Here is a 57,671-nt window from a genome sequence, read left to right as displayed (position 1 = left end):
AATCCAAGCTACCGAGCAATTGCGGGTGTCCTGGACGCTGCCAACACCGGCAAGCTGCCACGATTTGCACAATGGCTTGGTCTGGCCGAGGAAGAATACTGGAGCATGCTGGATCATTGCTTTCCGAGTGCCTGGGGGCCAAACCACAACCCTTTAATAGTGGCCAACGATACGGTACTGCCTTGCGAGTTTCAGGAGTTAGTCAATATGCTGTTGGCTGATTGCAGCAGTAATGCACCAGAAACAATATGGCTCGCGTATGCATTGGCCTGTGGCTGCTTTGGTGGCAACCACCTTTGGCATGACATGGGCTTGTCCGGTCGCGACGATGTAAGCTTTCTTTTGAAAAATTACTTTCGCCCCGTCTTTGAGGCCAATGTCGACCAAATGAAATGGAAAAAGTTTTTTTATCATCGAGTGTGTGAGCGGATGGAGCTTCACCCGTGCCCGGAACCTGTTTGTACTAACTGCGACAACTACTCGGTTTGTTACGGGTCGGAAGAAGCTGTTAAAGTGCTTACCGACATTGTTTATCATTAATCGCCTTGCTCCACAGACAAGCTTAAAGGCGGGTGGGAACCAACTTTTTGAAGGGATGCACAATTGAAGCTGATTGCCAACCGCATCAACGGAGTCCACCTCAGGGATATTCTGCTAACAATTCCGCACCCTGGAGAGGTGGAATGCGCTTTCGCTGCCATAGCATACGGCTCAAGCGCATCAAACATTGCACACGACCTGCTGGGTCATACCGTTGCTAACAAAATTCAACTCAATTTGTGGATGCGATACGATCACACAGTCCCGGTCTCGATTGACCTACTGAGACGACTACTTAAATACCAAAAAGAAAACGTCACCACACGCTTCATACCCGATTGTTTCCATCCGAAGGTCATTTGATGGAAAGGTAATGGCGCTTATATTGGCTCGGCAAATCATACCGACAACGGTTGGATGACTAACATCGAGGTAGGCATATTTCTTACCGACGATGAACTGATTGCCAATGGTATGGATACCGAACTGGATGATTTTTTCGAGTATTTAAGCGAATTGAAGGTCAGCATTCCTATTTCAAGCGATTACATCGCCGAAATGGTACGAATGAATGAGTTGAACAAAAACGTTTACGACGACGCCAAAAAAATACGAGAGCATGACGAGTGGCACGGCTCCAGCTTTTCCGAGAAAAAAAGTGGCTTCGAACGAAAGAAAGAGATTTTTAGAGCAGAGTGGCTTAGTACTATGGCCATCCTGCGAAGTATTGAGGAACAGCTATCGGAGTTTCGTCCCAGCTGGGTGGATGAGAGTGTTCCCACGGGATGGCAGGTGGATCAGTTCCTTCACGCCTATTATTATAACAAAGTCGGGGATAGTCTCAGCAAGCCCTACGAGGAATACTTCCAGCGAAACAAAAACTCAAAAAGTATAGCCTTGAAAGCGGCTATGCAATGGTGGAAGTCGCTCAAGTATGCTCCCTCGCATGAAGATGATGCGTTTTACCAACACGCGCCTAAGGTTCGAGAGTTACTGGCTGAAGACAAAATTCTGCACCTGACAGAGCAGGAGTTCGAAATTTTATGCAGCAAAACGCACGCCACAATAGATCATATCATCAAAGTACCGTTGTCAGTTTAGGTCATCCCGAGCAGGTATCAATGGATAAGGAGGGCCGTCTAAAGCTCTTTGCGCCGCTCATTATGCGCGAACGCAATAGCAGGGATGGGATGTCCGTAAACTATTGCACTATGTCCTGTATGGCGGCACCTCGTCGGATATTTGGCAACGGATTTACCACGCAGGGCGCGACAGTAACTATACCATCCCCCGCTATGGATTGAACTCAATTGCTGAAGTGGCAGGTTGGGCCAGGCCAGAGATTGCACCGCCGCGAAATGGTCGCACCAGCAAAGCGCTCCGTGCTTTGGGATTCGTAGTAAAAATCTACTAAGGCAAAACAGCGGCTGCTTGATTTTTGATGTCAATAAAAAAGAGCCCCTCAGGGCTCTTTTTAGTCACTCAAGACTGAATCATTTACTCAACCATGACTCAACGGTTTCAGCGCCAAATTCTGCTTTCCACTCTTTCAATCCGCGATGGTTGCCGCCTTTTGTTTCAATTATTTCGCCGGTGTTCGGGTGCTTATAAACTTTTACTTGGCGTGGCCGACGACTCCCTGCTTTAGGTGACGAGGCATGAGTATGCCGACCGGCTTGTGGATCAAGAATGTTAATGACGTCCTTCAAGCTATACCCATGCTTGGCCAGCAGATCACGAAGCTTCGACTCAAACTCGATTTCTTTCTTGAGACGAGCATCACCTTTCAAAGCCTCAAGCGCCTGTAACTGTTCTGCAAGGTGACGTTCAAGCTGACGAAATTCCGCGAGTTTAGACATGAAAACCTCATGAAGTGACATTAGGAGTAGGTTGAAGAGTGCGTGAAATTTAACAGATAAATGATTGAAATCAAAATCTGACGAGCAGAGTGCGCTAATCGACCGCATGCTGATGCTCTGCTAAAGAGCCTGAGTCCCCTCCCCCGAACTGTGTATCTCAGCGACTCTCCTCCCCTCCCCCCCCTTGTCTCTAAAGGTGCGCTTGAACATTTGTTTAACCGATAGCACTCCATTTGCGCTATAGCGTAGATCCAAACTAGTTTATGTTTATGCCCCCCCCTTTTGCACCGCTCCACGCATAGGCAGTAAGTGAGTATGGTCATACCCCAACGATTACGCTGGGGTTTTAAATCAGTTTCCAACACATGTACGTTGCTAGAATTTCCGGAAAAATCTCGCACTTAATGGAATCGGTGAAGGAAATTCAATCGTCGTGAATCAGCTGCGCCGCAAAAATTCTCCTCGGCCAAACAACCGATCCATATCGTCCTCACCGGCTTGACTGCGGTTAGCCGTTGCTTCGTCCCGTATCTGGCGCGCAAGCTGCTCCATACGCTCAGTAGCAGGCCTTGCCGCAATATCCTTACACCAGCGAACGATATTCTTGCGCCCCTCATGTGGAAGCTTGAAGACCTCGAGCCGCCCGAGCCAGGCAAACGCTGCCATGTCTGCAATCGAGTATTGTTCATCACAGAGATACTTACGTTCCTGGAGACGCTGTTCAACAACATCCATGAGGCGAATGGCTTGGCTGGTGTAGCGCTCTCTGGCGTAATCCGAAACATTCGGTTCAAAACGTGTGAAGTGCAAATGCTGACCGAAGGTCGGCCCTATTCCGCTGACCTCAAGCATGAGCCACTGGAGTACTTCATACCGCTCCTCCCCCTTATCTGGCAAAAATTCTCCGAACTCCTCCGCCAAGTAAATCAGAATGGCACCGGACTCAAATACCGTACGGTTCGTTCCATGATCGACCAATACCGGCACCCGACCATTGGGATTCAGCGCCTGAAACGCAGGACTAAATTGTTCGCCGCGAAAGATTTTCACGTGTTCGAAACGGTAAGACAGATGCAATTCTTCAAGCATCAACACGACTTTCATCACAGCAGAACTGCCGGCGCCGTATAAGGTGAATTGTGGCTGTGGTGACATATGCTACTCCTTACTGATTTCCATAATGGGTGGCAGAGGTTGGGCGGTGCCGAGTACCACGCACATGACGGCTTCCTCCTGGCCGACATTTATTTCTTGGCGGTAGAGACCTGGTGGCACTGACAGCAGATCTCCTGGCCCTAGCACTTGCTCGTAATGCTCATCGCCACTTCTGACGACGATTTTTACGTTGCCTCGGAGAACAAAAAACACCTCCTCCGCGTCGTCATGTCTGTGGGATGGACTTCCATGACCTGGTGGCATCAGGATGTTGACGAGCATGAAGCTTCCAGGCGCGACGCTGCCTGGATGATTGCCTGGGGTGATATAGCGAATCTGCGCGCGGGCATGCTTGGGTTGCTTCTCTGCCTGTCCTGCGAAAGTTTCCCAATCCTGGTGCCGAGTAGCGCGCAACGCCAGTCGGTTGTTCATCCACTGTGCTAACGACAAACCATTTGGGCGTTGCCAATTGGGTTCTGAAACTTCGGTCATTGTGAGACCCATACATGACTCCCTTTTAAGACTTAGAAACGGTATGAGAAGCCCGCCGAAAAACTGCGGCCATTGCCTGCGGTGAACGAGGGTTGTGCAGCGGTTGCTTGGTATCGCGTGACGTAGGAACTCTCGTAACGCCGGTCAGTCAGGTTGTCGCCTTGCACGTTGAAGCTCCAGTTCGCGCAGACCTCATAAATCGCTTTGAGACCAAATAGGGCGTAGTTTTTTTGCTCCAGGCCTGGTGTATTGACGTGATCGATCGGCGACCCGTCAGGAAGCCAATAGACATTCCCACCGACTTGCCATCGACCTAAACGACGCATCAGTTCAGCGTTGATAAGATTTCGCGGTACGCCCGCGATTCGATTGCCTTCAAGAGCGCCATCGACAAAACGAAAGTTGCTATACGTCCAGGCCAGTCGATAGCTGTAATGGTCGTCGCTGCCATGCAACCCCAGCTCCACCCCTTGATGCCGAGTACGATCGGCATAGTTATAGGTGCCGGTTCGAATGCCGGAAGCATCGGTCGTTGCGATGAGCTCATCACGAATTTCAGATCGATAAACAGTGATGTCCCAGTTCAACATCGGGTGAATAGCCCCCTGAACGCCTATCTCAAAAGTCTGTGCCTTTTGTGCCCGAAGCTTGAGCACATCGGTACTGGTGATATTCGGGTTCGCAGCATTCACATCGCTGGTGACGATTTCCCAAAAGGTCGGCACTTCACGTTGAGTACTCACTGTTGCGTACCAACGTATTTTTTCATTCGGCCGCCAGTTCACACCGACTTTCGGGGCGAACCAATCCCATTGTTGATTCAAGGATTTACCTGGGGTCTTTTCGTTCGCGTCACGCTGACTGTCTGTATATCTCAGCCCAGCGAGCAGTGACCATTCAGCATCGAGGTTCCAGGTTAGATCGAGATTGGAAAATAGATTGCGAGCCTGCAGGTCATAGTCGCCGAACCTCTTCAGTCGTGATCCATTTGTGGGAGAGACTGCGTAGAAAGAACGATCTATATCGCTATGATCGAAACCTGCCCCGAGACCGTAGTCGAGGTCGCCCAGGCTGCCCTCAACGCGCCACTGTGCGCCGACAGTGTCGGTTTGGCTGGGTGTATCAATAAGAAGGTTTTTGAAGGCGTCGTTAGTGTTCTGGTAATAGACACCCACAGTGTGGCGAGCCTCCCCCTGCAACCAACTGCTACGGTTAGCCAGACGTGTGCGTTCGATGTGTCGGTTAGGATCGCGAGCATACACATTCAGCTGATTATCCTGAGGGGTATTGCCATCGCCCATTACGCCGTCTGGGTCTCTATCAATACGACTCCCCGGCACCACAAAAGGTATGTCGAAAGACAGATCAGCCCAAGATAGGTAAGTACGGTTTTCAAACCCGTTATCCAGTCTCAGACCGACGTTACTGCTCAAAGTCCGCCGCTGCGATTGCGAATGGTGACGAAAGCCATCGTAGTCGTCAGCCGTCATGCTGATACGCCCGTCAAGACTTTCGCCCGCGCCACCCAACGCGGTCTGCCACCCTAGCCTGCCGAAGCTACCGCTTTCAAAACGCAAAGAGCCGTTTTCATCTCGTCCTGTCAGTGTGCGAAAATTGACTTCACCCCCTAGCGCCGAAGCCGCAGGGTTCAACGCGTTACCTCCACGTAGGGCACTGACCCAGGCGCTATTGCGCGGCTCAAGCAGACCGATAATGAAAGAACCATCCGCGTCGTTGACAGGCAGATCATCTTCCAGCAGTAGCACGCCTCGACTAATGGGATTGCTTTGGATACCCGAACCACGGATGTTGAATCTCGGCTGATCAATCCCTGCGGAGAAGTCTTGAATGACGATGCCCGGTTGATAACCAAGCGCGTCACGAAGGCTTCCGAGACGGGTTTCGCGCGTGGGTTGAGCGAGGTTTGTGCCACCTGGAACAGACGCCAATCGCGAGGCTTCCTGTTCTGCGCTTGGAGCCAATGAATCAAAACTTTCTGAACGACCACTGATGTCAATGACTGGCAAATTAAGCACATTGTCGCCAGCGGTTGTGTAACCAAACGGCAAAGCAAAGCCAAACGCAGCGACCAGGGTGGTCGCACGGGAAATGTTGATGGTCATGCTGCTCTCTCAGAACGATGAGATAGGGAGGTGTTACCCGTGTCCTGGATCAGGGCGGGAACTGCGTCAGTGGATCGCCAAAGGCGTCCTGCCATTGAGCCTGTCCATCGGCCAACATGAAGCGCCGCTCAACCAGCGGAGCCAGTTCCTGAGGGTGATGAGTAACGACCAATAAAGCAGCACCGCTGTGCTCCACCCATTGGCGACATAAGTCTGCGAGCGACTTGCGCAGTTGCGGATCTAAGGCGCTGAAAGGCTCATCAAGTAGCAGCAAGTCCGGTTCAACGGCGAGCGCTCGAGCAAACCCCAAACGCTGAGCCATGCCGCCGGACAACTGCGAGGGCCAGCAAGCGGCGCTGTCTTTAAGCCCCACACGCTCCAGCCATTGATATGCTTGCTGCCGTGCCCGCATAGGCTCTAGGCCGCAAGCGAGTAGCGGTATCACCAAGTTATCCAACGCATTGCGCCAAGGCAGCAGCGTTGGTTGCTGAAAAGCGAGCGAAGTGCGTTTAAAACTGTTTGTCCAAGTGCCACTATCGGGTTGCTGTAATCCAGCAGCCATACGCAGGAGTGTGCTTTTGCCTGCTCCACTGCCCCCCACAATGCCTACCCGATCTCTGGCCTGCAGTTTCAGCGACAGACCTGTCAGCACCAGGGATTGGCCATAACGGACGCAAACTTCATTCGCTTCAATCATGCGTCACCTGATTCCAAGCCGTGAGGCACCGTTGTAAAGGCTGCAACAGAGCAAATTCGATGAGTGCAACCAACAGCAGAACCACCAACACCCAGGCATACAGAGTGCCGCTGTCGAATGCACTCTGTGCGTTGGCCAACGCAAAGCCGATGCCTTCTTGCGCGCCGAGAACTTCTGCCATGACCACAATGCGAATCCCTGTAGATCCAGCAATTAAAAACGCAGCACAAAGTGGCCCCGCCAGAGCCGGAAGATAGAGATGGCGCAATCGCAACCAGAGTCCGAAACGAAAGACATTAGCCATTGCCAGCAACTGAGGATCCTGCAACGCCATGCCCCGTACCGTATTGACGTAAACACCTGGCGTTAACACGACGATCGTCATGAATACGACCATGGTGCTGCCCATGCCGAACCACATCATGGCCAATACCACGACAATCACTGGAGGCGTGGCCATCAGGAGCCATCGCAACGGTTCGAGCACACCCCGGACTCTCGAATCGAGCCCTGCTATGAGACCCAAAACAAGCCCTAACAACGTAGCGCAGCCAATGCTCAGTAACATGCGCACTAGGCTTAAGCGCAACTGGTCACGCCAATGGGAATCCTGCAGCAGCTGCCACAAGCGCTCCACCGCAACGGCAGGCGTCGCCGCCAGCAATGAACTGGAGTTAAACGCCAAAAGCCACCATCCGACTAGCACTAACGCGGCGCCGAAAATCGACCACCCTCTCGAGGTTCGTTTCATCGCGCGTAAAGTCCCGCTTCTGGAATCCGTCCACCGATCAGCTCGGGGGTCTGTACGAATAACAACTTATAAAATGCCTCCAGCTGTTGCTGTACATCGACCGCCTGACGAGCATCCAACGGACTGTATTTGATAGATTCCTCCAGCGCCGCAACGGATAGATGCGGTAAATATCGATGCGCCAGTTCAGCACATTCATGGCGTTGATCCTGGCACCACACACTGGCTCGTTGGTACGCCTGAGCAACGACCAAGAGCAACGCGCTATCCTGTATAATCTTTCCTGTTGCCATCAATCCCGCCTGCGGCAATTGGGGTTGCTCGGGAAAACTGGTAGCCCAGAATGCTTGCAGGCTTTGCACTCGATAAAGTGGGGCCGCACCTGGCTGTTCTGCATTGCGCGCGAGCAAGATCGAAACGGATGGTTCTACCAGCAACGCGTTTTCGGCTTGCCCTGAAAGTAGTTGATTGACCGCCGAAGGAAAGTCCCGCGCAGATTGGATGACCAAATCACGCCCCGCTACCCACCCATGAGCGGCGAGTAACCGATCGATCAGAATTCCGGGCATGTCATGACGTAGCGGTACCACAAGCTCTTTGCCTCTTAAGTCCTCAAAGTTATGGACATTTGGGTCTCTACTAACGAGCCAATGCACGCCCCATGCTGATATCGTCAACAAGCGAACAGGGAAACCTCGGTTGTAGAGGTTGGCGGGTAAATGACTTGGAGCAGCAGTAAAGTCGATATGCTCGCTGACAAGCAATGCGCGCAGCTGTTCCCCGTTCTGCCAAAGTTGAAAACGCACGTCGATCGCTTGCGCCTTGAGTGCGTGCTCCTCAATCATGCGAAAGAGTGGAAAACTCACCACCGAAGGTGGGCCGGCCATCGTTATGGTTGCTCGCACCGAGTCGGCCAAAATGGGTAGGCTCAATGAAAGTGCAATTCCGAAAATAAAAAACCGCATGCAGGCACGCTCGAGCTTAACGATATGTATTATCGTTTGCATTATCAGGGCGCATTGGACTGGATAAAATGACTAAAATCAGAAACGACCAACGACCTCTTCCTGAATTGATAGCGCTTCATCCAATTCTTGGGTCAGCCAACGCGACGTCAATCCAATTTTTAGCGGCAAATGCATCGCCATGCTCGTTTGAACGCGGTGCACGCATTTACGATGAGGGCGAACCCGCTACACGCTGCCTCTTGATTGAAAACGGTGAAATTTGTTTGGTGTGCTACACCGAACAGGGTGATGAGTATTTCCGCAATAATTTTGTTGCAGGCAGCTTGGTAGCATTACCAGTCATGTTTATGGAACATGGTTGTTATCCAGCAAGCGCTAAGGCGACTACCTCAGTAAAAGGTTACTGGATATCGCGCAAAGCTTTGAATGATGCCTGTCAACAGGATGGCCCTCTATCGCTGACTTGCCTGCGTTATACCAGCGAAATGCTGCGGCAAAGCCTCATCAAGAGTTATTCGCTAGCTACCACAGATTGCGCACACCGGCTTGCTGAATACGTATTGAGGTTGCATACATTACAGAATAAGAGCGATCTGGAACTCCCGCTAAAAATAGGTCAGTTGGCTGCAAACCTAGGCATGCGAGGCGAAACACTCAGTCGTGTGCTGGCAAGCTGGCGCCGGCAAGGCCTTATAAGTGGTCGAGGTAATCGAGTGAATATATTGGATCTCGAGAGTTTGCGATTGATGGGCGCCCCCTGTTCAAAGACCCTCATGCATGAATAAACGTCAGACCGTCATTTTACCCGCGATGTCCGGCAGATAAGCTCACCTGAAATCATCTATTCTGATAACCGCATTTTTCCTACGATTGCGCAGAAATATAGACGAGCTTAACGCACGGATTGCTAAATCAAGATCAAAAATTAATAATTTGTTGAATCAAGGTGAGCCGGGTATCGGAAAATATTATTGGGACACCATGAGTCAACTCGGAAACATCGCGCAGTGAAATGGTGTTACTGACACCACTTATATGAATACAATAGGCGCCCTCTCCTTTTAACTCTAACTCCTTACGCATTGCACGCGCTGGTGCGGTTGCGCTTTGCGCTGAAGGTGAAACCAAGTGTAGTTGTGTACTCCCCATGTGAAGACTTAGCACTTCCAAGCCAGCTGCATCCAATGAAGCGGTCACACGTATTACGCCATCAAAGTGACTACCTAAAAGTGCGCGATAGTCTTTAGCAGACTTACCCAGATCATTGACACGTATGGCAACTGACGAAATTCCCGACGCATTATTTTGATGCTTACGAACCTCTCCCTCTGGCACGCGCAAAGATCTCGGTGTGATATCACCACAGAGAAACGGAAGAGCATTGGAATTTGGCCATCCAAGCTGCCAAAGAAGATGCTCACCAGTGGGCTTTATTCTGGAACCACCGATTGGGCCCCGATATAGAACTTTACCCGCACGTGCGTTGGTAATTGCGCGCGTTATTTGTGACGGCACCAGGGCAAAATCGACAAGCCCTTCTCCCTGGGTAGTCAATCGCTCATACCATTTTTCGCCCGGAGCAGGATCTGTCCACTCAATGAGTTCCAAATAAGTACCATCGGAAAAATAAATCAACGCATTTTGTGTCGGGGCATGCATATGCTTCCCGCCAATAACCACGTTGAACCCCAATAATTTATAGTCATCAATTGCTTGCGACAGGTCGGAGACCGCGATTACCAGGTGATCCAGCATATAAGACACGCCCATCTTTTTATTCCTCAATGTGTGCTTCGATTACCAGTTTGTAAGACCATCGGTGGTCGCTTTTATGATAGGAAGTCCATTTTTTAAAACAAGTTCTCGCCATAGATAGGAGACCGGGTTCAGAGAGTCAAGCAGGTCTGTATGTAGCTGTGATCTGGTGTCTTCGGATAAGTGTTGACCGTAGCTACGCAACCAAAGATCTTGCCGTATGGCCTGGTCTGCAGCAATCGGGCCTCTAGTACCTAGTTCAACAACCCCACCGGCTACGGTGCTATTGGGTAAGAATTTCTCCACTCCTCGAAAAACCAAACCTTTATAATTAGGCTGCACCCGATTATTAGGAAGAGCGCCATTTACGTTTTGATCCCCCCACCAATTTGAAGTTTGTTTTCTAGCCTCACTGTCGCGCTCACTGAACACCAAATGGAAAGGTCTGCCATGCACGCCGATTCCAGTGTGCCAATCGATGACCGCGACCTTTTCCGCATGCCCAATGAATGACGTTAAAATCTCCTGAAGTCTGAGATTTTCCCATGTCGCCTCAGTCCCGCCATAACAAACTCCATCCGGGAAGAGATACTGGCCGCAAGCGAATGCGTCAAAATACGCATCTTCTCCGTGTTTCGTACGAAAGGCAGTTGTCGCAGCTTCACATTCTGATCTTGAAACAGCATCCCAGCGGCTAGGCGAAAAATAGGGATGGAGCTCTTCGTAGTGACCGTTGCTTCGCGGAGGGTCGCTGTGGTCAATAAAATTTCGGTTGAGATCGACTCCACCCGCATTGGTTCTTGATCCATGGGAAAACCCATAAGGATTAAGCCCATGGATGAGCAACACTCCCACATCAGAGGCCAATGATGCTTTGGCTAGATAATACAACCAACCCACTTGGAGTGCTGATCCGGCGAACCCTTCCAGTCCATGCGTCCCGCTGATCATCACTAACTGTTTTGAGCCTTGAGGGTTTCCTACATGGGCTACGTCGATCGTTAGTACCTCACCCAAGGCACCCAACGCGTCAGGGTGTACATAATGGGCGATTTTTCCATTTACTCCAGATACAGCTTGCCGAAACTTGCTTCGAGCAGCCATATAAGTGGCACTAAAATAATCTGTATAATTTAACAACGGCTGCTACCTCCTAATACCAACATTAACGAATGTCATAACCGCCATCGGCATTGTGCGTTTCCTCACCTTGGATCGGAGGATTAAATACACAGACAAGATGCAAATCTTGCTTGGTTGCTCTAACCACATGTTTATCATGCTGATCCAAGGCATAGACAGTGCCCGCACGAATGGCGAAAGTCTTACCATTCTCCACGTTGAGCACCTCACCCTCCCCAGCAATACAGTAATTGGTCTCAAAATGATTTTTATAATGACAGTGCACCGAATGGCCCTTTGGAACAACCGTATGGTGCACTGAATAACCGAGACCATCTGACTTCACAACTAGTCGCGTGCTTCGCCAGTCCTCGGTCACAACGTGGTTAGGTGTTTGGATAAGCTCTTCTAAGGTACGGACGATCATGAATATTTCCTTTTTCATATGGTTGTTTTCAGCGCGGCTTGAATCGCTATCGACAAATACAACAACTCTCGGTCGCGACCAGAATGTCCTGTTATTGAAATGCCAATAGGCTGAACACGATTTACCGGCAGGCTGATACTCGGGGCATCAATTCTGTTAGCGACCTCCGTTAACCGAAATGACAGCCTGTTTGTTTTGTAATAAGAATAATCGTCATCCAGCTCGTCAATGGTCGGCGGTACAATAGGAACTGTGGGCATCAACAGTGCATCAAAACTACCTAATCGTTCATGATAACCAGCGGTATATTGAACCAATGCCTTCTTCGCATCCAAGTAGGTACTGGCCATGACGTGCTCACCTGAAGCAATTCGTGGCCCCACTCGCGGATCATACAAATGAGCTCGATCTTTTAGATTTGATCGGTGCAAGGCAAATGCCTCAGCGATGATGATGCCCCCGTCAACCGCTACCTCCCCGTAATGTGCAAGCTCAGGCCAATCGATGTTGACCAAATGCGCACCATGACTTTCAAGAATAGCGAGCGCCGCGTTAAAACATTCACTCACTGCAGCATCGGCATGTTCCATTGCAAAACGACCAGGTATCAGAAACCTGCGCCCATGCAAATCAACTCTTTGAGTATTGGGAGCTTCAGCGGGCACCAATGCATGATCAATTCTCAGCAATGTCTCAGCGTCACGAGCAATAAAGCCCGGAACATCAAAAGAGGGGGAAAGAAAAATCATGCCTTCGTCGCTGTAACGTCGACGGCTGGGCTTAAAGCCAACGACACCACAAAACGCTGCTGGGATTCTGACAGACCCGCTCGTATCGCTTCCTAACGCCACATCGACGAGCCCTAATGCCACCGCAACCGCACCACCTGAAGTAGATCCTCCGGCGATGCGTTTTCCCGAAGGGTCTAGAGGCGTCATCGGTGTTCCAAAATGAGGATTCAGCCCCAATGCTCCGAGCGCAAACTCAGTCATGTTGGTTTGCGCCGTCACGATCGCACCGTGTCGCTTCAATGCCATAACCAGAGCCGCGTCGGAAATGGCTGGAGGCTGATCTTGAAGCACCCTCGATCCAGCGTTGGTCACCCAACCTTGAACATCGAAACACGCTTTTACGCCCACACTTAGGCCACAAAGCGGCGCAGCGATGTGTGAGGCCGCCCATCCGTCCCAACTTTGCGCTTGCGCAAGAGCTGTCGAACTCACTTGCCTAATAACGGCGGCACCTTTTTCATCGCCGAATCGAGCCATCCGCGACAGCTGCTCGCCAATGTGTTCACTGAAAGACATATCCACTCCATAGCTGAGAGGTGGGTGCAGCGTTATCCCAAATGCACCGCGCGCAGGAAGGTGCGTGTGCGGTTATTCTGAGGGGCGTCGAGCATCATCCCTGGAGAGCCCTGCTCCAGAATCTTTCCGTTCTCCATGAAACAGATTCGGTCGGCGATCGCTCTGGCAACGCCCATCTGGTGCGTGACAACGACGATGGTGAGTTCTCTCTCATCCGCCAGTGCGCGCATCACCTCCAACACTTCACCCACTCGCTCCGGATCCAGCGCGGAGGTCACCTCGTCAAACAGCATTATTTTCGGCTCCATAGCCATCGCTCTGGCTATCGCCACACGCTGCTGTTGACCACCAGATAAGGTCGCCGGGTAGTTGGATAGCTTATTGCTCATCCCTACTTGCTTGAGCAGTGCACGCGCGCGTGTTTGAGCCTCATCTTGAGATAATCCAAGAACAAGCTGAGGAGCTGCGGCGACATTTTCCAGCGCTGTCAAATTGGGAAATAAATAAAAATTCTGGAACACCATGCCCACCAACGCACGCATGCGCCGAAGATGCTTGTCAGTGGGCAAGATAAGATTTTTTCCGTCGCAAGCATGCCAAAGAGCTTCACCATTCAACGTCACTTTGCCGCTGTCGATGCCTTCCAATGCCATGATGATTCGCAGCAGTGTCGACTTTCCCGACCCACTCGGGCCGATGATGGCTACCTTGTCCCCACGATTCAGGGAGAAGCAGAAATCATCGAGCACAATCGTCTCGCCGAAACGCTTGCTTACTTTTTCAAAAGAAATCATTTCGCTCATGTGTAACGGCCTTTTATCCAATGACGAAGCAGGAGGACAATCACAGATGCGATGCCGCTCATAACCAAATAAGCCAACGCTGCGAGCGTGATGGGTTCAACGTACCGAAAGCTTTGCGCCCCCACTTCATTGGCGATAAACATCAATTCCGGTACAGAAACAGCAGCGAGAATTGGGGTGTCCTTGAGCATGGTAATAAAGGTGTTTCCTAGCGCGGGCGTTAGCGGCAACACCATCTGCGGAATGATCAAGTGGCGATACGCCTGGTAACGCGAGAATCTCAAACTATCTACGGCGTCCCATTGCCCAGCTGGCAGGCTGGCAAGTACAGCTCGGTAGGCTTCGGCAACATAGGCGCCGTGATAAAGCCCTAAAGCCACGACTCCGGTCATCACTGGCTCAAGCACCACTCCGAGACCAGGTAATACGAAAAACAGGAAGTAAACCTGGATCAATAGTGGCGTCGACCGTAAAAGCTCCATGAGCCAACGACCAATGAATGAGCACCACACTCGCTGCGATCGCTCAAGAGTTGCTAGAACGGCGCCCACCACCAGAGCAACGAGGAAACCGCCAATAGCCGAAACAAAAGCCACTCCAGCCCCCCTGAGTAGTACGGGGGTGATCTGAGCAGCGAATGCCCAGGAGAAATCAAGCGTCATAGGCCATTACTCACGCTTCGCCCACGCGAGAGATGTGTTTCCAACTTGCGCATCGAAGAAGAAACCACCAACGAAATCAGCAGGTAAATCAGCAGCGTCACGAGCAGCACGGCTCCTGATTGATAGGTTTTGGAAATGACTGATTTGGCTTGGAACGTGAGATCTGGAATGGTGATGAGCGATACCAGAGACGTCGCCTTGATTAGCTCAATCAACAGGTTGCTCAATAACGGCATCATCATGATCAGAGCTTCGGGCATTACTACCATTCGTAAGATCTGGAATCGGCTCAAATTGAGCGCAGCAGCAGCTTCTAGCTGACCGCGAGGAACTGACTCGATACATATGCGCACCACCTCTGCTCCATAGGCGCTGAAACACAGCCCGAGTCCGATCACTCCACATTGGAAGGCAGATAAATCGACTCCCAAAAAGGGCAATACATAAAAAAGCCAGAACAGTTGAGCCAGAGCGGAAGTGCCACGGAAGAACTCGACATAAATCGTTGCCGGCACATTGAACCAAAGGCTATGACTTGAACGAGCCACTCCTGCTACGAATGCCAGTGCAAATGCCAAAACGGCAGACGTCGCGGCGAGTTTTACTGTCCACCACAGCCCGTTCAACATTTCGATTCGGTAATTCCATACAATTGCCATCTGTTTTTTCCCGTACAAACAAAGCGCTTCCGAAGAAGCGCATGTTTCCATCAGCCGGCACAAAGGCTTGAGAGTTTCAGATACCCATCAGGGATGTCTTCAGCTGAAAACCCATAGGACTGGCCGATGCTCGCGGCTTCGCCAGAACGCAGCACTTCTTCGAGATGTTTGTTGAACTCGTCAACGAATGCCTGATCTTGGCGACGGAATGCAAAGCTGCCGACACCAACCGTAGCCTTACCGTCGACTACTGCCTGAGCAAAAGGAAGGCCTCGCTCGAGCGCAGGATCATTAGCTGTTTTTAATGTGGCGGCGACGGTCAACCCTGGGTTGAGGAAAACATCGATACGCCCGACTTTTACAGCGGCAAACAGCGAGGCCACATCAGGTAGGGTCAGCAGTTGCTCCGGCTTTACTCCGGCCGCCAAGGCGTGATCCGCGATCGGCCCACCACCGGTGAGATATCCCACTTTTACCGTAGAGTTTTTGACGATGTCGGCGTAGCTATGAATCCCTTTGGGGTTCCCAGCCCGAACAACAATTCCATCATTCACGATATGGGTCGGCTCCGAGAATGCCACCAGCTTGCAGCGATCTGGACGGATGTAGAGATCAGATGCAATGACGTCGAACCGACGGGCCTGAAGACCCGGAATCAAGGCCCCAAATTGCGTAGGTACAGCTTGAATTTGGCTAATCCCAAACCTGGCCAATACCGCTTTAAGCAGGTCTGCTTCGTAGCCTGCTAACTGCCCGTTCGGGCCGCTCACAATAAAAGGTTCCTGCTCCGCATAACCAACCCTGACAACCTTTCCGGTTTTAACTGCTTCTAGAAGGTCTTCCGCCTGGACGACCGACGAAACAGACAAGAACAACGACAGACCCAACACCACTGAACGCAACATCATTTGTATCCCCATACGCTTTGTTAACGATGAAGAAATATAGCATACACATTACCATACACTTAAGACCGAAATATTCTTAGCGTATGCATTTATTTTTTAATAAAAACCTACAAAATCCCACCGCTCTACGTATTTTGTACCCTGCGTACGTTGTTCAAGACTTCGCAAAACCATACAATACCTCCATTGCCATACAATTCCGGGTGATTTATGTCTAGCAAACGGCCTTCCCTTTCTCAGAGCAAGCAATGGGTTGCGTGGGCAGAGCCCTCTGCGCCATACAAATACTTAGGAATTTACGAGGCGATCGTTGCGGACATCGCCGCCGGTCTACTTCAGCCGGGAGACCCAATGCCTCCCCAACGCGCTTTAGCCGCAGCGCTTGGGGTCGACCTGACAACGGTAACCAAGGCTTATGGAAAAGCTCGTGATGAGGGAATAATTGAAACCCGAACGGGGAGCGGCACGTGTATCGCCGACGCGGGCTTTGCACCGGGGCCGGATACTCGGAAAGCTGAAGTTATTGATCTGAGCAAAAACAGTCCACCACGCCCTATAGGGCACGACATCAACATGCTTATCGCACGTGAAATCAGTCGCGCATTTGTAGGCGGTGGCAAGGCTTCGAGCTTTAATTATCAAGAAACCGGTGGCAATTTGCGCCATCGCGAAGCGGGGGCTGCGTGGTTAAGCAGGAGACTGGCGTCTATTGAGGTTGAGCAGGTTATTCTCACGTCTGGGGCGCAGAGCGCTCTTTATGCGCTGTGTCATTTGCTATGCAGAAAATCTAGGTATCTGGCGGTTGGGCAATTCTGTTATCCGGGTATTCATACCATCGCCAGGCAACTCGATTTGCAGTTGGTACCTATCGTAATGGATGAGGAAGGATTACTTCCCGAGTCGTTCGAACAAGCGTGCAACGAGCGTGATATTGCAGCGCTTTATGTCGTTCCCAACATTGACAACCCGACTACAGCCACCCTTACCGAGGCGCGTCGCGAACAATTAGCCGCCATCGCCAGAAAGTACAGCATATCTCTGATAGAAGATGACCCTTACTACGAGACTGCTGCAGAAACCAAGAGGCCGCTGGCTGATTTCGCACCGGAGTTGACTTGGTATATCGCTACCTTATCGAAATGTGCAACACCTGCATTACGCCTGGCGTATTTGGTTGCCCCCGATGTCGACGGCGCACACCATATCGCGACGACGATGCAGGCGATGACGATGATGGTATCGCCGTTGCTCGCTGAACTGGCATCGCAATGGATTCACAACGGGCAGTTGGAGCAAATGGCACATGCTATTCGGGACGAAAACCTTGAGCGTCTTCACCTAGCGGATCAAGCTTTCAGCGGCCTGTCTTTCAAAGCTCCTCCACAGGGTTCACATATCTGGTTAACGCTGCCAATGTCTTGGCAGGCCCTCGATTTCGCGAACCAGGCGGAACGGCAGAACATCAAGCTGTTACCCGCGTCGAGTTTTGCGTCCGATCCAGGGGGAGAACCGAAAGAGTCCGTCCGCATATCTCTAGGGAACGCAGAAGATCGATCGGTACTCACGGAGGCACTGTGGAAATTACGCGCGATACTCGACCAATCTCAACCCACCTACCGAGCAATCGTTTAGGAATTGTCGCCATTTGGCATTGGTTGAAGCGTATTAGGGAAGAATTCAAAAGCCGCCGGCTCTCTCTAGAGAATCGGCGACTATAGGGACGGAGGAAATGCCCTGAAGAACGCTATAGGCTCCAAGATTCTCGCTGCTTGTATCTACGACAGAAAAACCTAAAAAAGTAGAGCTCGATGGCGGGTCAGTGCAATCAGAACAACATCTTTCAATCCTGCACCACCCTCTTTGTCCAGTTGCTCCAACATTTCTCGCCGCATTCGTGGATCCCAAAATCTACGGATGTGATCGACGATATCCTCTAATGCACGATCCCGGTCAGGCATCGCCTCGAAGAAATCACCGATACGGTTGGCCATCGTTACGAGATTCTGGCGACTCATCTTGTTTCTCCGCTCTGCACGTTACTGCTCTGCCTCTATTTATTGGAATCCAAGGTTATCCATGACTTCTCCATTAAGAGGTATTGCTGGATCCTCCTAAAACGAGAGTACTCTTCCTGCCATTCTGAGGGCTGAGCTACTGGCATCACTTGTACAGCTGTCACTTTGTATTCAGGGCAGTTCGTAGCCCAGTCCGAGCTATCAGTCGTGATGACGTTGGCCCCCGACTCCGGGAAATGAAACGTCGTGTATACCACGCCAGGTTGCATGCGTTCGGTAATTAGCGCCCTAAGCACCGTCGATCCTGCGCGACTTTCAATGCCTACCCAGTCATCATCCCGGATGCCACGATCTTCAGCATCAACCGGGTGAATTTCTAATCGATCCTCTGCATGCCAGGCATTGTTTGCCGTACGACGAGTCTGAGCTCCCACGTTGTACTGGGAAGGGATGCGGCCGGTGGTGAATAACAGCGGAAATTGACGAGTTACCTTTTCATCACTCGGTACATATTTGGTGATCAGGAAACGCCCTTTGCCCCGGGCAAAACCATCCACGTGCATGGTACCAACCAATGCCGGCTTCTGGGGTGTCTTCGTTGCATGGCCATTGCACGCTTCCCAAGCGCTCTATTTTCTCAAACGACACACCTTGAAACGTCGGAGTCAGCGATGCAATTTCATCCATGATCTCGCTTGCGTGGTTGTAATGCATGGGGAAACCCAAGGCAGTGGATAGCTTCGCTGTGACCTCCCAGTCAGCATACCCTCCGAGTGGAGACATCACCTGTGTCACCCGAGAGAGTCGACGCTCCGCGTTGGTGAATGTCCCATCTTTCTCGAGAAATGATGATCCTGGCAAGAAAACATGAGCGTACTGGGGCGTTTCATTGAGGAAAATATCCTGCACGACGATACACTCCATCGCTATGAGTGCCTCTGCTACATGCTCCGTGTCTGGGTCAGATTGGACGACGTCCTCACCTTCGCAGTACAGCCCCTTGAAGCTCCCTTCCACGGCGCAATCAAACATGTTTGGCAAGCGTAAACCTGGCTCAGGATCCAGGCTAACTCCCCAAGCGGCTTCGAATTCCCCGCGAACCGAACTGTCGGAACATGGCGATAACCAGGCAGCTCATGCGGAAAGGAGCCCATGTCACAAGAACCCTGTACGTTGTTTTGTCCGCGCAACGGATTGACCCCAACGCCTTCGCGACCAATGTTGCCAGTGACCATAGCTAGATTCGCGATGCCCATCACAGCGGTGGCCCCCTGAGCGTGCTCGGTGACGCCTAATCCGTAATAGATCGCCGAGTTGGGTCGATTCAGGGCGATATCATCGGCAGTCCCATTAGACTTTCCTGTTGCATACAAACGAGCGGCCCCACGAATGCTTTCTGCGGGTACGCAGCAGATCAGTTCCATCGCCTCTGGAGAGTTTTCAGGCCGGCACACGAATGTCAGCCAATCCGCAAAGCTTTGCTCGTCGCAGCGCTCCGTTACGTAGGCCTCATCGTGCAACTGCTCTGTCACAATGACATGCGCCATTGAGGTTAAAAGAGCGACATTGGTGCCTGGACGTAACTTGAGGTGATGTTCGGCATGAACATGTGGTGACTTGACCAGGTCAATGGCTCTGGGATCGATCACGATAAGTTTTGCCCCCTGACGAAGGCGCTTTTTCATGCGCGAACCAAACACCGGATGCGCATCGGTAGGACTAGCGCCAATAACGAGAATTACATCTGCCTTTTCGACAGACTTGAAGGTCTGCGTTCCGGCCGACGTCCCAAACGCTTGCCCTAAGCCATAACCGGTTGGGGAGTGGCATACCCGGGCGCAGGTGTCGACGTTGTTGTTGCCGAATGCGCCTCGAACCAGCTTTTGTACAAGGTACGTTTCTTCATTTGTACATCTTGATGAGGTGATGCCACCGACCGAGGAGCGGCCGTATTTTCCCTGAATGCGCTTAAACTCACTGGCCGCATACGCAATCGCTTCGTCCCAGCTAACCACACGCCAAGGATCGGTGATTTTTTCCCGAATCATAGGTTTGGTGATCCGATCCTTATGCGTTGCATACCCCCAAGCAAACCTACCTTTGACGCAGGAATGGCCTTCGTTCGCCTTTCCATCTTTCCATGGCACCATCCGCACGACCTGATCGCCCTTCATCTCGGCCTTGAACCCACAACCAACACCACAATACGCACATGTTGTAATCACACTGTGTTCAGGCTGGCCGACCGCGATGATAGTATTTTCCTGGAGCGTGGCTGTAGGACATGCCTGCACGCAGGCCCCGCAACTAACGCAATCGGACTCAAGAAACGATTCATTCATACCTGCAGTAACACGAGACTCGAATCCCCTCCCGCTGATCGTTAGCGCAAAGGTTCCTTGGGTTTCCTCACAAGCCCGCACGCAGTGATTACAAACAATGCATTTACTCGGGTCGAAGGTGAAATAGGGGTTCGATTCGTCTTTGGGAGCATTCAGATGATGCTTGCCGCCTAGCTGTCCCCCTACCCCATACCGGACAGCACGTAGCCCGGTCACACCTGCCATGTCCTGCAATTCACAGTTACCGTTCGCTGGACAGGTCAGACAGTCGAGCGGGTGATCCGAGATATAAAGCTCCATAACGTTTCGACGCAGATCCTGCAAGCTTCGGGGACTGCGTACGCACCTTCATCCCTGGCTCAACGGGCGTTGTGCACGATGCTAGATAGCCTCGACGCCCTTCAATCTCGACCAGGTACAGCCGACAAGATCCAAAAGGCTCCAAACTGTCTGTTGCGCACAGCTTCGGTAACTGAAATCCAGCCTTGCCTGCAGCGCGCATCACAGATGTACCTTGCGCAACACTGACTTCAACACCGTCGATTAGAAGAGATACTTGCTGCTCGGATTCACGCCGAGGGGTGCCGTAGTCGAAATGCTTAAGATGGTCGAGCATTTGGCTTCCTCCAGGAAGTCGAAGTATTAGCCTTCGATCGAGTCTGTTGCGTGAGTGACGCCAAAATCGGCGGGATAATAGTTCAACGCGGAGAGAACGGGATAGGGAGTCATTCCCCCCATTGCGCAAAGCGATCCATTGACCATGGTGTCGCAGAGATAGCGCAGCACATCGATCTGTGGCGCGGCTGAACCTTGCGTGTCCGATGCGAGAATCCTGTCGATGACTTCAACGCCGCGAGTCGACCCTATACGGCAAGGGGTGCATTTCCCGCACGACTCAAGCGCACAAAATTCCATGGCATAGCGGGCAAGCTTTGCCATATCGGCTGAGTCATCGTGGACGACTATTCCTCCATGCCCCAAAACGGCCCCCATGCTCGCGTACGACTCGAAATCCAGCGGTACGTCCCATTGAGATTCAGGTACATACGCACCTAGGGGCCCTCCTACCTGGACTGCCTTTACCGGCCTGCCGGAATGTGTTCCTCCCCCGAACTCAAAGATCAGCTCTCGTAAACTAATACCAAACGCTTTTTCTATGAGGCCTCCGTGTTTGACGTTTCCAGCCAATTGAAGCGGAAGCGTGCCCCGCGAACGTCCTACGCCGTAGTTTTGGTAAAACTGCGCACCACGGGCCAAAATGATGGGAACACTTGCAAACGTGATGACGTTGTTAATGACAGTGGGCATTCCAAACAGCCCATTTATTGCAGGGAGTGGAGGTTTTGCTCGTACAACGCCGCGCTTACCTTCGAGGCTTTCGAGCAGCGCAGTTTCCTCGCCACAGACATAGGCACCAGCGGCTTTTCGTACGTAGAGATTAAAGGAGCGCGCCGTGCTAAGAATATTGTTGCCCAAAAAGCCTGCTTCCTTAGCCAATGAAATGGCTGCGCTCATGGTAGCGATCGCGTGAGGGTATTCAGACCGGATGTATACGTATCCCTCGGTAGCACCAACAGCAAGTGCCGCGATCGTCATACCTTCAATCAGCATGAACGGATCACCCTCCATCACCATACGATCTGAGAATGTTCCGGAGTCCCCTTTATCGGCATTACAAACGATGTATTTGAGCGTGCTGGGAGCTTGTTGGACAGTTTTCCATTTGATACCCGCAGGAAAAGCAGCGCCTCCGCGCCCACGCAGTCCTGATTGAGTGACTGATTCAATGATGGTACTGGAGGCAAGCTTCGAGGCTGCTTGCAATCCCACAAAACCTTCCAGCCTTCGGTAGTCATCAATCGATAGTGGGTCTGCCAACCACATACGTCCAAAGGTAAGGCGTTCTTGCTTAGCGAGGTAGGGAATCTCTTCGGTGATACCTAAGCGCAAAGGATGTTCAAGACCGTTCAACATCCCTGAATCGAGTAATCCGGTAACATCCTGAGGTGAAACAGGCCCGTAGGCGATACGTCCTAATGGCGTATTCACCTCAATAAGAGGCTCCAACCAGAAAAGCCCCTTGGAACCATTACGCACCACGCAAACCGAAAGAGCACGCTGCCTGCACTCATCCAGCAGTTGGGAGGCAACCCTGTCTGCTCCAGTGGCGATGGATGCAGAATCTTTAGGGATGTAGACCGTAACAGCGCTCACGATCGAGCCTCCAATCCAGCGATTAGCTGGTCGAAAACGTGGGGCGTAAGTCTGCCATAGGGTTGACCGTCCAACGTAAGCGCAGGTGCTGATGCACAAAGTCCCAAGCAATAGACCGGCTCGATGCACAGATCAGCGCTTGCCTGTGCCGTCTTGTTTATATGATCGGAAAGGGCATTACCTCACATCGCTTGGCAAGCCTCGGCTCGACATACTTGAACAACCCGGCCGTTGGGAGCGGTGCTTCGAAAGTGATGGTAGTAGGTGACCACACCGTGAACCTCTGCTTTAGAAAGGTTCAAAGCTAGTGCTACCCTGGCGATGGCTGTCTGTGGTACGTGGTGGAGAGCATCTTGAATATCGTGCAGAATCGGCAGCAGCGCACCAAGCTTATTCGCGTGCTTTTTTATAGCCTTTTCAACAGGATCGAAACCTTCAAGGGGAACGATCATCTGATAGCCTCATATTCTTATAGTTGTGCGAGCATTACTGCACTATCGTGGGGCTAATCTTAAAACAGAATAACCTTACCGCGATCGTAGAACGTTCAAGAGACGACAGTAAGGATCAGATGCTACTAAAAAATGCAACACAGATAAAAATAGAACACTAAAAATATTATATTTCGCAAGACGAAGGCGGTTTAAAATACACCTTGCGTACCGGACGATAACAAGGTGATCGCAATGTAATAAATCTACAATCAACAATTCCTTGTAATTCGATACATAAAAACAGCATCAAACCGCAAGCACGCAATGACTTGCAAACTCCGCTTAGAAAATCAAATATCAAACGCTATCAAGTTTTTTTGCTGCCTACACAAATCTAATTTAGAACACGTTGCTGTCGACAAAATAAATAATTCAAAATCTATTGCAGCAAGTGGTTTTGAAAAGAAAAATCCCTGAACCGAATCGCACCCTTGTTCTATGAGAATTCTTAAAACAGATTCTGTTTCAACACCTTCTGCAACAACATCAAGTTTCAAGTTGTGTGCCAGGGTAATCATTGCCTGGACGATTACTCTATCATCAGGACTTTCGACAATATTTCGTATAAATGACTTGTCAATTTTTAGATTATCTACCGACAAATTCTTAAGATAGGACATACTGGAATAGCCAGTACCAAAATCATCAATCGACAGTTTTACACCCATAGCTTTAAGCTCATGGATAGTAGCTATCATCCGTTCTGAATCTTCGATCAGGATAGATTCGGTTATCTCTAACTCTAGAAGATCGGGGTTTAAGCCTGACTCAGACAAGGCCTGCGCTACATCACTCACAAGACTTCCGTGTTTAAACTGTAAGGCCGAACAGTTCACTGCTACAACGCATCGTAAGACCCCTGCGTCCTGCCACTTAACAGCTTGATTGCAGACGGTGCGCAGTACCCAGCTCCCAATGGGCAAGATCAAACCGCTCGCCTCCGCTTCTGGAATAAATTCACCAGGAGAGACTATGCCTCGCTGAGGATGACGCCAACGAATCAATGCCTCTGCCCCAATGACATTCCCTGTAGCAAGATCTATTTGGGGCTGGTAAAAAACTTCAAACTCTTCTGCTTGCAACGCATTTCGCAACTCCATCTGTAACTGTAAACGTTTCACAGCAATCCCACCCATCTCATGGGTGTACATAAGGTGACGATTACGACCATTCTTTTTCGCTTGATTAAGTGCAATATCAGCCGCTTTCAGCAGGTCATTAAAGTTACTCCCATGATCCGGGTATTTTGCAACGCCGATGTATGAGCCAAGCTCAATAGCGCCTCCTTCTACCAGCCATGGTTTCGCAACCTCCGCACACAGCTTTGACAAAAACACATTGAGCGCTGGCGAAAACTCTGAAGAAACCACTATCAGAAATTCATCTCCCCCTAAACGTGCAACAGTGTCAACGCCGCAAAAGTCGTTAAGGCGTTTTGCGAGCATACAAAGTACAGCATCACCCGCAACATGCCCAAGCGAATCATTTATCGTTTTGAAGTTATCAATATCAAGGTACAATAATGAAAACGATGCCGCACATGATGCGCTCCGCTTTATCTCTCGCTCTACATGTTCATGGATATGTCTTCGATTCGGTAATTCAGTAAGCGCATCATGATAAGCCATGAATGAAATACACCGAACAGCTTTTTGATGCTCTGTTATATCTAGCAATGTTACAACCGCACCAACCAACACCCCATTGTTCACACTCGGATAAGCGCGAACATCTAGGCACAGAATCTCGTGCGTACCGCCCACACTAATGTTTTCAATACACTGAAGCTCTTGGCCTTCTTTTACAGCAGACAGAATTTTGTTTTTCAAGAATGTATGTGCATTGCCTGGTGGCATGCGAAAATATTCATCTACTGGGATGTTTTTTAATGGCAAATCACGATGAACATTAAAAAGTTTTCGACAAGCGACATTTCCAAAAATACATCGTCCGTCTAGGTCAATCTTTAAAATAGCATGACCAACCGCATCAAGCAGATGCCGAATTCTTTCATCAGCACCTCTCAACTCTTTCGCGGCATCAGCTTCGTGTTGTAAGAGTGCGTGGAGGCGCCTATCAAAACCGAGGATTATTAAAAAAAGTACTATTCCTAGACCGGCCGAAACAAGCGCCATCAAATACCACTCGTTCAAATAGTCTCGGCACGCAAGACCGATAGAGAGAGCCAACGGGTAATCACCAATACGCTTGAACCCGTAAAGGCGCTCCACACCGTCAATGTTCGAACGCATATGTAAAGTGCCTTCGCGTATTCCGGATGCCAACTGCTCACCTAAATAATCAGGCGTTAACAATGTATAAGGGTCTAAGAGTGGTGGGTGGCGAAGAACTATTTCGGGTTGATCTATACGGCGAATAGCAATTGATCCCGCTGGCCCAACATCAACCTTGTTGAACAATTCAAGAACGACACTTAGCGGGAATGATGCGGTCACCCACCCCTTGTATTGATGCTGACCATCAAACAACCGCATAGCGACCCGTAATAGATGGTGCCCCCTGTCCTGCTCTATCAGCATATCAGTTGTCAGGTTTTTTAATTTATCTTCACGTGTCCCACTGAGAATTGACCAATATCGTAACTGATCGAAAGAAGGCTCCACCTCGGAGCCCTTCGAGCTAAGAATTAACGCTCCTTTAGTATCAACAATCTCGAAATCTACACCAGCAGGAACGGTTTGCGTTTGCTCACGCAACGATTCAGCAATCGCTACATCAAACCCATGAGTATGAAAAGAGCCTTTTTGCACGGCCATCGCTATACGGCGAAGGCTGCCGTGCAACGGCTGTAGAAGCCCAGAATCGAGGCGGGCCTCTAAGACAAGGCTTAAATTGCCAATATCCGACTCGGCTTGACGCTCAGCCTGCCGATACGCTAACACCAAAAGTACCGTCAGTAGCAGCAGCAAACCACAGCCGAATACCCTCCAACGGTAGGTTCGGAGTATATTTTTTTTTTCATTGCCGCCGCAACGAAATAGCGTGTTTGAGCTATACAAATTTAAGTCATTCACAATTCAGTTTCACAATGAGAACCGCTTGACCATTCCATTCAAACTGGCAGCAAGCCGCGATAGCTCAACGCTCGCACTGGAGGTTTGTGTTGCTCCCGCCGCCGATTGGGTTGATAAGTCATGAATATTCACCAGGCTTCGATCCACTTCTCGGGCAACGAGCGCTTGTTGTTCAGAAGCGCTAGCAATAACCAAATTACGCTCATTGATTTGAGATACAGCGAACGTAATTCTCTCTAAGGCGCTATCAACGATATGTGCGCGCTCGAGTGTCTGTTGAGACTGCTCAACGCTTAATTTTAAAGCCGTCACAGTGACTGCCGTACCCTTTTGAATCCCCATAATGATAGATTCAATTTCCTGTGTTGAACTTTGAGTACGCATCGCCAAGGAACGCACTTCATCTGCCACAACGGCAAACCCGCGACCTGCTTGCCCTGCCCTCGCTGCTTCAATGGCAGCATTCAACGCTAAAAGATTGGTTTGCTCAGCAACATTATGAATAACCTCTAGCACCTTCCCGATGCCACGTGCTTGTTCAGACAACATATCAGCTTGACCAGACGCGCTAGACATCTCTTTAACTAAAGCTTGGATTAATATGACCATTTCTGAAACTTGTTGATGCCCATTACGCATCTCTATATCCGATTCACGAGAAAGATTAGATGTCAAAACGGCATTACTAGCAACCTCGTCTACAGCGCTACTCAATTGCGTGATAGCCGTAGCCGCTTGCTCAATTTCGTTGCGTTGTTGCTGAAGTCCAGAGGTACTGTCCTCCATGACACTGCTCATTTCTTCTGAGGCTGATGCCAATTGACTTGCCGAATCACTGATATTACTGATTGTCGATCGCAAGCTTTCTTGCATGTCATACATGGTTTTTAGCAAAGCGGCTGGCTCATCCCTATCATTAGACGATATCCTTGCCTCATTTAATTTCCCGTCAGATATTGATTGCGCAACACGTAAAACCTGCTGAATAGGTTTAACAATACTTCGAGTTAATGACCAAGCCAGCAAAATGGTTAGCAGGATCGCACCACCAATCGCCAGTCCAGCAATAATGACTGTACGATCGTAAAGCTCCTGCACATTCTTGGCCGCATCACTGGCCGAGCGCTGGTTATAATCAATCAGTGCTAGAAGATCCTTATCCACTGTTCGGCCTGCATCCGCCAACGTCTTGCTCAGCGGATCGGATTCATACAGAACTGTCTTGCCAGAAGTGATGACTTGTAACACTAGATCTAGGTTGCGCAGGAAAACGACGAGATTATTTTCAAGTTCTGAGGCCAAGACATGCTCTTCTGAGCCAAGGTTGCGAGAACTATAGGACACTAAGTCAGCACTCAGTTTTTGTCTGAGTCCTTTCATCATGGTTTCGCTACGCGCTTGGACTTGAGGATCGTTGCTGGCCCGAATACGAATACTTTCAATACGAATTCCTGCGACCTGACTGGTTACGGATTGTAGCGTGGTGACACCCGATAATATATATCCATTGATATGCTGAGTGACTCTATTTAACTCAGCTATACGAGACATACTAAACAGCCCTACCAACAATAAAATCATCGTAATAAGACCAAAGCAAATGGACGCTCGTGTGCCTATTGTAAGTCTTCTTAAAATCACTACCGCTTCCTTCTCGCCATGAATTTCACATTCCGATGGCATAATGCCACGGAGTAAAACAATATAGAAAGATAGAACAGCAACGCCTTCGGGTCTCCCCAAACTAAAGGATGACCGAACTAACATAAAGGTATTAGGTGCTAATACCTTCGTTTACCAAATCGCAACCGAGCCCCGAAACCACACCTTCAATTAAATCGACCATCCTCAACACATCAAATGGCTTACTCAACAACGCCAGCGCTCCGGCCGAAATCGCTTTGGCGCGAACCGATGGATCGGGAAATGCAGTGATAAAAATTATCGGTAGATATATCCCTTGCTCAACCAAGCGCCGCTGAACATCTAGCCCGGACAAGCCTGGCATCTGAACATCCAATATTAGACAAACACTATCACGAATGGACGCCGACTCAAGGAAGTCTTTGGGAGCGGAAAATGATTCCACCAAATATCCTAAAGCACGAATCAACCCTTCGAGTGAAGTTCTCACCGAGATATCATCGTCAACAATAAAAACAAGAGGTATGGACAATTTATGTCACCAAGACGTATTCTTCGTTCTTTATACTATACCCAACAGATAGAATTATAAATTATACACTGGTATGCCTTTTTACGCCTATTAGATAGATAAAGCTTCTGCAATCTTTACCAGCTCAGCGAAAGACTTAGCACGCATTTTTTTCATCGCGCTAGCCCTGTATATTTTTACCGTTACCTCGCTTAAATCGAGCTCGCTCGCGATATGTTTATTCATTAAGCCAGCGGTGGCCATTCCCATAACCTCTTGTTCACGAGGCGTTAGCGTTTCGAACCGGCTGCGCATCTCACTGGATGCTTTATTTTTCACACGACGGGCTGTGTCATGGGCTAACGCATCCATTACCGAATCTATTAAATCTTGCTCACGAAAAGGTTTTGTTAAAAAATCACAGGCACCTGCCTTCATTGCTTTCACGCTCATGGCAATATCACCATGTCCTGTCATAACAATGACAGGTAAATTAAGATTCAGCTCTAACATTTTAGCCTGAAAATCTAATCCATTTGTTCCTTTAAGCCGCACATCCAGGAGCAGGCAGCAAGGAATGTTCGGTCGTGGGTAGTCCATAAATTCACTGGGTGATGAAAAGGTGTTAACTTGCAAATCGACAGAACGTAGCAGCCCACTAATGGAATCGCAGATGGCTTGATCATCATCAATAATAAAAACACATGATTCGTTCATTTGATAAGCTCCAATGCACACGGCAGAGAGAACGAGAAAACAGCACCCTCTCCAGCGTTACTTTTAGCCCAGATTCTTCCACTATGAGATTCGATAATCGAACGACATATTGAAAGCCCCATCCCCATCCCGTCAACTTTAGTTGTAAAGAATGCTTCAAACAGAACATCTAGATGCCCAGCATCTACTCCTTCGCCACTATCGCGAACTTCAACAATCGACTGTCCAGCCTCTTCTCTAATGGTAAGGTACAGGTTACGCAGAGAATTCGTGCTTAAACTGATTGCTTGGATACTGTTCATAATAAGATTAATCAAAACCTGCTGCAGCTGAATTTGATCGCCCAGAACCGGCGAGCGTCTATGACCCAAATGACAAAACACCTTAATCTTATGTTGCTGTATCTCGCGATCGAGCAAAGTCAATGTTTCCGCCATCACCCGCCCTAAGTCTAACGACTCATATTTAGGCTCAGTTTTACGAGTCATCGCTCGTATGCGTTGAATAATTTCACTGGCTCTCTTGGCGTCACTCGCCGTCCTCTCAATCGCCGCGCGCGCCTCATCCAAATCAGGACTTGAACGTCCAAGCCATCGTCGAGCCGCTTCCGCATTAGTCGCAATGGCAGTTAATGGTTGATTGACCTCATGGGCTATAGACGCCATCAACTCCCCTACAGTTGTAACTCGACTAATATGGGCCAGGGTTACCTGTGAACGATGAAGCGCTTCTTCGGCTATACGAGCATCAGTAATATCATTGTTGCTCGCTAGTATCGACCTGGGAAATCCGTGACCATCCCGTGAGAGCAACCACCGGGTGGAAATAATTACTGTTTTTCCATTCCGTGTCGATTGGGTTAACTCACCTTCCCAGCTACCTTCCCGCAATAACTCAGCCCTTATTTCCATGATCGATATACTTGATTGGCTTTTCAATAATTCCCAGCATTTTTTACCAATCGCCTCCTCCTTCGTCCAACCATATAGGTTTTGAGCACCCACATTCCATGTTCTAATCGTGCTATCCATTGAGCAGACCATTATCGCATCGTGAGTATGGGCTAAGAGTCTTAATTGCTCCTGCAATCTGTCATTAGCTTTTTGACTTTTTGCAGCCAACCAAGCAGTGATGGCAATGGCGATAAGACTCACCAGGCAACGCGCAAGCGCGCTAGTAAGCAATTCATCGCAGTGTGATATAAAATAAGCCGCGAGTGTAAGACCGGCGCAGGCTAACGACACCATGCACAATCCATACGCACAAAAACTATTCATAGCAATCAATATGACCAAAACATACAATACCGCGACAGCCATATTCAAAGACGTTAAGGTATCAATAATGAATATAGAGAGAGTGGATACGCAAATCCCCACTCGTAGAGCCGCAGAACTGATTGAACTGTTCATTTACTATTAATTCCGGTTAATCAACATGCAATCCATAATCGATGAGACCACGATACTCCTTCATCTGGATTACATACGTGCACGGGATTTCCAAATCCTACGGAAAACTAAACTTCAAACTGGACTGGCATTCAATTCCGGTTGAACCTCATACAGTAAGTAGCTACTCCACCCCAAGCACATTTACGTTCCACACCCGTACTTCTGAAACCAAGTCAACGCCTTGAATAAATTCCCCAGTGGAAACATATGCAACCGAATTTCCCCCAAATCTCTACGCTGAGTTTCTAAAAACAACGAATCCAAGAACCGATCAGGCCCAACTCGTGAAAGGATAGAAGTTAATTGCCATCCGAAACGTTGAAGCAGATTAACTGAAGTGCGCACGCGACATATTCTAGCAAAATTAATAATCCCTTCTATACTCGTAGGACTGGGGATACCAACTCGAATGGGAACGTGTATTCCTTCGCTCCGCACTTGCTCAATCCAGGTTACTACCGTATTGATATCGAATGAAAGTTGTGTAGTTATTTCTACTTTGAAACCCAGTGCCAACAAGGTATTGACTTTTAACTTTAGATAAGTCCACAGCACTTCATCTTCTATGTGTGGGTGGCCTTCTGGATAGCCTGTGATACCTACTGTTTGTATGGCTTTAGGATTAAGGAAATTTCCATTGATAATATCCATTGAATCGATGAACGGCCCCTTCGGGGTAGAAGGGTCACCACCGACGAGGAACACCTCTCGCACCCCTCTCTCTTCTGTAGATCGCGAAAGGATGGAGCCAAGCTCTTCACGTGACGCGATTCGCCTCGCGGAAATAATTGGCCTTGGACGAGCACCTAGCGTGAGAAGCGAATCAATGGCATTTAACCGATCGTAAAATGTTTCATTCCCGATAAAGGCTATGTTTACCGTTACTCCTTGTAGCATTGTTGCGCGTGCATGCGGAAACGCAAACACATCCTTCGCGGTAGCTTCCAGGGAGCCCCCTTCAAACAACTGTGATCGAATAGCCATTGATTTCTCCTACAATAAGGGCGCTATGTCGCAACTGGTTTAGAGTGTGAGCGTTGATTCAGCGAAAACTCCCGAAGCTACACGCCATATGGCCTGAAACCGGATTTCACACCCGCGCTATTGTTAGAAAGCGGTATTCCTGCTTCGATCATTGCTGACTCAACAACCTTCACATATTCAGGCGACAACTGTGTAAGCGGAAGGCGAAGCCCTTCATGAATTATTCCCATCCGAACCATCGCCCACTTGATCGGAATCGGATTCGATTCAATAAAAAGAGCTTGATTGAGCGAGGCTAAACGTTGGCTCAGCAGTTGTACAAGGGCAACTTCCCCTCTTAGTGCTAATGCGCATAGCTCGTGCATTAGACGAGGTAAAATATTGGCGGTAACGGAAATATTACCGTGCCCGCCCATAAGTATGAATGCCGCTGCTGTCGCATCGTCTCCACTATAGAGAGAGAAACTTGGTGGCACTTTATGTAAGAGTTCATTGACTCGAGCGATATCCCCGGTCGCGTCTTTTAATCCGATCACGTTATCTAGTTGAGCGAGTGACACGATAGTGTCAACGCTCATACGGGCATTTGTTCGACTGGGGACGTCGTAGACAATCATAGGAAGTTCACAGCATTCTGCAACTGCCCGGAAATGCTCGTAAATGCCCATTTGGGTAGGTCTGTTGTAGTAAGGTACTACGGATAAACAAGCGTCCACACCGGCGTCTCTCGCGGCATGCGTGAGTTCAATCGCTTCACTTGTAGAATTAGCGCCCGTTCCGCCGATGATGGGTATACGATCCGTTGCGATGTCGACAGCTACTCGAATCAGTTCTATATGGTCTTCCAACGCGATAGTAGGGGTTTCACCAGTCGAACCGGTAATAACCAGAGCATCTGTCCCCTCTTCGATATGCCAGTTAATAAGCTCTCTAAAGGTCAACCAATCGATTGCGCCATCGGGGAACATAGGAGTAATAAGGGCGACCATGCTCCCACGAATATTCAAATTATTATCTGCCATTTCATTACTCCGCTGATTGCAATGAAGCAACCAGTTGCTCCATAGATAATTGGTTGAATGTGACTTCGAGTTTTGCTAACCCAGCATCCATTTCAACGTTCTCGATAATCAGACTAGGCGCGAGGCGAATCACGTCTGGCCCTGCTTGTAGCACCATCACACCTTGCTCGAGGCATTTAGTCATGATGTAACGCGCCTTTCCTTTCCAGGCGGGTGTGAGCACACACCCGAGTAGAAGCCCGATCCCTCTTATCTCCTCGAATATGCCGTAGCGCGCTCCGACTTCACTCAGAGCCTTGACCAAATAAGCGTGACGCGCTGAGACCCCTTCAAGAACCTGCGAACTGTTAATCAAGTGCAATGCTGCTTCGCCAACAGCACAGGCCAGTGGGTTACCACCGAACGTACTGCCATGGGTTCCTACACCTAGATGCTGGGCCACTTCGTTCGTCGTAAGCATTGCAGCTAGAGGAAAGCCGCAACCGATAGCTTTCGCAGCGGTCAATACATCTGGAACGACTCCGAAGTATTGATACGCGAAGAGCTTGCCAAGACGCCCCATGCCAGTTTGAACTTCATCAAAAATAAGCAACGCACCATGCTCATCGCAAAGTTCACGTGCCCGTTGGAGGTAGGCATAGGTCGCCGGCAGGACACCGCTTTCCCCAAGAATAGGTTCAAGCACCACCGCACAGGTTTTACTGGAAATTGTCCGTTCAAGAGCTTCAATATCGTTGAATGGTACGTGCCGAATCCCTGCGATAGCCGGGCCAAATCCTTGTGAATACTTTGGCTGACCCGCCACGCTTACAGTGAACAGGCTCCTACCGTGAAAGCTCTCAAGTGCAGAAATAATTTCGTACTTCCCTTCACCGCCAGTAATCGTTCCATACCGCCGAGCTAATTTGAAAGCAGCTTCGTTAGCCTCTAAACCAGAGTTTGCAAAAAACACCCGGTCAGCGAAAGTTGCCTTTGTTAGAGAGGCCGCAAGGCGAATGGCCGGTTCATTGGTGAACACGTTAGAGATATGCCACAGCCGCTGAGATTGCTCAGACAGCGTTTGAACTAACGCTGGATGGCAGTGTCCCAATGCATTGACAGCAATCCCCCCGGCGAAGTCGATGTACTCGTTGCCATCCTGATCCCAAATACGCGCCCCCTGCCCTTGCACAGGAATAACTTGGGCTGGCGCATAGTTAGGCACCATAACTTGTTCATAAAGCGATCTGGAAACTGGAACAGCCATTAGAATGCTCCCATGCGCTAAGATATTTTAGCGCTTGATATAAATGCACGATTTCCAATCAGAAACCGCCTGAAACAGGAGGCCGGCAGCTTTTATCGCCGACCTGACTCGTCATTAGCTTTTAGCCAAACCGCTGCCTGAATTCGGTCATATACATGGCCAAGGACCGAACAGCTTCTTCGCTTACCGCGTTATAAAGCGATGCTCTCATACCGCCTTTGGCTCGATGACCTTTAAGTCCGAGCAATCCTCGCTCCGTAGCGCCGACAAGAAACAGCGATTCAAGTTTTTCGTCGGCAATACGAAAAGGAATGTTCATCGACGAACGATCTTCTCTAGCCACGTCATTAACATAGAAGTCACTGCTGTCGATTAGCTCATAGAGGATGCGCTTCTTTCGTATGTTTCTCGTCTGCATAGCTTCAAGACCGCCCAGCGACTTAAGCCACTGAAATACCAAGCCGGCCGCATACCAGGCAAATGTACTGGGTGTATTGAACATTGAATCATGTTTAGCCAGTACTTGGTAATTTAGTATATCAGGGCAAAGGGCATGTGCTCGCCCGAGCAAATCTTCGCGCACAATAACCAGCGTCATACCACTAGGCCCTATGTTCTTTTGGGCCCCTGCATAGATCAGACCGAACTTAGAGACATCAAGTGGCCCAGACAGAATATTTGCCGAAAAATCACCTACCAGCGGAATATCATTGTCTAGTTCCGGAATCCATTTAAACTCAAGTCCGTCAATCGTTTCATTGGACGTGTAGTGCAAGTACGACGAATTAGTCGAAACCTTCCAGTCCTGTTCACGCGGAATTGCTTTGTAGTCACTCAGCAATGCGGACGCCGCGATATTTACGTCTCCATATCGACTGGCAGCTGCCAAGGCTTTTTGAGACCAGTAGCCTGTATCAATATAATCACAAACCCCCGAATCCTCCATCAAATTCATCGGAATCTGTGAAAACTGCAAAGTACCGCCACCTTGAAGGAACAGCACTTTGTAATTCCAAGGTATACCTAGCAAGTCCCTTAAATTTTGCTCAGCATCACGGGCCATTTGAACAAATACCTCGGAGCGATGACTGACCTCCATTACCGAAGCGCCCGTCCCTTTCCAATTCAGTAACTCGTTCTTAATTTGTTTAAGAACAGGCTCTGGCATCGCGGCTGGCCCTGCACTGAAATTATAGTTCCTTGCTGCTAATACCATTTGATAGGACTCCTGAAACATTGCCACCTGTTGCACCAAATCTCAAAAACCGTGGTATGTCTTTAAGAATTGATGGTGGCAACTAAAATTGGATGAAGGTGATGATCTTTAGTGATATGCGTCGCCAGGCCTAACTTTGCCTCGGAATACGTAATACGCCCATGCCGAGTAACCAAGGATCAAGGGAATGATCACCAACGCACCGACGAGCGTGAAGCCCAGGCTCTGTGGCGGAGCTGCTGCACTCCAAATTGAAATGTTCGGCGGTACGATATTTGGCCATACACTAATGGCGAACCCAGAATAGCCAAGGAACATCAAAACGAGAGACCATATGAATGGCCCTGTTTTAGGGTCGTCTTTTAGAGTTTTCACAATAAAGTATGTGGATGCCAATACCAGAATCGGAACCGGTAAGAAAAACCAAAGGTTGGGTAAGCTAAACCACCGTGATGCAATGGCTGGATGAGTAAGCGGCGTCCAGATTGAAACAATCACGAACAAGCCCACTACTGAAAACATGATAGGTCGAGTGATGCGTATCATCGTCCTTTGTAGCCGACCTTCAGTTTTCAAGATTAACCACGTAGACCCTAATAACGCGTAACCAATTACTACCCCGAACCCGGTAAATATGGAGAATGGTGTCAGCCAGGACATGACGCTTTCAGCTACATTCGTGTCCTCAGATACGTCCACACCATTGATGAACGCTCCAAGAACCACTCCCTGGAAGAAGGCAGCTACAACGGAGCCCGTCATGAACGCCTTGTCCCAAAAGGGCTTGTGCTCTTCATTTGCTTTGAAACGGAACTCGAATGACACCCCGCGCCAGATCAAGCCTGCCAACATCAATAGCAAAGGCACATAGAAAGCGCTTAGCAGGATTGCGTATGCCTTTGGAAATGCAGCCATCAACCCGGCACCTCCGAGCACAAGCCATGTCTCATTCCCATCCCAAACCGGCGCAACGGTATTGACCATGGTGTCACGATGTTCCCGATTCTTGATGAACGGAAAGAGGATGCCAATGCCGAGGTCGAAGCCGTCCATGATCACGTACATCATGACGCTGAGCCCAATAATCATTACCCAAACAAGAGGAAGATCAATGCCCATTTTCGCTCCCTCCGTTAGTGAGATTTAACACTGGATTTAAGAGACTCTCTGACTGCCGATAGCGGTCTGGCAGGACGTTGATCCAATGCGTCTCCATCAGGTGGAGTGTCGTGTTCGATAGGCCCCTGTCTAATCAATCTGAACATGTAGGCGATACCAATTCCGAAGACGCAGGTATACATCACCGTCAGTACGCCTAGTGTGACTGACATAGTCATCGTCGAATGGTTAGAAACAGCATCCTTCGTACGCATGAGGCCATATACGACCCAGGGTTGCCGTCCTATTTCTGTCGTGTACCATCCAGCCAGCATGGCAACCAGACCACTAGGCCCCATCAACAAGGCGAATCGAGCAAGTGCACGAGATTCGTACAATTGACCTCTCCATCGCGTGCATACAGACCAGAGGGCAAAGACAGTCATCAACATGCCCAGGCATACCATCACTCGGAACGTCCAGAACAATATGGCAGCGTTCGGACGGTCTTCAGGTGGAAAATCCTTGAGCGCTGGAATTGTCCCGTTCCACTCATGTGTGAGAATGAGACTGGCGATGTGGGGTAACTCAACCGCATGGTGTGTCGTTTCGTTTTCCATATCTGGAATACCGAAAAGCACCAGTGGAACGCCTGCACCTGGTTCGTTTTCCCAATGCCCCTCAATAGCTGCAATTTTCGCTGGCTGATGTTTTAGAGTGTTCAGCCCATGAGCATCACCAACGAGCACTTGCAATGGAGCAGTGAAAAGCAGCATCCACATGGCCATTGAAAACATCTTTTTAACTGTAGGTGTTCGATTTCCTCTAAGTAGGTGCCAGGCACCGGAAGCGCCGACAAACAATGCGGTAGCTAGCATTGCAGAAATGACCATGTGCGCCAGTCGATAGGGAAACGATGGATTGAAAATGACCTCAATCCAGTCGACTGGTATCACCACGCCATTCACAATTTCATAGCCTTGCGGCGTTTGCATCCAGCTGTTGGAAGCGATAATCCAGGTGGCTGATATTAAGGTTCCGATCGCTACCATGATCGTGGCGAAGTAATGCAGGCCAACACCCACCTTGCTCCGACCAAAGAGCATCACCCCCAAAAAACCTGCCTCAAGGAAGAAAGCAGTGAGTACTTCATAGGTCAACAAGGGGCCTGTAACGCTCCCAGCGAATTTAGAATAACCACTCCAATTCGTGCCGAACTCATAAGCCATGACTAATCCGGACACCACACCCATGGCGAAATTAACGGCAAAGATTTTTGACCAAAATTGATAAAGGTCGATGTATACCTGTTCCTTTTTACGAAGCCATAAACCTTCAAGGACTGCAAGATAGCTAGCAAGTCCTATCGTGATGGCCGGAAAAATAATGTGAAACGATACCGTGAATCCAAATTGAATCCTTGCAAGTTCCAAGGCTGTTAAAGTGAACATAGCTAAATCTGGCCTCCTCGAAATAGGCGATCCAGCAGCGTGTTGGAATGATACTGACGCAACTCAAGAGTATTGGCTGCGTCCTTCCACCTTTGAATTGGAACGCTGTCAGAAACCAGTAATCCAGAAAAACCACATTTAATCAGTGCAGAAAATTGATCAGGAAGCAGAGAACCCGATGCTCGTATATCTTTCGGGAAGTTATGTCTCTCGCGCAGTAGTCGAGCAAGCGTAAAACCCCGACCGTCCCTAGTTTTTGGGAATTCGATAACAACAAGCGAAATCTGATCCAGTAGACCATACACCGCAGAATTATCTTCACCACCGCTGAGCCACAGACCACCTGGCATCGCCCCCGCGTGTGATGAAAACACCTCCCACTGATCTAGACGAACCACTGTCCGTTGCGGATCCACTGGATGTTGCTCTTCATTCCAATAAATCCATTGGTCTTCTACAGGCATACCTGTCTTATCAATTAAAATCACGGAGAGCCTCCTTGAATGGATCAATCCCTATGCGTCGATAGGTATCGATCAAACGTTCGCTCTCTTCCCGTTTAGATAAGTAGATATCTACCAATGTTTCGACAACCGATGGAACATCCTCATAGGGCACAGATGGCCCTAAAATCTTACCAACCGCAGCATTTTCATCCGCACTGCCACCTAAGGTAATCTGGTAATACTCTTTTCCACCCTTCTCCAGACCCAGAATGCCAATATGTGCAACATGGTGATGTGCACAGGCATTGATACAACCGGAGACATTCAGCTTGAGCTCTCCGATTTCTCGCTGCTTTGCTTCGTCGAAACGCGATGCGATATTTTGCGCGATGGGCACGGAGCGGGCTAATGCCAAGCTGCAGTAGTCCAAACCCGGGCAGGCAATCGAATCAGAAATAAGGTTGATGTTTGGCGTGGCGAGCAGGCCTTCATACAGCTTTTCCCAAAGAGGATAGAGGTCATCAAGTTGAACATGTGGCAATACTACGTTCTGCTCATGCGATACCCGAATTTCGTTGAGCGAGTACCGCTCCGCCAGTACCGAGATAGTCTCCATCTCTTGCGCACTGATATCCCCTGGAATACCTCCGGGCGGTTTAAGCGATATAACCACGCTCAGATAGCCAGGCATTTTGTGCGCATGGGTGTTGGCTTCAACCCAGTGTCGAAACGAATAAGATTGAGCAAGCCTTATGTCAAATAGCTTTGAGGTTGAAGGGAGAACTGCAAATTGTGGAACTACAAACCTGCTACGAATTGCCTCAACGATTTCAGGATTCAAGTATTGTCGAGTCTTAGGAAGCTTTTCAAATTCTTCCTCAATCATCTCTATGAACTTGCCTGGTTTAAGCTCTTTGACAAGAATTTTAATGCGAGCTTTGTAAATATTGTCCCTGCGACCCAAGGCGTTATAAACGCGAAGGATGGCCTCAACAAAACGCAAAAGCTCGCGCTCCGGTAGCCATTCACGCACCATTGTTCCGACAATCGGCGTCCTTCCTAGCCCACCGCCAGCGTAGATCTGAAATCCGACTTCCCCCGCCTCATTTCTCTTGGCGAGAATACCGATGTCATGAAACCGGGCGGCGGCGCGATCCACTGTACTACCCGTAATAGCAATCTTGAATTTGCGAGGGAGGTAGGTGAATTCGGGATGCTCAGTCGACCATTGCCTCAAGATCTCGGCGTGGACACGTGGATCTATTACCTCATCAGCAGCTGCACCGGCGAAATGGTCTGTCGTTACGTTGCGTATGCAATTGCCACTTGTCTGTATGCAGTGAAGATCCGCATCAGCCAAAATTGACAAAATTTCAGGTGTATCCGAGAGATGTGGCCAATTGAACTGCAGATTTTGCCGGGTTGTTAAATGACCGTAACCCTTATCAAAATTACGAGCAATGTAAGCAAGCTGCCGCAGCTGAATGGCGCTGAGCGTTCCGTACGGAATAGCGATTCTGAGCATGTAGCCATGCAATTGCAGGTATACACCATTCATCAAACGGAAGACCTTGAACTCTTCCTCAGTGAGCTCACCAGTAAAACGTCGATCTACTTGCAACCCAAACTGAGCAGCTCGACTCTTCAAAAACTCCCGCTCAGAGGCATCATATTGATAGATGCCTGCCCGACCCTCGACAACGGGCACAACTGGCCGTGCATCGCGAAGATGAAGCTTTTCCTCACCGGCTTGTTTACCCAAGTCCTTTCGGATTGATGGCCCTCGGGAACGCATCAATTCGCGAAAGTCCGAAGGTATCGGCGACCCGTTGACTAGGGTGGCAGCGTGTTCCGTCGACGAGACAACCTGATTGAGCATCTCGGCCAGACTTGCTGCCGCTTGGGCTGATTCCAGACGGCTGGAGTCGAATCCACAGGCTCTCTGTAATTCCTCCACCCATTGATGATTCTGATCGAGCCAGACCACGACACCATCTCGTAGCCGGTTCGCTGAAATCAATACGTACGTCTCCATTTCCTACCTCCAAAGCTTGACTGAGTCGATAAAGACGCCCGAACCTGATGAGCGTCTCTCGAAACACTTCAATATCCATACAGTCATTACTTGTATGGATTTTAGTTACGAATGTAGGCATAATATAAACAAGACCGTATGGTATTTACAATGGAGATTGTGGGAATGTCAGAACAACAGCCGAACGACCGTTTGCAATGCCGTTGGGTCAAGCCGCTAGTAGCAGGCGCCGGGCCCAGGTATGTGCAGATTGCCGATCTCATCGGAGATGCCATACGTACCGGCGAGCTTTCCCATGGAGATCAGGTTCCACCCCAGCGAATTCTGGCCACCGCACTAGGGGTAGATTTGACGACGGTCACTCGCGCCTACGGCGAGGCTCGCGATCGCGGTCTGATCGCGTCGTTTAGCGGTCGGGGCTCATTTGTAACCAGCACAGAAGAAACAGCGGGGGAAGTACGAATTGACCTGAGCATGAACATTCCAGCTCAACCCTCCGAAAGGAGCATCGCAAACCTTGCGCTTGCAGCCATGGAAGAGGTTTTTAAACGCCAAGGTGATCGACGTCTTTCTGCCTATGACACGGGTGACTCAAACCTCTCCGCGATACAGGCAGGACAAGCTTGGCTTCGACCGGCAATAGGAGATCTTGCAAATGGCAACCTCGTGATGTCCGCCGGCACCCAAGCAGCAATCTATGCTGCGTTACAATCAACATCTCAAAAGGGAGAAAGCGTACTCTGCGAGCCTCTTACGTATCCCGGCTTCCTTTTGGCAACACGTAAACTGGGTCTTAATGCGGTAACAGTTAAGGTGGATGAGCACGGAGCGACGCCTGAATCCATTGAAGAAATGCATCGCACTACAAACGCCAAAGTCATTTATTTGAATCCTACCCTTCAAAATCCAACAACTCGTACCATGCCGGAGAAACGAAGGTCGGACATCGCTAATACGCTTCTCAAGCTCAAAATGACGCTCATTGAGGATGACCCTTATTGGTTCTTATTGAATGACGCACCGCCTCCTCTCGTGACATTTACGAAGGGAGCGAGAACATACTACATGGCCTCATTGTCAAAATGTCTATGGCCGACATTGCGCACATCATTTGTTTTGATGCCAGTGGGTGAAGAAAACAATTCATTCCTGGAAAGCCTCAGATCCTCTGGCATGGGAGGCTCGCCACTTTTATATGGCTTAACTGAGCATTGGATTCGGACGGGAGTTGCACGGCAGATCGTGTTAGAAGTTCAGGGCGAAGCTCGTGCGAGACAGACGCTTGCTCGATCAATACTTCCCAAAAACGCCTGCTCTCATCCGAGCGGATTACATACTTGGTTAGCGCTCCCATCAAACTGGAACCGCCAAGTGTTTGCGGATACCTTGGAGCAACGCGGCATTATTGTAGCCACTTCTGATGCTTTTAGTGCCGAAGAGAATCCTGAAAATGGAGTCAGGATTTCAATGGGGGGAGCTGCGAGTCAATCTGATCTTGCCCACGCCTTGCAACAAATTTCGAGTCTGTTAATGGAAGACCGGCGTCGTACCCGCACAATTGTATAAAGAATAAATGTTATGGCTGAGGGTACCCGCTACGCTAATCAGACATCAAAAAGCATGCGTTGTTTTTGATTAACTAACGGGTGCCTCGATAAGTGCGTCATTTACAATATATGTTTCCTCATGGTGACAAAAACGCTCGATCTTTGTATTAAAAATAACGGGATCCTCCTTATAGGGTAAACGTCCAAAAAAGGGACGGACACATGAGTTGACGATGGTATTTAGTTGTTAATAACGCCCATACACTACGATGAAATATAACTATCTACGTGCCGCTTAACGATGGGTTCTCGCACGAATATTAACAAACCCAGACGCAGATCCATGTCGATCATCGCCACAAATGGATGCTTGATGTGTTCAGCATCCATAGTATTGCCGGACGCCAGAAAACTTCGCGTCGCGCTGCTATTTACCTCTACCCCCATAAGCTCAATAAGTGCTCGAGCACAGATACCTCTTCATTTGACAACATCTCAAACAACTTAACTCTAACATCTCGATTTTTTTAAAAGATAAACACTAGCATTCATCACCACCAAATGTGCGATACGCTTAGGCTGATGCGCAGTTGTAGCCATAGCTACACGAGCTTCGCTCTTCAAGCGACACAGCGACACAGCGACACGATACTTTAATCAAATGATCAGTCAGCGACAAACAACATCTCGATATTGCGAGAAGTAAAGATTGTTTCCCTTCGACAAACCGCCTCAGGGCAAAGTAATGCATATTACGCTAGAGCTTGAAGAGAAATAGCGCAGTTGATATAACCAATTTTCCGACATCCCGAAAAGTCCATGAATGAAATAATGCTTCGCCCTGCCCCTCATCAGAATAGCAAGACGGTACTCCACCTCCAATGAAATATGATATCTATCCATCTCTGTATCAGACACACCAAACATGAGGTAAATAGGCGATATCGTAGGACACCAGAAAGAAGACATAAATGCTCTGATAAGCTTTTGTTTACGTTTCAGATTTGCTCTTTTTTAAGAAAATATCCGACGCCGGTCACAATTGATCCGCAGAAGCTATAAATTGAACCTCTAAGACATGGGACGGATCAACCAACAAGCCTAAAGTGCATACGCAATACTCGATCTCAATTCATTAAGCTTACCGCGCGTTATGGCGCCCAGGTAGGTAGAATTTTCAGTCTATAACACTATTAGAAACACACACCTAAAGGCGGTTAAAATGAAACAGACTTCATCGAGTTCCAAAACAGTTCGCGTCGCCGCCGTTCAAATGGCGCCCGACCTAAAGACAATTGATGGAACAGTCCAGCATGTTCTGAATGCTATTGCCGATGCCGCTAGCAAGGGAGCGCAATTAATAGTATTTCCAGAGTCCTTCATTCCTTATTATCCTTATTTTTCGGTTGTCCGTCCACCAGCAGCAATCGGTGCGGAACACAGTCGGCTGTATGAGAACGCGGTCTGCTTCCCAAGTCCTACCGTTGATGCTTTAAGCGAAGCGGCCCGCCATCATCACATCATTGTCTCAGTGGGTGTAACCGAACGTGATAACGGTACCCTATATAACAGCCAGCTGATTTTTGACAACGATGGCTCACTTATTCTAAAGCACCGAAAGATCTCACTCGCCTTTCACGAACGGATGATCTGGGGGGAAGGTGATGGAACAAGCATTAAGGTTGTCGACAGCACTGTCGGCCGATTAGGTACTCTGATTTGTTGGGAGCATTACAATCCGCTGGCTCGTTTCTCGCTGATTGCCCAGCATGAAGAAATTCATATCTCTAGCTACATTGGCTCAATGTTTGGCCAGACATTCAGCGATCAAACTGAAGCGCAGCTTCGTAACCACGCTTTAGAGAGCGGCTGTTTTGTCATTAATGCAACGGCTTGGTTGTCCACGGAACAGAGGGAGAGCATTACAACCGATCCGCAAATGCTGGAGGTAATCAGTGGTGGCTGCATGACCGCCATCATCGGGCCCGACGGTAAGCATATCGCGCCCCCTATTAGCAATGGCGAGGGCATTCTGATTGCAGATTTGGATTTCTCTCATATCGTAAGTCGTAAACGTATGATGGATGCTGTTGGCCATTATTCGCGTCCAGATTTGTTCAGTCTCACGGTTCATAGCAAGGAGACGCCGCATATCCGGAATTCGTCGGAGCAAGAAGAACCTATTAACACTTTGGACGTCGGCGGCGTTAAAGGCATGAATGCAAAAAACGAATCGCAAGCATAATCACCCATAAATGCCCATGCTAGCCGAGGTTAGACCTAGCATGGGCAAGTGAGCGTTGTCGTTTTGTACCTACGAAACCAGACAGCGCTCGGTTTTGGAACACTTCACACGGCCAATCAAATGGGAACTCCATTGCTTGCTCATGACGCTCTCAGTCGGCTCCTCCTACTTCACCCAGTCAGGACAGAGCTAGACACTCGCTGTCGATTCAACGCTCCATGGAAAATGATTCATAAAGCGGAAAAACCGTTTGTTGCCCCTTACCATTTAGTAGTAGAAGGAGAAGCATTGGTTGATATCGAAGGACGCGAATCGATCACATTACGTGCAGGTGATGTACTAGTTTTCCCGCATGGTCATGCTCACCGCCTTTACACCATGGATGCGGTCGAGAATTCACCTATGCATCCAGTGTATAAGGAAGCAATAGTTACACATGCCGAAAACACCGGGGTTGGCCCACTCACTGAAATTCTATGTGGTCAATTTCACTTTGAAGCCCCAGGTTCAAAAGCACTGGTCGATGCGCTACCAGATGTGATTCATATTAGTACTGCTGGGCGTCATGAATTCCTTCGCCTTCAAGCCCTTGTTAGCCTACTGAGGGATGAAACGAACGAAGCACTACCCGGAGCCAGTGCCGTAGTTTCACATCTTGCGTCGGCGCTTCTCCTCCTGCTTTTACGCGCATGGCTTGAACAAGCGCATGTTATGCCTGGCATGTTTGCGCTTCTTGCCGATCCAAGATTAAGCCAAGCCCTGCATGGCATTCTGACGGATCCAGGAAAACCTTGGACGCTTGAAGAGCTGGCAAACCACTGCCAAATGTCGCGCGCGACTTTTGTACGGCTTTTTCCCTCTATCGCAGGTACAACGCCGGGTGATCTGCTCATGCGGGTACGTATGATTCAGGCTGGCCAATGGCTAAGCCGGACTCGTATGAGCATCGGGGAAATTTGCGATTGTGTTGGCTACCGTTCGGAGGCTGCATTCAATCGCGCCTTTAAGCGATTTGCCGGCGTTGGGCCTGGACAGTATCGCCGCCAGCACAGCTCTTACGTAGGGGGGCTCTAAGGCTCCCTTACCAAACCATTATGATATAGCACATCTATTTAATTTAGTTATATAGGGTGAACGCATCGGTGAGACAGACACCCGTGTCAGTGATTACTTCACCGGCTCGAGGCGGCGCAACGTCAATTTCCCGAGGCGCAAGGGCTTACCTGCCTCGAATGCGACTGCAGCGCGAGATTTCATATGACTCTCTTCAAAGAATGTATTCATGTGACCAAGGCTGTCATCGCGACGACGCGGAGGTGGTTTATTTCAGGTACGTGCGCACCAAGGAAATGACCTCGTCAATCGAAGATCGCTGGGCTTCAGTCGTATCAACTAAGCTCGTGAAGTCTTCCCTTAGGTGGCTCTCCAGTACCCCGGCCATCAGGCCGTTTATCGCACCTCGTAACGCCGCGATCTGCTGCAGCACTGGAGCGCAATCGGCACCCTCTTCAAGGGATGTTTCAAGCGCATCCAACTGGCGTCTAACACGGCGAACCCAAGCCAGTACACGTTTTTTCTCTTCAGGTGTATGTGGCATCCAGATGCTCCTCGCTCGGAGTTAAGCGAGAAGCTTACACCGGTACTGGTGGGGAGTATCCGAAGGTACTACGGAAGAGTATATAGAATACCGGTAGGGAGGATCCGAATCGGCCTGTTTGAAGTGGCGTGTCGCAGCCCTGCGCCCTGCCCCTTTATCTCGGAAGACGGCACCAGGCCCGTTTTCGCGAGCCAAAATTTTGATAGGCGCTGAATCAGTATGAGCGCTGCTAGCATGATACTGAATTGATGGGTACTTATAGCGGGACTCGTAGGTCGTCCAGATTGAGATTCTGTCCCTTAAAAGCTATTCAGAAGCTATCCAGATTCAGATTTTTCAGATCAATAAGCAGTCAACGTTGGTTCTTAGGGCATGATCGAATATGGAGATGAGGAAGATCGGTTCCCGAGGGGAAAAGGGCCATGGGCTGGCGGTAAGAAGGCGGAATAAGAGGTCGCGCCATACACGCATACCCACCTCCACTATTTGCCTCAAACAGAAAAACCTGGCTGACCATGAAAACGCCTCCATCCAAGTTAACCTGTCCAGTTGGTGATCGTTCCTAGCCCTTGACCGGAAATCCCCTCACAGCCTCTGCGACAAAGTGCCGTAACCACAAGTGATGTGGTTTGCTGTGTTTGGCGATATCCCAAACCATAAAACATCTGAAGGATGGCACGGGAACCGGAACCGGCGCCGTATTTAGATCCATCATTTGTGCATAGGTTGTGGCCGCAAAAGCCGGGATGGTCGCAATCACATCCACATTCATCAGAGTGGATAGCGCGCCGGTGAAATGAGTGAATGAAGCCACAACATGCCGTTTGTGTCCGACTGCCTCAAATAAATCGTCCATGAAGCCACGCCTCCCATCAAAGGAAACCCTTACATGTTTCGCGCAAAAATACTCATCCAGAGTCAGCACCTGACTAAATGGACTGTCCCGATTACGATACAGACATGCGTACGATGAGGAAAACAGCACAGAAGTTGAATAACTTGAACTAATGTCTTTCGGCTCGCTGCAAATAACAAGATCCATATTCTTGTCTTCCAACGATTTTTTCCATAAACAGCTATTAGACTGATGGAACGCAAAACTGATATTCAGATTATCGGTGCTTATTTTTTTTACTAAAATAGGTGCGATGTACGACTCTATGTCATCAGACAAACCTATATTAAAGATGTAGTTCGACTCCAGAGGGGAGAATTCCGGTTCTAAACTCAAAATGCTCGAAATGGACGACAGCGCCTCCGTCACATGGGGCGCAATCTCCAATGCTCGACGAGTTGGCACCATGCCAGAAGACGAGCGAATGAATAACTCATCTTCGAAATGATCTCTTAATCTGCGTAGAGCAGAGCTTACCGCGCCTTGAGTCACGTGAAGTATTGCCGAGGCTCGGGTGGCACTTCTTTCATTCATAAGGCAATGAAAAGTCACGAGAAGGTTCAGATCGAGCCGAGAGATATTACGTACGCTAATTTTGGTCATTTCAATTCATCGTTTGCGCTGAACCCCTTGCCGTTCCTAGTCTGGAAAAAAACGACAAGAAGCATCAGGAGGTTCACGTGGACGGCACACATCAAACGATTGTATCAGGCAAAATCGATACCAGCCCAAAACAAATAGACCACCGGAAAAGGGCTGTCGCGGTGGGGATCGGCAATTTCATGGAATGGTTCGATTTCGCGATTTATGGTTATTTCGCTGCGGTGATTGGATCCCTTTTCTTCCCCTCAAACGCACCTGGCGTCTCCCTCCTCTCGTCATTGGCTGTATTTGCCGTGGGGTTTGCCTCCAGACCACTGGGTGCAATTATTTTAGGGCCAATTGGAGATAAGTTTGGGCGTAAAGCGGTCCTTGTAATCACCGTTTTCGGAATGGGTATTTGCACCACGATCATCGGTCTGTTGCCGTCTTACAGCGCGATTGGCGCAGCGGCACCAATACTTTTGGTAACGATGAGGTTTATCCAGGGAATGATGGTTGGCGGTGAATGGTCAAGTGCCGGTATTTACATTGTAGAGAGCGCTCCTGCGAACAGACGTGCTACGGCAGCCAGTATTATTACCGGCACAGCGGGGCTCGCTTTCCTATTCGGTACTTTTACTGCCGCATTGATTTCTACAAACTTAACAGAAATTGAAGTGTCGACGTGGGGTTGGAGAATTCCATTTGTCGCTTCCATCATCATGACTGGTATTGCATTATTCATTCGTAGAAGACTTGGTGACACACCCGTTTATGAGGAGTTGGCTGCGAAGCGTGCATCCGGTAACTATCAACCCCCTTCTGCATCGATCAGACGAAAAGCTTTCTTCACCGCCTTTTCCATGTCCGCTTTGTTCGGTGTATCGCTCTATTACTTCGTAACCTATGCAAACAACCATCTGACCACTACAGTCGGGCTTCCGAAAAGCACAGCCTTATGGTTATGCAGCGCTGCACTGGTTTGTTATTGCATCGCCAATCCGATTGTCGGACGCATCAGTGACGCGTACGGACGTAGATGCCTCGTTCTCGGAGCGGCGGCGTTATTGACCGTCCTCGCCTACCCGATCTTCCTGTTGCTGAATACCGGAAATCTGATTGCTATTTTTGTAGGGTTGACGGTGCTGGGGATCCTTGTCGCCGTTACGGCGGTAATCGATGTCGTACTGTTGGTCGAAGTTTTCCCAGCCTCCATTCGATCTACCGGCGCAGCTCTTGGTCACAACCTGGCATTGGCAACACTGGCAGGCCCTGGCCCATTTATCGCAGCGGCGCTAATTCGCCAAACCGGTAATCCAAATGTCCCTGCTTGGTATTTGGCGATTATCTCATTCGCATGCTTCCTGGCGCTTTGGAAGCTGCTTCCTGAAACAAAAGACACAGACATCAACAAATACTAGGAGCTGTATATGATTCGTGTAGCTGTTGTCCAAGCCGCGTCTATTCTTTTCAATCCGCTGGCGACTACTGAAAAAGCCTGCGAGATCCTGAAACGTGTGAGTTTACAGGGTGGTAAATTGGCAGTGTTTCCTGAAGCGTTTATCGGGGGATATCCGAAAGGGCAAAGCTTTGGAAACCTGATTGGTAACCGCAGTGCTAGCGGTAAGGAGCTTTACAAGGTTTACTTCGACGGAGCTATCAAACTAGATGGCCAAGAAATGCAGGCCTTGATTGAGGCCGTCAACGATACTCAGGTCACCACAGTGATGGGAATTATTGAGCAGCTTGGTCGCACGCTTTACTGCACCGCTGTGACGCTCGTTCCTGGAATAGGCATCGCCGGCTACCGGCGTAAATTGATGCCCACCGGTTTAGAACGTACGGTTTGGGGCTTTGGTGATGGATCGACGTTGAACGCGGTGCCCACTGAGCACGGCATCCTGGGCACTGTCATCTGCTGGGAAAACTATATGCCAGCATTGCGGCATACGATGTATGCCCAAGGTGTTCAGATTTACTGTGCTCCCACTGCTGACGACAGGCCATCCTGGCCAAGCTCGATGGTGCATATCGCGATCGAAGGGAGAGTCTTTGTCTTATCCGCTTGCCAAGCCATCAAGGTAAGTGACTTCCCAGAAGAGTTCCAATCACAGCTGCAACTCGATGCCCGGGGCGACGATTACCTCATGCATGGAGGCAGCATGATCGTTTCTCCAAACGGTGAGCTACTGGCGCCTCCGGTCTATGATTGCGAAACTGAAATCTATGCCGATCTCGACCTATCTGATCTAGTGAGAGGCCAAATGGACTTCGATGTCGCCGGTCACTACTCGCGACCTGACGTTTTCCAGTTGCATGTGAACACCGATGCGTTGAAGGCCGTGAATTTCACGAAAAACTGAGTCAATGACGTGAGCAGAGATGGGGTCAATAGATCGAGTACCCGACCTCCTCTGCTTGCTCATCAAAGATGTTTATCCCCTTGCGCCCTATGTCCTTCGCCCCCATCCCAAGCGCTGCGATCTAATCGATTTGATTTGATTTGATTTGATTTGATTTGGCAACCGAATACGAGCAGGTATGATAACGTGCAGCGTTATACCCTGCAGCCCGCATAAAAATGTAGCGCCCTACGTCAAATCCCGGACGAACTCTAGTAGCCCACTTCATCCATACCAGCATCGGTACCAACCAGCATTTTGCGACACCTGCAGATCCATTGCGTAAAGATCAGACGGTTTCTTACTGGCAAAAATCTAATGCGTCGGGATGGCCGTAAGCAGTTGTCCGATGTCGATCAGGATCAACCATCAATTTCTGGAAGGATTCCGTCATCGGTCGCGATGATCACTGCCCTACCCTCACGACAGAATCTACTCATGAGTGACAGCAGCCCAAGCTCGCCCACGTCCAGGGCACTTAGACTCATCCAGGATTAATGCTGGAGGGTTGCGAACCAGTGCCGGTACCAGCAGCATCATTAACGTGGGGGCTAGAGCACTGATTGTTTCGTTACCGAAGAGTTTTAGATCGCTGCCGGCCCGTTCCTCAACATGCATTGCGCGAGTGAAGAGCTGCCGTTTTAGCCAAGAAATGGCGACGCTTTCTCTGCAGCCGATTTTCAGTACGACTCGGTGGAACACCTGCGTATTTTACTGAAAACCAGTTACCAAGTTCCGGTCAATCCTCGTTATGCCTTGGTTGGACGGCGGCGATGCAATCTGCCAATCGAGCCGATAGGAAGCATTTAATATTCGATGATTCAGGGAAAGAAAAAGCGTGTTTCGTGGGGGGCTATACGGTTCAAGTTAAGGCGAGTGTTGCTTCACGAACGTTTCTAGAGCACCCCTCCAGACCCTGAAGTGCTAATTAGCATCTCCAGGGTGCTGCCCGTACGTTGCTTGCGATGCACAATTGTGAATCGCCGTGCGACACTGTTATAACTCAGTACTATCCGGCCCATTCGCTGTTCATACCGACTAATTCTTATCGAGGGTTCGCAGCTTCTGCGGCAAGCCCCACAACAGCAGGGCGACTGCAATTAGCGTAGTGACGCCGATAACGTACAACGCAGGCGTGGTGCTACCAGTCAGGTCTTTGATCCGTCCAACCATAACCGGACTTACGATGCCGCCAAACTGCCCGAGGGTATTGATCACAGCGATCCCGCCAGCGGCGCCCGCACCGGCACCAGCTAGCAATTTAGGCGGTAGCGTCCAGAACATCGGAATGCAAGCGACAATCCCAGTTCCCAGCAAGCTAAGGGCGACAATGAGGAAGGTCGTCTGGTTCGCAAAAATCCCAGCACAGAAAAACCCTACCGCGCCTAGCGCGACTAAAGCCGCTACAAACTTGCGTCGCTCGCCAGTGGCGTCCGACACCCGTCCGATAACTACCATACTGATGGCGCCGAAAATGTAAGGAATTGCCGTCAGCAAACCGATCATCACTGGACTCTGAGTACCCGCACTGCGGATCAATTGTGGTGCCCAGAAGTTCAAGCCATAGGACGCAACCTGGATCAGAAAGTAAATAAGGCCCAGCGTCAAAAACCCAGGGATACGCAAGGCAGTGAGCAACGAACCCCCGCCCTTGTGCGGCTCACGCTGAGCCACACGACTGGCGAGCAGGGCTTTCTCCCCTGGGGTCAACCAGTGTGCATCCTCAATACGATCTTTAAGCAAGGCCAGAACCATCAAGCCGAGTACGATGCACGGCCCTCCCCCCAGCAAGAACAACCAGTGCCAGCCACGCATCTGCATGACACCATCCAGATGTTCCAGCACCAAACCGGAGATCGGCGCCCCCACCAAGCCAGCAAACGCTGAAGCCAGAAATAGCATTGAGGTGATGCGTCCGCGATAGTGCTGCGGGAACCAAAGCGTCAGGTAATACAGTACGCCAGGAGCAAAACCCGCCTCCATCGCACCGATCACAAAACGTAGAGCGTAGAACTGCCATTCACTGTTGACGAATACCATAGCAGCGGTGGCAGTCCCCCAGGACATCATGATCCGGGCGATCCAACGTCGGGCGCCCACCTTGTAGAGCATCATGTTGCTCGGAACTTCAAACAGCACATACCCCACGACAAACAACCCGGCGCCGAGACCGTAAGCAGTGTCACTCAGACTGAGATCAGTCTGTAGCTGAAATTTGGCGAAGCTGATGTTGATGCGGTCAAAAAAAGCGAACAGGTAGCAGACCATGATCAGCGGCATCAGTCGCCAAGCGACTTTGCTGACCAGTTTTTTTTCGGCGTCGAAGCTGACGGACGGGCTCGCACCCGCCTCCAGTACGTTAAGACTCATGGTGTTCTCCAGCGGACTTTTCATTGCAGTCCGATTATTTTTTTGTCTGGGTGGGATTACGAAGCAGTGATGGATTCCGGGACCGGATGCAGATCACTATTGCGCCCAGCCTTGACTAATTGACCGGGCATCTCATGGCCCAACAGCGCCGGCAACCTTCGTGACAATCGCAGCAACAACGGCAAATCGATGCCGGTGTGAATACCGACTTCATCACATAAGTTGACCAGATCTTCGGTGCAGATATTGCCCGAGGCACCAGGCGCAAATGGGCACCCCCCAAGACCGACGATGGCTGCGTCGAAGCGACGGGCGCCGGCCTCATAGGCAGCCATAACATTGCACAAACCTAGTCCACGAGTGTTGTGAAAATGCAGGGTCAAAATCAGCCGGAGAAACCTGCTGCAGTACTCTGCGCACCAACTGTTCGACCTGACGCGGATTGGCCATACCCGTTGTGTCGGCAAGGGTAATGCCGTTTATCCCAAGCTCCTGATAGGACTCGACGATCTGCAGTACTCGATCCTCATTGATCTTGCCTTCGAACGGACAACCGAAGGTCGTGGCGATGCTGCCGTTCATTCGCACATCAGTGTCGCCCACGTAGTGCACGATTTCGCCGAACGCCGCCAATGAATCTTCGCAGCGCATGCGCATGTTGGCCAGGTTGTGGGTCTGGCTGGCGGACATCACCAGGTTCAGCTCATCGGCCCGCGTCGCCAACGCCCGTTGCGCGCCCTTGAGATTGGGGATCAACGCGACGTAGATCACCCCCGGTTGGCGGGTGATGCCCTTGAACATTGACTCGCCATCGCGCAATGCCGGAATAGCCTTGGGCGACACGAATGAACCGGCTTCGATACGGCTGAATCCGGCCAGCGACAGCTGATCGATCAGGGCAATCTTGTCGACGGTTTCGACCCAGGTTGGCTCAATTTGCAAACCGTCGCGCGGCGAGACTTCCTGGACGATCAGAGTCTGGGAAAAGTCAGTGATCATTGCACCACACCTTCAGTTTTCAGGCGTTCGATATCGGAGTCCGTCAGACCCAGCCCGGCGAGAATCCCGTCGGTGTGCTGGCCCAGACTCGGCCCCGACCAGTTCACGCCACCCGGGGTTTCCGAGAGTTTCGGCACGATGCCAGGCATCTTCACCGTGGCGCCATCCGGCAGCTCGGCATTGAGCAGCATGTTGCGCGCCTGATAGTGTGGATCGGCAACGATGTCGGCCACGGAGTAGATGCGACCAGCAGGCACTTCGGCTACTTCCAACGCAGACAACACCTCATCAATCGGAAGACTGCTCGTCCAATGAGTGATCGCGGCGTCAAGCACATTACTCTTGGCGGCGCGACCATCATTGCGAGCAAACTCCGGCGCATCCGCGAGATCGCGCCCGCCGATGACCTCCATCAAGCGCTTGTAGATCGGGTCGCTGTTGCCGGCAATTACCACGTAGGCGCCGTCGGCCGTCAGATAGGTATTGGACGGGGCGATGCCCGGCAACGCACCACCGCTGCGCTCACGGACATGGCCGAGCATGTCGTATTCCGGCACCAGGCTTTCCATGACGTTGAAGACGCTTTCGGCCAGCGACACATCGACGATTTGCCCGCCGCCCTGCCCGGTCTTGACCCGCAACAACGACATCAAGGCACCGATCACCGCGTGCAGCGACGCGAGGGAATCGCCGAGGCTGACACCGACTCGCGATGGTGGTAACCCGGGGGTGCCGGTGGTGTAGCGAATCCCGCCCATGGCCTCGCCGATGGCGCCGAACCCGGGACGATCACGGTAGGGGCCGGTCTGGCCGTAACCGGAAATCCGTACCAGCGTCAGGTTGGGATTTAGGGCGTGCAACACGTCCCAGCCCAACCCGAGTTTTTCCAGTGCTCCGGGGCGCAAGTTTTCGATCAGCACGTCAGCACTGGTCGCCAGTTGCTTGATCAGTTCGATGCCTTCGGGGGATTTGAGATTCAGCGCCAGCGACTTCTTGTTGCGCGATTGCAGGTACCACCACAACGAGGTGCCTTCGTGCAGCTTGCGCCATTTGCGCAGAGGATCACCCTGGCCCATGGCTTCGATCTTGATCACTTCGGCGCCGAACTCAGCAAGCATACGTGCGGCGAACGGCGCGGCGATCAGCGTGCCGATCTCGATCACTTTGATTGCACTTAACGGGGCAGTCATCGCGGGGTACCTCTTGTTCTTGGAATATGATCCAAGACTAGAGGACGAACTCCGCCGAAATCCAACCGTCAGTTGGCAAGGAGCATTCGCGAAACGCGAAGGGACAATGGCGAAACTTCTGCAAATCTCAAGCTTGCAGGACAGTTAGCGAATCGGTAAGGAAGGCCCTCGCAAGCATTCGAACAACAACTGGCTCACCGGCGAGAGGGCCATCTCATCCCGTACTACCAAAATCAACATGCGTTCCGACCAATCGTCACTAAGCGGTACCGCATGCAACCCCAGCGCCCGACCGAACAACTCAAAGGCTTGCTGCGGCAGAACACCGATACCCATATTGGCCTGAACCATCCGGCACATGGCATCAAACCCAGGCACATTAATCCGCAAACGCAGTACCTTGCCCGCCTTACGAGCTGCTGTATGGGTGCGTATATTGATAGAGCTGGCAGCGTGCAGACCAACGTAATCGCTGTCCAGCGTATTGGCAAACGTCAGTTCGTGCGCAACGGCTAACGGATGATACGGGCGCATGAGCACCACCAGTTTGTCACGTCGATAAGGCACACTGTGCAGACCTTTGATATCGCAGTCACTGGAGTAGATGCCAAGATCAGCCACCCCATCCAGCACCCCCTGAATCACCCCATTGCAGGGGCGCTCTTCCAGGTCGGTCTTGACCTCAGGGTGATGCTCGGAAAATGCTCTCAGATCTTCGGGTAAGAACTGAGTGATCGCCGAGAGATTGGCCAACATCCGCACATAACCACGTATACCGTGGCTGTGCTCACCGAGCTCGAGCCCCATTTTCTCAACGCTGAACAGCATCTTCCGCGCGTGATACAACAGCGTCTCACCGGCAGGTGTCAACGTAATGCCTTTGGCGTGACGCACGAGCAGTTTGAAACCCAACATCTCCTCAAGTTCCATCAGACGCTTGCTTGCCGCTGACATCGCAATTGCCTCACGGGCAGAGCCACGGGCCAGCGTCCCTTCCTCGTGGACGGCCAGGAACAATTGTTAAGTAATCAGATCCAGACGACGTATCAGTCTTTTGTGCAACATAAAAGTTCGCGCCATAGGCTTAGTCGAAGAGACGTAGAGTAACGCCTATTGGTATTGAACAAGTGTCGCAGCTGGCAGAGCCGATGAATTTGTATCGAAGCCAATAGCCGAATCTGGGAAGTGCAGATGCTCGCCGGGTGGCTCAAGAGACTGCTGACCAGAATAATCTTCTATCCGTCAGCGCGCTCTTCGATTGAAAGTACTAGATAACCTGATTCCGTACTGCCCTTGCGCCCCTTTCCTAACGGGGTGTCTTTGAGTCCAATCTCCTGGTATGACGCAAATATCACCTGCTGATCGTTGCAGCAGTGCACATACGCCTCATTAGTCAGCGCTACGTAGTCGATTAGCGTGAAATGCGATGTCGTTTTGATCTGTTCATCTTCCAGGTCATCCGACGTGAAGAAGGCCGGCCCGTTTGTGCGAGCGATTCCCTAAATCCACCGTCTGCTTGCGATTGCAGTGTGTGGTTTTGATTCCTGAAGCCCGTACTCGCGACACTTTTTTACACATCCACGTAACGCTCAGTAACGACTCTGATATTTTCTGGCGCCTGGTTATCCAATAAAAGCACTTTCTCAAATAAAACAGCTCAAATAGGTCATTATTTTATTTATTGGCACGAAATCCGCATGCTAATTATTTTGGAATTGTTGAACAATAATAAATAGCTAGCTACCTTCATCTACCGAGGAAACGAACATGCAAAAAGGTCTGAAGGGCAACAACATCAAGCCAAATCTTGCGCTGACCATCGCATTGACTTGCGTTGCACCATTTCTGTCTGCCGCTGAGGTCACCGGAACCCTAAAGCCGGGAGAACTCTCAATTGGCTCCGACTTGACCTACCCTCCCTACACCTATTTTGAGCACAAAGAACCTAGCGGTTTCGACCCTGAGTTCATGCAATTAATCGGTACACAATTGGGGCTGAAACCGCGCTTTTTGGACACTCGCTTTGCAAATCTGATATTGGGTGTCAATGCCCAACGGTTCGACCTGGTCGCTTCGGCGTTATATGTCACTGCCGAGCGCGCAAAACAGGTCGATTTTCTCAGCTATTTAAAGACCGGCTCGTCGCTGATGGTGTTAACAGCGAGCGACTTCCGACCTCAGCGACCAGAAGATCTGTGTGGTAAACGCGTAGGCTCGATTAAAGGCGCTTCGTGGGTTCCTAAACTCAATAAGGTTTCCGCTGAACATTGCTTAGCTGCGGGTAAGCCCGCAATTCAGTCTCGCGAATTCCCGACCTCTCCTGAGGTCGCGCAGGCGTTACTAGCTCAAGCAGTCGACGTTCAGATGGAAGATCCTGCGGTAGCCAAGATCACCGTTCAAAAACTCCAAGGGAAGACCGTAATCAGCTCGAACGAGCTGATATATCCAGTAGTCATCGGACTAGCGGTACGCAAAGGTAACCAGCCATTAATGGAGGAATTAACAACAGCACTTGGCCAAATCAGGGCAAACGGAAGCTACGCGAAGTTACTCGAACGCTACAACCTTGCGGAACCAAATGCAGAGGAAGTCAGCGCTGCTTTGGGCGCCTCCACAAACTAAAACCCCTCGCCGGAGCATATCCGGCAGCGGCTCTCCTCGCTCCCAACCAGTCTGCGGAAAAATCATAGTAACGCGGAGTAAGCACATGCAATTCGATTGGCAATACACCTTGAGCCTGTTGTGGAACGGCGATTTCTGGCATGCAGTGGCGACTGTGGTTGAGCTAAGTCTGGAAACCTGGCTGCTGGGTATCGTCTTGGGATTTTTCCTCGCCCTTGCGCGACAATCACAGCGTCGTTTTTTGCGGGATGCCGCCGGCCTATACATCTGGTTTTTCCGTAGTCTCCCGCTGCTTGTTCTGCTGATATTCGTTTACAACTTGCCTCAGGTGTTCCCTTCAACCAGCGCTCTACTCGCCAACCCCTACTCTGCTGGCCTAATCGCCTTAGTATTAAGTGAGGCGGCATACATCGCAGAAATCCATCGGGGCGGCTTGCTAGCAGTAGCCAAGGGCCAACTCGAAGCAGGTAAAGCCTTGGGGGTTGGATATCGCGGTATTCAGCGACTGATTGTAGTACCCCAAGCACTCAGGGTCGCGTTGCCAACTTTGGCAAATGAATACATCACCATCGTTAAACTGACCTCCCTTGTCTCCGTCATTTCCCTCTCCGAAATTCTTCTGGTCGGTCAACAGCTCTATACCCAGAATTTCCTTGTGATGGAGACCATGTTCGCAGTGGCGTTCTACTACGTATTCATCGTTACGGTGTTCAGTCGCCTGCTACGCCTGCTCGAGAACCACCTGGACGTGACACGGCGCAAACCCAAGCGTGTGGGCCCTGCCGACCTTGCACAGGTACCGACGCACCGCACTGCTCGCCAAACAGAAACAAGCGAGTTCGCCTTGCAAGCACGAGGCGTACGCAAATCCTATGGTGAGCTGGAAGTACTCAAAGGCGTTGAGCTGAATGTGCGTTGGGGTGAAGTGGTATCGATTATTGGCCCGTCGGGTTCAGGGAAAACCACCTTGATCCGAACCATGAATGGCCTGGAAAAACTGGATCACGGCGAAATTACCCTTCAAGGCCATCCGTTCCTTCGTGGCACCAAAGAACCGCACGGCGCCCTGA

46 protein-coding genes and 5 pseudogenes (2 of these 51 only partly in view) are annotated in these 57,671 nt (G+C 50.2%); 11 read left to right on the top strand and 40 right to left on the bottom strand.

What is annotated here, in order from left to right:
* Together AEQ67_RS33980 and AEQ67_RS36275 are read left to right on the top strand one after the other, a co-directional pair.
* Positions 1–540 carry the 3' portion of a nitrogen fixation protein NifQ gene (locus tag AEQ67_RS33980; protein WP_082377895.1) on the top strand. It extends 45 nt beyond the left edge of the window, so the window shows 540 of its 585 coding nt (coding positions 46–585); its start codon lies off the left edge, out of view; its stop codon occupies positions 538–540.
* Between the two features lie 417 nt (positions 541–957).
* Positions 958–1,641 carry a hypothetical protein gene (locus tag AEQ67_RS36275; RefSeq protein ID WP_236710375.1) on the top strand — a complete coding sequence of 228 codons (684 nt, stop codon included), beginning with the start codon at positions 958–960 and terminating at the stop codon, positions 1,639–1,641.
* Between the two features lie 392 nt (positions 1,642–2,033).
* Here AEQ67_RS36275 and AEQ67_RS33975 read toward each other — a convergent pair whose 3' ends face one another.
* From AEQ67_RS33975 to AEQ67_RS18735, 7 genes are all read right to left on the bottom strand, one after another.
* Positions 2,034–2,399, bottom strand: a complete 366-nt coding sequence (locus AEQ67_RS33975; protein ID WP_082377894.1) for a histone-like nucleoid-structuring protein, MvaT/MvaU family — start codon at positions 2,397–2,399, stop codon at positions 2,034–2,036.
* A 438-nt stretch (positions 2,400–2,837) separates the two neighbouring features.
* Positions 2,838–3,554 (bottom strand): glutathione S-transferase family protein, encoded by a 717-nt coding sequence (locus AEQ67_RS18760; protein WP_059405317.1) that lies wholly within the window; start codon positions 3,552–3,554, stop codon positions 2,838–2,840.
* A gap of 3 nt (positions 3,555–3,557) precedes the next feature.
* A complete protein-coding gene (locus AEQ67_RS18755) occupies positions 3,558–4,058 on the bottom strand; it encodes a cupin domain-containing protein (RefSeq protein WP_059405316.1) in 501 nt (166 codons plus the stop codon).
* 20 nt (positions 4,059–4,078) lie between these two features.
* Positions 4,079–6,169, bottom strand: a complete 2,091-nt coding sequence (locus AEQ67_RS18750; RefSeq protein WP_063854460.1) for a TonB-dependent receptor family protein — start codon at positions 6,167–6,169, stop codon at positions 4,079–4,081.
* Positions 6,170–6,218: 49 nt separating this feature from the next.
* Complete coding sequence (locus AEQ67_RS18745) at positions 6,219–6,866, bottom strand: ABC transporter ATP-binding protein (protein WP_059405315.1); 648 nt, start codon at positions 6,864–6,866, stop codon at positions 6,219–6,221.
* Entirely contained in the window at positions 6,859–7,617 is a 759-nt protein-coding gene (locus tag AEQ67_RS18740) for an ABC transporter permease (RefSeq protein WP_059405314.1), read from the bottom strand. The genes AEQ67_RS18745 and AEQ67_RS18740 overlap by 8 nt, the downstream gene beginning before the upstream one ends.
* On the bottom strand, positions 7,614–8,582 hold the full coding sequence (locus AEQ67_RS18735; RefSeq protein ID WP_236710374.1) for an ABC transporter substrate-binding protein: 969 nt from the start codon (positions 8,580–8,582) through the stop codon (positions 7,614–7,616). The genes AEQ67_RS18740 and AEQ67_RS18735 overlap by 4 nt, the downstream gene beginning before the upstream one ends.
* A 68-nt stretch (positions 8,583–8,650) precedes the next feature.
* Here AEQ67_RS18735 and AEQ67_RS33970 point away from each other — a divergent pair, with 68 nt between their 5' ends.
* Positions 8,651–9,370 carry a Crp/Fnr family transcriptional regulator gene (locus tag AEQ67_RS33970; protein WP_082377893.1) on the top strand — a complete coding sequence of 240 codons (720 nt, stop codon included), beginning with the start codon at positions 8,651–8,653 and terminating at the stop codon, positions 9,368–9,370.
* A 133-nt stretch (positions 9,371–9,503) separates the two neighbouring features.
* Here AEQ67_RS33970 and AEQ67_RS33965 read toward each other — a convergent pair whose 3' ends face one another.
* The 8 genes from AEQ67_RS33965 to ehuB are packed head-to-tail and all read right to left on the bottom strand — an operon-like array spanning position 9,504 to position 16,228.
* Positions 9,504–10,355: a VOC family protein gene (locus AEQ67_RS33965; protein ID WP_082377892.1), complete on the bottom strand. Its 852-nt coding sequence runs from the start codon at positions 10,353–10,355 to the stop codon at positions 9,504–9,506.
* Positions 10,356–10,382: 27 nt separating this feature from the next.
* Positions 10,383–11,480, bottom strand: a complete 1,098-nt coding sequence (locus AEQ67_RS33960; RefSeq protein ID WP_082377891.1) for a DUF2817 domain-containing protein — start codon at positions 11,478–11,480, stop codon at positions 10,383–10,385.
* Between the two features lie 25 nt (positions 11,481–11,505).
* Positions 11,506–11,889: an ectoine synthase gene (locus AEQ67_RS33955; RefSeq protein ID WP_082377890.1), complete on the bottom strand. Its 384-nt coding sequence runs from the start codon at positions 11,887–11,889 to the stop codon at positions 11,506–11,508.
* Between the two features lie 14 nt (positions 11,890–11,903).
* Positions 11,904–13,196, bottom strand: a complete 1,293-nt coding sequence (locus tag AEQ67_RS18720; RefSeq protein WP_059405311.1) for an amidase family protein — start codon at positions 13,194–13,196, stop codon at positions 11,904–11,906.
* Between the two features lie 32 nt (positions 13,197–13,228).
* Entirely contained in the window at positions 13,229–13,999 is a 771-nt protein-coding gene (locus tag AEQ67_RS18715; protein WP_059405310.1) for an amino acid ABC transporter ATP-binding protein, read from the bottom strand.
* Positions 13,996–14,661, bottom strand: coding sequence for an ectoine/hydroxyectoine ABC transporter permease subunit EhuD (gene ehuD / locus AEQ67_RS18710; protein ID WP_059405309.1), 666 nt, complete (start codon positions 14,659–14,661; stop codon positions 13,996–13,998). The genes AEQ67_RS18715 and ehuD overlap by 4 nt, the downstream gene beginning before the upstream one ends.
* Positions 14,658–15,320, bottom strand: coding sequence for an ectoine/hydroxyectoine ABC transporter permease subunit EhuC (gene ehuC / locus AEQ67_RS18705; protein WP_059405308.1), 663 nt, complete (start codon positions 15,318–15,320; stop codon positions 14,658–14,660). Before ehuC ends, ehuD begins: the two co-directional genes overlap by 4 nt.
* A gap of 50 nt (positions 15,321–15,370) precedes the next feature.
* A complete protein-coding gene (gene ehuB, locus AEQ67_RS18700; protein WP_161807475.1) occupies positions 15,371–16,228 on the bottom strand; it encodes an ectoine/hydroxyectoine ABC transporter substrate-binding protein EhuB in 858 nt (285 codons plus the stop codon).
* 210 nt (positions 16,229–16,438) lie between these two features.
* On the opposite strand from ehuB, the gene AEQ67_RS18695 reads away from it, so the two are divergent.
* On the top strand, positions 16,439–17,860 hold the full coding sequence (locus AEQ67_RS18695) for an aminotransferase-like domain-containing protein (RefSeq protein ID WP_063854459.1): 1,422 nt from the start codon (positions 16,439–16,441) through the stop codon (positions 17,858–17,860).
* A gap of 158 nt (positions 17,861–18,018) precedes the next feature.
* Here the strand turns inward: AEQ67_RS18695 and AEQ67_RS18690 are convergent, their stop codons facing one another.
* The 18 genes and pseudogenes from AEQ67_RS18690 to AEQ67_RS18615 all read right to left on the bottom strand — a co-directional run bounded on the left by AEQ67_RS18690 (position 18,019) and on the right by AEQ67_RS18615 (position 40,152).
* Positions 18,019–18,243 (bottom strand): formate dehydrogenase subunit delta, encoded by a 225-nt coding sequence (locus AEQ67_RS18690; RefSeq protein WP_059405305.1) that lies wholly within the window; start codon positions 18,241–18,243, stop codon positions 18,019–18,021.
* Positions 18,244–18,278: 35 nt separating this feature from the next.
* Positions 18,279–21,201 (bottom strand): annotated as a pseudogene (gene fdhF / locus AEQ67_RS18685) (formate dehydrogenase subunit alpha).
* A 26-nt stretch (positions 21,202–21,227) separates the two neighbouring features.
* A complete protein-coding gene (locus AEQ67_RS18680; protein ID WP_201782090.1) occupies positions 21,228–22,802 on the bottom strand; it encodes a formate dehydrogenase beta subunit in 1,575 nt (524 codons plus the stop codon).
* Positions 22,796–23,251: pseudogene (locus AEQ67_RS36270) on the bottom strand (NAD(P)H-dependent oxidoreductase subunit E). Before AEQ67_RS36270 ends, AEQ67_RS18680 begins: the two are co-directional and overlap by 7 nt.
* Positions 23,252–23,583: 332 nt before the next feature.
* On the bottom strand, positions 23,584–26,328 hold the full coding sequence (locus tag AEQ67_RS18670) for a bifunctional diguanylate cyclase/phosphodiesterase (protein WP_152974872.1): 2,745 nt from the start codon (positions 26,326–26,328) through the stop codon (positions 23,584–23,586).
* A 9-nt stretch (positions 26,329–26,337) separates the two neighbouring features.
* A complete protein-coding gene (locus tag AEQ67_RS36755) occupies positions 26,338–27,399 on the bottom strand; it encodes a methyl-accepting chemotaxis protein (RefSeq protein WP_442965649.1) in 1,062 nt (353 codons plus the stop codon).
* 24 nt (positions 27,400–27,423) lie between these two features.
* A pseudogene (locus tag AEQ67_RS36750) lies at positions 27,424–28,011 on the bottom strand (MCP four helix bundle domain-containing protein); the annotation flags it as partial.
* Positions 28,012–28,102: 91 nt separating this feature from the next.
* Complete coding sequence (locus tag AEQ67_RS18660) at positions 28,103–28,504, bottom strand: response regulator transcription factor (RefSeq protein ID WP_059405301.1); 402 nt, start codon at positions 28,502–28,504, stop codon at positions 28,103–28,105.
* Positions 28,505–28,594: 90 nt separating this feature from the next.
* Positions 28,595–29,200, bottom strand: a complete 606-nt coding sequence (locus AEQ67_RS18655) for a response regulator transcription factor (protein ID WP_059405300.1) — start codon at positions 29,198–29,200, stop codon at positions 28,595–28,597.
* Positions 29,197–30,612 carry a PAS domain-containing sensor histidine kinase gene (locus tag AEQ67_RS18650; RefSeq protein WP_059405299.1) on the bottom strand — a complete coding sequence of 472 codons (1,416 nt, stop codon included), beginning with the start codon at positions 30,610–30,612 and terminating at the stop codon, positions 29,197–29,199. The genes AEQ67_RS18655 and AEQ67_RS18650 overlap by 4 nt, the downstream gene beginning before the upstream one ends.
* 183 nt (positions 30,613–30,795) lie before the next feature.
* Positions 30,796–31,638, bottom strand: coding sequence for a methylenetetrahydrofolate reductase (locus AEQ67_RS18645; protein ID WP_059405298.1), 843 nt, complete (start codon positions 31,636–31,638; stop codon positions 30,796–30,798).
* A 77-nt stretch (positions 31,639–31,715) separates the two neighbouring features.
* Positions 31,716–32,660 carry a 4-hydroxy-tetrahydrodipicolinate synthase gene (dapA, locus tag AEQ67_RS18640; protein WP_059405297.1) on the bottom strand — a complete coding sequence of 315 codons (945 nt, stop codon included), beginning with the start codon at positions 32,658–32,660 and terminating at the stop codon, positions 31,716–31,718.
* Positions 32,661–32,664: 4 nt separating this feature from the next.
* A complete protein-coding gene (locus AEQ67_RS18635) occupies positions 32,665–33,906 on the bottom strand; it encodes an acetylornithine/succinyldiaminopimelate transaminase (protein ID WP_059405296.1) in 1,242 nt (413 codons plus the stop codon).
* 121 nt (positions 33,907–34,027) lie between these two features.
* Complete coding sequence (serC, locus tag AEQ67_RS18630) at positions 34,028–35,122, bottom strand: 3-phosphoserine/phosphohydroxythreonine transaminase (RefSeq protein ID WP_059405295.1); 1,095 nt, start codon at positions 35,120–35,122, stop codon at positions 34,028–34,030.
* A gap of 108 nt (positions 35,123–35,230) precedes the next feature.
* Positions 35,231–36,241: a cytochrome d ubiquinol oxidase subunit II gene (gene cydB / locus AEQ67_RS18625; protein WP_059405294.1), complete on the bottom strand. Its 1,011-nt coding sequence runs from the start codon at positions 36,239–36,241 to the stop codon at positions 35,231–35,233.
* A 14-nt stretch (positions 36,242–36,255) separates the two neighbouring features.
* Entirely contained in the window at positions 36,256–37,671 is a 1,416-nt protein-coding gene (locus AEQ67_RS18620) for a cytochrome ubiquinol oxidase subunit I (RefSeq protein WP_059405293.1), read from the bottom strand.
* Positions 37,672–37,673: 2 nt separating this feature from the next.
* Positions 37,674–38,159, bottom strand: coding sequence for a DUF934 domain-containing protein (locus tag AEQ67_RS33950; protein ID WP_236710372.1), 486 nt, complete (start codon positions 38,157–38,159; stop codon positions 37,674–37,676).
* On the bottom strand, positions 38,146–40,152 hold the full coding sequence (locus AEQ67_RS18615; protein WP_059405292.1) for a DUF2849 domain-containing protein: 2,007 nt from the start codon (positions 40,150–40,152) through the stop codon (positions 38,146–38,148). The genes AEQ67_RS33950 and AEQ67_RS18615 overlap by 14 nt, the downstream gene beginning before the upstream one ends.
* Before the next feature lie 165 nt (positions 40,153–40,317).
* On the opposite strand from AEQ67_RS18615, the gene AEQ67_RS18610 reads away from it, so the two are divergent.
* The 3 genes from AEQ67_RS18610 to AEQ67_RS33945 all read left to right on the top strand — a co-directional run bounded on the left by AEQ67_RS18610 (position 40,318) and on the right by AEQ67_RS33945 (position 45,018).
* Positions 40,318–41,718, top strand: coding sequence for an aminotransferase-like domain-containing protein (locus AEQ67_RS18610; RefSeq protein ID WP_059405291.1), 1,401 nt, complete (start codon positions 40,318–40,320; stop codon positions 41,716–41,718).
* Positions 41,719–42,921: 1,203 nt separating this feature from the next.
* Entirely contained in the window at positions 42,922–43,944 is a 1,023-nt protein-coding gene (locus AEQ67_RS18600; RefSeq protein WP_082377887.1) for a nitrilase-related carbon-nitrogen hydrolase, read from the top strand.
* Positions 43,945–44,064: 120 nt separating this feature from the next.
* Positions 44,065–45,018, top strand: a complete 954-nt coding sequence (locus AEQ67_RS33945) for an AraC family transcriptional regulator (RefSeq protein WP_082377886.1) — start codon at positions 44,065–44,067, stop codon at positions 45,016–45,018.
* Positions 45,019–45,070: 52 nt separating this feature from the next.
* On the opposite strand, the pseudogene AEQ67_RS35270 reads toward AEQ67_RS33945, so the two are convergent.
* From AEQ67_RS35270 to AEQ67_RS18590, 3 genes and pseudogenes are all read right to left on the bottom strand, one after another.
* Positions 45,071–45,201 (bottom strand): annotated as a pseudogene (locus AEQ67_RS35270) (S-(hydroxymethyl)glutathione dehydrogenase); the annotation flags it as partial.
* Positions 45,202–45,265: 64 nt separating this feature from the next.
* Positions 45,266–45,541 (bottom strand): formaldehyde-responsive transcriptional repressor FrmR, encoded by a 276-nt coding sequence (gene frmR, locus AEQ67_RS18595; RefSeq protein ID WP_059405289.1) that lies wholly within the window; start codon positions 45,539–45,541, stop codon positions 45,266–45,268.
* 562 nt (positions 45,542–46,103) lie between these two features.
* Complete coding sequence (locus tag AEQ67_RS18590; RefSeq protein ID WP_059405288.1) at positions 46,104–47,039, bottom strand: LysR family transcriptional regulator; 936 nt, start codon at positions 47,037–47,039, stop codon at positions 46,104–46,106.
* Between the two features lie 77 nt (positions 47,040–47,116).
* On the opposite strand from AEQ67_RS18590, the gene AEQ67_RS18585 reads away from it, so the two are divergent.
* Positions 47,117–48,439 (top strand): MFS transporter, encoded by a 1,323-nt coding sequence (locus tag AEQ67_RS18585; protein ID WP_059405287.1) that lies wholly within the window; start codon positions 47,117–47,119, stop codon positions 48,437–48,439.
* Between the two features lie 9 nt (positions 48,440–48,448).
* On the top strand, positions 48,449–49,381 hold the full coding sequence (locus AEQ67_RS18580) for a carbon-nitrogen hydrolase family protein (protein ID WP_059405286.1): 933 nt from the start codon (positions 48,449–48,451) through the stop codon (positions 49,379–49,381).
* Positions 49,382–50,458: 1,077 nt separating this feature from the next.
* Here the strand turns inward: AEQ67_RS18580 and AEQ67_RS18575 are convergent.
* The 4 genes and pseudogenes from AEQ67_RS18575 to AEQ67_RS18560 all read right to left on the bottom strand — a co-directional run bounded on the left by AEQ67_RS18575 (position 50,459) and on the right by AEQ67_RS18560 (position 54,996).
* A complete protein-coding gene (locus tag AEQ67_RS18575) occupies positions 50,459–51,790 on the bottom strand; it encodes an MFS transporter (RefSeq protein WP_059405285.1) in 1,332 nt (443 codons plus the stop codon).
* A gap of 56 nt (positions 51,791–51,846) precedes the next feature.
* Positions 51,847–52,789: pseudogene (locus tag AEQ67_RS18570) on the bottom strand (hydroxymethylglutaryl-CoA lyase).
* A complete protein-coding gene (locus tag AEQ67_RS18565) occupies positions 52,786–53,979 on the bottom strand; it encodes a CaiB/BaiF CoA transferase family protein (RefSeq protein WP_059405284.1) in 1,194 nt (397 codons plus the stop codon). Before AEQ67_RS18565 ends, AEQ67_RS18570 begins: the two are co-directional and overlap by 4 nt.
* Before the next feature lie 144 nt (positions 53,980–54,123).
* Entirely contained in the window at positions 54,124–54,996 is an 873-nt protein-coding gene (locus tag AEQ67_RS18560) for a LysR family transcriptional regulator (RefSeq protein ID WP_236710370.1), read from the bottom strand.
* A 750-nt stretch (positions 54,997–55,746) separates the two neighbouring features.
* Here AEQ67_RS18560 and AEQ67_RS18555 point away from each other — a divergent pair.
* The gene (locus AEQ67_RS18555; protein ID WP_059405283.1) at positions 55,747–56,601 is read left to right on the top strand and encodes an ABC transporter substrate-binding protein; all 855 of its coding nucleotides are present in this window, start codon (positions 55,747–55,749) and stop codon (positions 56,599–56,601) included.
* Between the two features lie 85 nt (positions 56,602–56,686).
* A protein-coding gene (locus AEQ67_RS36595; protein WP_059405282.1) for an amino acid ABC transporter permease/ATP-binding protein crosses the window boundary here: on the top strand, positions 56,687–57,671 show its 5' portion. It continues 524 nt past the right edge of the window; the window shows 985 of its 1,509 coding nt (coding positions 1–985); it begins with the start codon at positions 56,687–56,689; the stop codon falls past the right edge of the window.

It is taken from the genome of Pseudomonas sp. RIT-PI-q (assembly GCF_001297125.1).
Lineage (GTDB): Bacteria > Pseudomonadota > Gammaproteobacteria > Pseudomonadales > Pseudomonadaceae > Aquipseudomonas.
This window is presented reverse-complemented; position numbering and strand designations above follow the sequence as displayed.

Coding starts and splice junctions, on each gene's coding strand:
- AEQ67_RS36275 (WP_236710375.1), top strand. CDS start 958: ATGACTAACATCGAGGTAGGCATATTTCTTACCGACGATGAACTGATT.
- AEQ67_RS33975 (WP_082377894.1), bottom strand. CDS start 2,399: ATGTCTAAACTCGCGGAATTTCGTCAGCTTGAACGTCACCTTGCAGAA.
- AEQ67_RS18760 (WP_059405317.1), bottom strand. CDS start 3,554: ATGTCACCACAGCCACAATTCACCTTATACGGCGCCGGCAGTTCTGCT.
- AEQ67_RS18755 (WP_059405316.1), bottom strand. CDS start 4,058: ATGGGTCTCACAATGACCGAAGTTTCAGAACCCAATTGGCAACGCCCA.
- AEQ67_RS18750 (WP_063854460.1), bottom strand. CDS start 6,169: ATGACCATCAACATTTCCCGTGCGACCACCCTGGTCGCTGCGTTTGGC.
- AEQ67_RS18745 (WP_059405315.1), bottom strand. CDS start 6,866: ATGATTGAAGCGAATGAAGTTTGCGTCCGTTATGGCCAATCCCTGGTG.
- AEQ67_RS18740 (WP_059405314.1), bottom strand. CDS start 7,617: ATGAAACGAACCTCGAGAGGGTGGTCGATTTTCGGCGCCGCGTTAGTG.
- AEQ67_RS18735 (WP_236710374.1), bottom strand. CDS start 8,582: ATGCGGTTTTTTATTTTCGGAATTGCACTTTCATTGAGCCTACCCATT.
- AEQ67_RS33970 (WP_082377893.1), top strand. CDS start 8,651: ATGACTAAAATCAGAAACGACCAACGACCTCTTCCTGAATTGATAGCG.
- AEQ67_RS33965 (WP_082377892.1), bottom strand. CDS start 10,355: ATGGGCGTGTCTTATATGCTGGATCACCTGGTAATCGCGGTCTCCGAC.
- AEQ67_RS33955 (WP_082377890.1), bottom strand. CDS start 11,889: ATGATCGTCCGTACCTTAGAAGAGCTTATCCAAACACCTAACCACGTT.
- AEQ67_RS18720 (WP_059405311.1), bottom strand. CDS start 13,196: ATGTCTTTCAGTGAACACATTGGCGAGCAGCTGTCGCGGATGGCTCGA.
- AEQ67_RS18715 (WP_059405310.1), bottom strand. CDS start 13,999: ATGAGCGAAATGATTTCTTTTGAAAAAGTAAGCAAGCGTTTCGGCGAG.
- ehuD (WP_059405309.1), bottom strand. CDS start 14,661: ATGACGCTTGATTTCTCCTGGGCATTCGCTGCTCAGATCACCCCCGTA.
- ehuC (WP_059405308.1), bottom strand. CDS start 15,320: ATGGCAATTGTATGGAATTACCGAATCGAAATGTTGAACGGGCTGTGG.
- ehuB (WP_161807475.1), bottom strand. CDS start 16,228: ATGATGTTGCGTTCAGTGGTGTTGGGTCTGTCGTTGTTCTTGTCTGTT.
- AEQ67_RS18695 (WP_063854459.1), top strand. CDS start 16,439: ATGTCTAGCAAACGGCCTTCCCTTTCTCAGAGCAAGCAATGGGTTGCG.
- AEQ67_RS18690 (WP_059405305.1), bottom strand. CDS start 18,243: ATGAGTCGCCAGAATCTCGTAACGATGGCCAACCGTATCGGTGATTTC.
- AEQ67_RS18655 (WP_059405300.1), bottom strand. CDS start 29,200: ATGAACGAATCATGTGTTTTTATTATTGATGATGATCAAGCCATCTGC.
- AEQ67_RS18650 (WP_059405299.1), bottom strand. CDS start 30,612: ATGAACAGTTCAATCAGTTCTGCGGCTCTACGAGTGGGGATTTGCGTA.
- AEQ67_RS18645 (WP_059405298.1), bottom strand. CDS start 31,638: ATGGCTATTCGATCACAGTTGTTTGAAGGGGGCTCCCTGGAAGCTACC.
- dapA (WP_059405297.1), bottom strand. CDS start 32,660: ATGGCAGATAATAATTTGAATATTCGTGGGAGCATGGTCGCCCTTATT.
- AEQ67_RS18635 (WP_059405296.1), bottom strand. CDS start 33,906: ATGGCTGTTCCAGTTTCCAGATCGCTTTATGAACAAGTTATGGTGCCT.
- serC (WP_059405295.1), bottom strand. CDS start 35,122: ATGGTATTAGCAGCAAGGAACTATAATTTCAGTGCAGGGCCAGCCGCG.
- cydB (WP_059405294.1), bottom strand. CDS start 36,241: ATGGGCATTGATCTTCCTCTTGTTTGGGTAATGATTATTGGGCTCAGC.
- AEQ67_RS18620 (WP_059405293.1), bottom strand. CDS start 37,671: ATGTTCACTTTAACAGCCTTGGAACTTGCAAGGATTCAATTTGGATTC.
- AEQ67_RS18615 (WP_059405292.1), bottom strand. CDS start 40,152: ATGGAGACGTACGTATTGATTTCAGCGAACCGGCTACGAGATGGTGTC.
- AEQ67_RS18610 (WP_059405291.1), top strand. CDS start 40,318: ATGTCAGAACAACAGCCGAACGACCGTTTGCAATGCCGTTGGGTCAAG.
- AEQ67_RS18600 (WP_082377887.1), top strand. CDS start 42,922: ATGAAACAGACTTCATCGAGTTCCAAAACAGTTCGCGTCGCCGCCGTT.
- AEQ67_RS33945 (WP_082377886.1), top strand. CDS start 44,065: ATGGGAACTCCATTGCTTGCTCATGACGCTCTCAGTCGGCTCCTCCTA.
- frmR (WP_059405289.1), bottom strand. CDS start 45,541: ATGCCACATACACCTGAAGAGAAAAAACGTGTACTGGCTTGGGTTCGC.
- AEQ67_RS18590 (WP_059405288.1), bottom strand. CDS start 47,039: ATGACCAAAATTAGCGTACGTAATATCTCTCGGCTCGATCTGAACCTT.
- AEQ67_RS18580 (WP_059405286.1), top strand. CDS start 48,449: ATGATTCGTGTAGCTGTTGTCCAAGCCGCGTCTATTCTTTTCAATCCG.
- AEQ67_RS18575 (WP_059405285.1), bottom strand. CDS start 51,790: ATGAGTCTTAACGTACTGGAGGCGGGTGCGAGCCCGTCCGTCAGCTTC.
- AEQ67_RS18565 (WP_059405284.1), bottom strand. CDS start 53,979: ATGACTGCCCCGTTAAGTGCAATCAAAGTGATCGAGATCGGCACGCTG.
- AEQ67_RS18555 (WP_059405283.1), top strand. CDS start 55,747: ATGCAAAAAGGTCTGAAGGGCAACAACATCAAGCCAAATCTTGCGCTG.